At 36.2% G+C, this 57,671-nt stretch carries 32 protein-coding genes and 1 pseudogene; 14 read left to right on the top strand and 19 right to left on the bottom strand.

What is annotated here, in order from left to right; all coding sequences use genetic code 11:
* Window positions 1-17: 17 nt before the first annotated feature.
* The 3 genes from AAEO57_RS19220 to AAEO57_RS19210 all read left to right on the top strand — a co-directional run bounded on the left by AAEO57_RS19220 (window position 18) and on the right by AAEO57_RS19210 (window position 4,166).
* Window positions 18-3,275 carry a CheR family methyltransferase gene (locus AAEO57_RS19220; RefSeq protein ID WP_341694657.1) on the top strand — a complete coding sequence of 1,086 codons (3,258 nt, stop codon included), beginning with the start codon at window positions 18-20 and terminating at the stop codon, window positions 3,273-3,275.
* 407 nt (window positions 3,276-3,682) lie between these two features.
* Window positions 3,683-3,829, top strand: coding sequence for a hypothetical protein (locus AAEO57_RS19215; RefSeq protein WP_341694656.1), 147 nt, complete (start codon window positions 3,683-3,685; stop codon window positions 3,827-3,829).
* Between the two features lie 19 nt (window positions 3,830-3,848).
* Window positions 3,849-4,166 (top strand): hypothetical protein, encoded by a 318-nt coding sequence (locus tag AAEO57_RS19210; RefSeq protein ID WP_341694655.1) that lies wholly within the window; start codon window positions 3,849-3,851, stop codon window positions 4,164-4,166.
* A 39-nt stretch (window positions 4,167-4,205) separates the two neighbouring features.
* Here AAEO57_RS19210 and AAEO57_RS19205 read toward each other — a convergent pair whose 3' ends face one another.
* Window positions 4,206-4,652, bottom strand: coding sequence for a hypothetical protein (locus AAEO57_RS19205; protein ID WP_341694654.1), 447 nt, complete (start codon window positions 4,650-4,652; stop codon window positions 4,206-4,208).
* A gap of 388 nt (window positions 4,653-5,040) precedes the next feature.
* Between AAEO57_RS19205 and AAEO57_RS19200 the strand changes: the two genes are divergently transcribed.
* From AAEO57_RS19200 to AAEO57_RS19155, 10 genes are all read left to right on the top strand, one after another.
* Entirely contained in the window at window positions 5,041-5,199 is a 159-nt protein-coding gene (locus AAEO57_RS19200) for a hypothetical protein (protein ID WP_341694653.1), read from the top strand.
* A 192-nt stretch (window positions 5,200-5,391) separates the two neighbouring features.
* Window positions 5,392-6,381 carry an L-glyceraldehyde 3-phosphate reductase gene (mgrA, locus tag AAEO57_RS19195; protein ID WP_341694652.1) on the top strand — a complete coding sequence of 330 codons (990 nt, stop codon included), beginning with the start codon at window positions 5,392-5,394 and terminating at the stop codon, window positions 6,379-6,381.
* Window positions 6,382-6,750: 369 nt separating this feature from the next.
* Window positions 6,751-7,338: an RNA polymerase sigma factor gene (locus AAEO57_RS19190; protein ID WP_341694651.1), complete on the top strand. Its 588-nt coding sequence runs from the start codon at window positions 6,751-6,753 to the stop codon at window positions 7,336-7,338.
* Between the two features lie 227 nt (window positions 7,339-7,565).
* Window positions 7,566-8,609 (top strand): FecR family protein, encoded by a 1,044-nt coding sequence (locus AAEO57_RS19185; protein ID WP_341694650.1) that lies wholly within the window; start codon window positions 7,566-7,568, stop codon window positions 8,607-8,609.
* 168 nt (window positions 8,610-8,777) lie between these two features.
* Window positions 8,778-12,161: a TonB-dependent receptor gene (locus AAEO57_RS19180; protein WP_341694649.1), complete on the top strand. Its 3,384-nt coding sequence runs from the start codon at window positions 8,778-8,780 to the stop codon at window positions 12,159-12,161.
* An 11-nt stretch (window positions 12,162-12,172) separates the two neighbouring features.
* On the top strand, window positions 12,173-13,549 hold the full coding sequence (locus AAEO57_RS19175) for a RagB/SusD family nutrient uptake outer membrane protein (protein ID WP_341694648.1): 1,377 nt from the start codon (window positions 12,173-12,175) through the stop codon (window positions 13,547-13,549).
* 65 nt (window positions 13,550-13,614) lie between these two features.
* Window positions 13,615-14,562, top strand: coding sequence for an ABC transporter ATP-binding protein (locus AAEO57_RS19170; protein ID WP_341694647.1), 948 nt, complete (start codon window positions 13,615-13,617; stop codon window positions 14,560-14,562).
* An 11-nt stretch (window positions 14,563-14,573) separates the two neighbouring features.
* Entirely contained in the window at window positions 14,574-16,841 is a 2,268-nt protein-coding gene (locus AAEO57_RS19165) for a Gldg family protein (protein WP_341694646.1), read from the top strand.
* A gap of 113 nt (window positions 16,842-16,954) precedes the next feature.
* Window positions 16,955-19,765, top strand: a complete 2,811-nt coding sequence (locus AAEO57_RS19160) for a M16 family metallopeptidase (protein WP_341694645.1) — start codon at window positions 16,955-16,957, stop codon at window positions 19,763-19,765.
* 148 nt (window positions 19,766-19,913) lie between these two features.
* Window positions 19,914-20,936 carry an LLM class flavin-dependent oxidoreductase gene (locus AAEO57_RS19155; RefSeq protein WP_341694644.1) on the top strand — a complete coding sequence of 341 codons (1,023 nt, stop codon included), beginning with the start codon at window positions 19,914-19,916 and terminating at the stop codon, window positions 20,934-20,936.
* Window positions 20,937-21,008: 72 nt separating this feature from the next.
* Here AAEO57_RS19155 and AAEO57_RS19150 read toward each other — a convergent pair whose 3' ends face one another.
* The 17 genes from AAEO57_RS19150 to AAEO57_RS19070 form a co-directional block, all read right to left on the bottom strand.
* Entirely contained in the window at window positions 21,009-22,640 is a 1,632-nt protein-coding gene (locus AAEO57_RS19150) for a sensor histidine kinase (protein ID WP_341694643.1), read from the bottom strand.
* 4 nt (window positions 22,641-22,644) lie between these two features.
* A complete protein-coding gene (locus tag AAEO57_RS19145) occupies window positions 22,645-23,658 on the bottom strand; it encodes an ATP-binding protein (protein ID WP_341694642.1) in 1,014 nt (337 codons plus the stop codon).
* Window positions 23,651-24,067, bottom strand: a complete 417-nt coding sequence (locus tag AAEO57_RS19140; protein ID WP_341694641.1) for an anti-sigma regulatory factor — start codon at window positions 24,065-24,067, stop codon at window positions 23,651-23,653. The genes AAEO57_RS19145 and AAEO57_RS19140 overlap by 8 nt, the downstream gene beginning before the upstream one ends.
* The gene (locus AAEO57_RS19135; RefSeq protein ID WP_341694640.1) at window positions 24,048-24,446 is read right to left on the bottom strand and encodes an STAS domain-containing protein; all 399 of its coding nucleotides are present in this window, start codon (window positions 24,444-24,446) and stop codon (window positions 24,048-24,050) included. Before AAEO57_RS19135 ends, AAEO57_RS19140 begins: the two co-directional genes overlap by 20 nt.
* A 13-nt stretch (window positions 24,447-24,459) precedes the next feature.
* Window positions 24,460-25,290: an STAS domain-containing protein gene (locus tag AAEO57_RS19130; RefSeq protein WP_341694639.1), complete on the bottom strand. Its 831-nt coding sequence runs from the start codon at window positions 25,288-25,290 to the stop codon at window positions 24,460-24,462.
* A gap of 632 nt (window positions 25,291-25,922) precedes the next feature.
* The gene (locus tag AAEO57_RS19125; RefSeq protein WP_341694638.1) at window positions 25,923-26,183 is read right to left on the bottom strand and encodes a hypothetical protein; all 261 of its coding nucleotides are present in this window, start codon (window positions 26,181-26,183) and stop codon (window positions 25,923-25,925) included.
* Between the two features lie 482 nt (window positions 26,184-26,665).
* A complete protein-coding gene (locus AAEO57_RS19120) occupies window positions 26,666-29,026 on the bottom strand; it encodes an AAA family ATPase (RefSeq protein WP_341694637.1) in 2,361 nt (786 codons plus the stop codon).
* Between the two features lie 369 nt (window positions 29,027-29,395).
* Window positions 29,396-32,446: a glycoside hydrolase family 2 protein gene (locus AAEO57_RS19115; RefSeq protein ID WP_341694636.1), complete on the bottom strand. Its 3,051-nt coding sequence runs from the start codon at window positions 32,444-32,446 to the stop codon at window positions 29,396-29,398.
* Between the two features lie 118 nt (window positions 32,447-32,564).
* Complete coding sequence (locus AAEO57_RS19110) at window positions 32,565-35,147, bottom strand: carbohydrate-binding protein (RefSeq protein ID WP_341694635.1); 2,583 nt, start codon at window positions 35,145-35,147, stop codon at window positions 32,565-32,567.
* Between the two features lie 10 nt (window positions 35,148-35,157).
* Window positions 35,158-38,373 carry a pectinesterase family protein gene (locus AAEO57_RS19105; RefSeq protein WP_341694634.1) on the bottom strand — a complete coding sequence of 1,072 codons (3,216 nt, stop codon included), beginning with the start codon at window positions 38,371-38,373 and terminating at the stop codon, window positions 35,158-35,160.
* A gap of 342 nt (window positions 38,374-38,715) precedes the next feature.
* Entirely contained in the window at window positions 38,716-40,410 is a 1,695-nt protein-coding gene (locus tag AAEO57_RS19100) for a glycoside hydrolase family 28 protein (protein ID WP_341694633.1), read from the bottom strand.
* A 310-nt stretch (window positions 40,411-40,720) separates the two neighbouring features.
* Window positions 40,721-41,947 (bottom strand): glycoside hydrolase family 88/105 protein, encoded by a 1,227-nt coding sequence (locus AAEO57_RS19095; protein ID WP_341694632.1) that lies wholly within the window; start codon window positions 41,945-41,947, stop codon window positions 40,721-40,723.
* A gap of 115 nt (window positions 41,948-42,062) precedes the next feature.
* Complete coding sequence (locus AAEO57_RS19090) at window positions 42,063-43,715, bottom strand: glycoside hydrolase family 43 protein (RefSeq protein WP_341694631.1); 1,653 nt, start codon at window positions 43,713-43,715, stop codon at window positions 42,063-42,065.
* Between the two features lie 180 nt (window positions 43,716-43,895).
* Window positions 43,896-45,569 carry a DUF5123 domain-containing protein gene (locus AAEO57_RS19085; RefSeq protein ID WP_341694630.1) on the bottom strand — a complete coding sequence of 558 codons (1,674 nt, stop codon included), beginning with the start codon at window positions 45,567-45,569 and terminating at the stop codon, window positions 43,896-43,898.
* A gap of 12 nt (window positions 45,570-45,581) precedes the next feature.
* Window positions 45,582-47,477 carry a RagB/SusD family nutrient uptake outer membrane protein gene (locus AAEO57_RS19080; RefSeq protein WP_341694629.1) on the bottom strand — a complete coding sequence of 632 codons (1,896 nt, stop codon included), beginning with the start codon at window positions 47,475-47,477 and terminating at the stop codon, window positions 45,582-45,584.
* 20 nt (window positions 47,478-47,497) lie between these two features.
* Entirely contained in the window at window positions 47,498-50,707 is a 3,210-nt protein-coding gene (locus AAEO57_RS19075) for a SusC/RagA family TonB-linked outer membrane protein (protein ID WP_341694628.1), read from the bottom strand.
* Between the two features lie 82 nt (window positions 50,708-50,789).
* On the bottom strand, window positions 50,790-51,605 hold the full coding sequence (locus AAEO57_RS19070) for a hypothetical protein (RefSeq protein ID WP_341694627.1): 816 nt from the start codon (window positions 51,603-51,605) through the stop codon (window positions 50,790-50,792).
* A 607-nt stretch (window positions 51,606-52,212) separates the two neighbouring features.
* Here AAEO57_RS19070 and AAEO57_RS19065 point away from each other — a divergent pair.
* Window positions 52,213-52,529 (top strand): annotated as a pseudogene (locus tag AAEO57_RS19065) (GIY-YIG nuclease family protein).
* Between the two features lie 236 nt (window positions 52,530-52,765).
* Here the strand turns inward: AAEO57_RS19065 and AAEO57_RS19060 are convergent.
* Window positions 52,766-57,100, bottom strand: a complete 4,335-nt coding sequence (locus AAEO57_RS19060) for a two-component regulator propeller domain-containing protein (RefSeq protein WP_341694626.1) — start codon at window positions 57,098-57,100, stop codon at window positions 52,766-52,768.
* Window positions 57,101-57,671 lie beyond the last annotated feature (571 nt).

Here is a 57,671-nt window from a genome sequence, read left to right as displayed (position 1 = left end):
ATTAATTTCACAAAACAATGAGTAACATTATTTTACAAAAAAAAGATTCACTTTTCCCGATTGTTGGTATCGGTACAGTTGCTACAGCATTTGAAGTTTTACAAAAAGTCCTATCCGAAATCAAACCTGATTCAGGAATGGCCTACATTATTATGGAGGATTTAGATTATCCCCAATCACAAAACCTTGCTGGAATACTAGCTCAACATACCAAAATACCGGTTGTAGAAATTGTAAACGAAATTAGCCTTGAGCCCAATCATATCTATGTGGTTCCTGAAAATAATTTTTTAGTTACAGAAGACGGCACACTAAAACTGCAGCATAAAACCAGAAGCAGTCAGCCTAATAATTGTTTTGATTTGTTCTTTGATTCACTATCTTCAGTTTACAAAAGCTATACTGTAGGATTAATTATATCCGGAAACCCCCTGGACGGATGTGCCGGTCTTAAAAAAATCAAAGAAATGGGAGGTGCATCCCTTGCGGCTTTGCATAAAAAAGGACTCCCTCAAAATGCAGACAACACAGATTTTATAGATCATTTTTTAGCTCCTTCTCTAATCGCTTCTAAATTATCCGAAATTCAAAACTCATATTCAGTCAATCATGCTTATCAGGAAGATGAAGATATTCTAACTGATGAAGATGAATTTTTTAAACAAATTATTGATATCATTCATAAAAAAACCGGCACTGATTTTCACCATTATAAACATCCTACTCTTCGAAGACGAATTGCAAAAAGAATGGTAACCAAACACCAGGAATCTATTGAGGGTTACCTCAATTTACTTAAAAACAATACTGAGGAACAAAATGCATTGTTTCACGATATCCTTATTCCGGTTACTTATTTTTTTAGGGATGAACCTTTTTTAAATCATTTGTCGGATACTGTTTTTCCGGCATTGACAGAAAATCCGGATGCCGAAACTTTAAGAATTTGGTGTGCAGGCTGTTCGACTGGTGAAGAAGCTTATTCGCTGGCCATTTGTCTGGATGAGTACCTTCAGAAAACCAATAAATTACATGTAAAGGTACAGATCTTTGCCTCTGACATATCGAAACACTGCATTTCTAAAGCCCGTGCCGGTATATACTCCCAGCAGGATGTTAAAAATATCAGCAGTGAAAGGCTTCAAAAATATTTTATTAAACGAAACAGCGGTTACCATGTCAATAAAATCATACGTGACCATTGCGTTTTTGCTGTTCATGATTTAACTAAAGACGCTCCTTTTTCAAAAATAGATTTGATATCCTGTCGCAATGTTTTAATCTATTTTGATACTTTTTTACAAAACCGGGTTTTGACTTCTTTCCACTACGCCTTGAGAGAAAAAGGCTTTTTATTTCTGGGAAAATCAGAAGCGGCAAACAATGTCCCTGATTTATTTACTGTCATAGAAAAACAACAAAAAATCTATATCCGAAAAAAAAACAAACCCAAAAATGAGCCCCGGCACTTTGATTTTATCAATTCCATACAGCCCGAAAAAGACATTTCACTTCCTAAAACATATACCGCCGATTATAAAAAAATTGCTTCAGATATATTGCTGGAACAATATTCTCCCGCAGCCGTAATTATAAATGAAGAATTTGAAATTGTTCATTTCCATGGTGATACCAGTCCGTTTTTACAACCCGCATCAGGGAAACCAAGTTTTAATATTCTAAATATGGTTGGTGAGGAGATTGGTTTTGAACTGCATAATGCTATCCTGAAAACCCGAAATGAGAAAAAAAATTTCTCAGGAGGTGATGTTCCTGTAAAAAAACAAAACTTCCTGACTTCTTTTGAGGTTATTTTTCTTCCTTCATATCCTGATTTATTGCTGATTATTTTTTGTAAAAAAACCATTTTACATCACCAGCCTGTTTATACAGAACAAAACCCCAATGAAGAACTGGAAAAAGAATTAAATCAGCTTCGTGGCGATTTTAAAAGAGTAACCGAAGAACAACAGATCTACTTTGAAGAACTACAGACTACCAATGAAGAACTCCAGACTTCCAATGAGGAATTACTGAACAATACTGAGCAATTACAAATTAAAAACGAACAGCTCACAGCCTCAGCACAGGAACTTCGGTCTAATAATGAAGAACTTACCTGTGTAAACGATGAACTACAGGATCGCAGGGAAAAACTGGCTTTAATGCAGAATTTTTATGAATCAATTGTAAATACAATTCGAGAACCTTTGATTATAATTGATAAAAACACTGTGATAAAAAGTGCTAATCCTGCGTTTTATAAATATTTTAAAACTATTGAAGAAGAAACAGAAGGCTTTTCTATTTTTGAAATAGGCAACTCTCATTGGAATACTCCCGAATTTAAGGAATCAGTCCTGAAAAAATTAAGCCAACAGGAAATTGTAGAGAATTTTAAAATACAGTTTGATCTTGGCAACGGAGTAAAAAAAACCGTATTGCTAAACGCTTCCCCTATAATCAATTCTATTCCGGAAGGCATGATTTTGCTTGCTCTGGAAGACATTTCTGATCTGGAACAAAGCAATAATACTTTAGAAAATAAAAATCTGGAACTGATTAGTTATAGCAAACAACTGGAATCATTTACCGAAGCGGCGAGTCATACTTTACTTGAACCGGGACGCAAAATATATATGTTTGGCAAAAAAGTCCTGGATAGTGAAAAAACATTATCCGAATCAGGAAGACATAACCTGAAACGTTTACTGAGTTCAGCTGAAAACCTAAATCAGCTTGTTGAAGATGTTATTGATTATTCTAAAATTAATTTTACAGAAAAGAAATTTAAAAAAACAGACCTCAATATTGTGCTGAAAAGAGCACTCAGTGAATTGAAAAACATCATTAATTCCCAGAAAGCAGAAGTAATAACAGAAACACTTCCAACGCTCTCAATTATTCCTCATCAGATTCAGAAACTTTTTACACATCTGATAACCAATTCAATCAAATACACCAAAAAAGGCGAAACACCAAAAATTAAGATTAGCGCAGAAGTTCCGCTAGCGGAAGAAATAAGCAGCCTGGAGACTAATCCGTTTTTAAAATACATCAGACTGACAGTGACTGATAACGGCGTTGGATTTACCAAAGACTACGAGGCTCTTATTTTTAAACCTTTCTACAAATTACACAGCAACGACCAATTTTACGGAAGCGGATTGGGTCTGACTCTTGTCAAAAAAATAGTTATGAATCATCAGGGGTTCATCAGGATTTCGAGCAAGCCGGCTTTTGGCACCAGTGTTTTTATTTATCTGCCTGTTTAAATGATCTCCATAAAGTATTCAGGATTATTTATAAGATTTCTAAAAGCAAAAAGAACTTGCAGGAACATTGACCGATATAATTTATTTATAAACAAGTTTTGTGCTGTGTTAACTGAACTGAGGCTGTTAGCATTTTAAAAAAAACTATAGCAATATTGCATTTCCTAAAATTTGTAAATCTGCAGATAAACCATTTGAGTCAATGATAAGCAATGAGCAGAAAATTTCTGCTCTTTTTTTATGCCCGTTTGTGACTACTGTTTTGTATTTGATACACATTCATAAAAACACAAACACCAAAACACAATTAACTGTAAATTATATAATTAGATCGCATACAAACTATAAACTTTTGATGTTAGGCAAAGGTACATTTACAGATATAACAATTTAAAAATTTTACAATTATGAAAACTTCAAACGCACAAAAAAGCGCAGACAGTGCAAAAGTATCCGATAAAAAAGAAGCAGCTTCTAAAAGTGGCTCTAAAGATTCGGATTCAAAAACTAAAAGCTCAGATTCAAAAAAAGGATCAGCTGGCACTAAAAAATAACTTTTAAAGAAATAATATTATGATTTTAAATGAAAGAGAAAATTACCGTCCGGAGGATGAGTATTTTCAAGACGAAGAAAACCAAAATGAAGAAGAAGGTATTGATGCGCCACCGGCTGACCATTCGCTAAGCGATAACGCAGAACCTGACTACGGAGATGATTTTTCAAACCAGAAACCAAATGAGAATCCGGATGACAATGTATTGGATGAAGAGGAGGATTTAGATGAGGAAGACTTAGAAGACGAGGATTTGGAGAATGAGGAGGATGAGGACAACTTCGATAAGGAAGATTTAGAAGATGAAGAATATACAGATCCTAATCGACAGTTATAATCATAAACAGAAACCGTCCGGACTGATCCGGACGGTTTCTTATAAAATTTTACTTTTGTTTCTCCATTTCAGCCGATACTCTTCATTCGATTTTTCAAGAGACCAATAATCAATAACCGAATTGATTACCTGTTTGAATTTATCCTCGTTGCAAGGTGTTATAAAATAACTTTTCGGAGGGCTTGAATACGTGTCAATTACAAAAAACTGGGTAAATAATATCGAAAAGAAAAGACATGGGCATTTCATTTTCAGACACATATCTTTACTATAATTTGATTTTATACTGTTTTCGCCAAAGTGAAGTACATTAGAAAAAAGCAAAAAAGGCATTATCTTTTTAGAAACGATATGATTTCGGGCTTCTAAAAAAGTATTAAAACAAAGAAGGCTGTTTTTTAATCCTAAATCTGAGATAATGTGCTCAAATAGACTTCGATTTTCTTTATTTTCTTCGATAAGTAATATGGGTCCTTTTTTATTCATGATTTACTAATCGTTTTTTAATTGATATTTTACAGAATATTCTTAATTCAAATTTTCTGTTTTTTAGAGTCTTATATTTATAGAATTTTATCAAATACTTATATAATTCCCATACTCAATATGACTTCTTTATGTTTGTGAATATTTTTTTAAAACATAAAAAATTGACAAACAGCAAGATATACTTTTAAACTAAATACTATAGACATATTTGCACTAAAGTCAGAAATACATCCTGGTATATTTGCTCCAAATGATAATACGTGATTAAGAGCTTTTTTAACATGTGAATTCTATAACAAATCTCTGCAATTATATAATCATAAAATTAAGCGCTTTTTTAATTTGTAACTATAGATAAAACTTATCTCACAAAAAGCAAAATGTTATGAATAATGTATTACTTAAAATTGTTGCAATCGTTTTTTTTATATCTGTTACAGGGTACAGCTGCTCCCCTCATTGCGATGATGAAGATTACACCAGAGATCAAAAAGAAGCTGCACTACACAAAACGGATTCTATTTATACTCCAAAATTTGATTAATATTTTCTAGGCGTAACACCTTTCTTTTCCGCTGATTCTGTAAACAAAATTTTTATGCTGGATATGGTTTTGATTTTGTAAATCACTCCACATCAAAACAAAAAAATGTTCCTCAATTCCAACATTTTAAAAAATAACATTCTATTTTCGTAAATGATTACAAAAAGTAACGATTTACGAAATAACTAATATATGACTTACCAACCAGCAGCAAACCGATACGAGCAAATGCAATATCGCAGATGTGGGAACTCAGGACTTAAACTTTCTGCTTTTTCACTGGGTCTTTGGCATAACTTCGGACTTAACAGCGATTTTGAAAACAGCCGAAACCTTATCAAAACCGCTTTTGATACCGGAATTACCCATTTTGACCTTGCCAATAATTACGGTCCGCCACCCGGATCTGCAGAAGAATGCATGGGAAAAATTTTAAAACTGGATTTTAAAAACCACAGGGACGAAATGATTATTTCCTCTAAAGCGGGCTACACCATGTGGGACGGCCCTTATGGTGACTGGGGATCAAAAAAATATCTGGTTTCCAGCTTAGACCAGAGTTTAAAAAGAATGGATTTGGACTATGTGGATATTTTTTACCACCACAGACCCGATCCCGAAACGCCTCTTGAAGAAACCATGGCAGCATTGAATTTAATTGTACAGCAGGGAAAAGCTTTGTATGTTGGAATCTCAAATTACCGCCCTGCAGAAGCTGAAAAGGCATTTAAATTACTGAAAGAAATGGGCACTCCGTGTCTGATACACCAACCAAAATACTCCATGTTTGAACGCTGGGTCGAGGACGGACTTCTGGATCTATTAGAAAAAGAGCAGGTGGGTTGTATTCCGTTTTCACCATTGGCACAAGGATTACTAACCGATAAATATTTAAACGGAATTCCGGCAGATTCAAGAGTAGCTACCAGCGGCCAGTTTTTAAAAGCAGATCATATTACTCCAGAAACTGTAACCAAAATCAAAGCATTAAATACTATAGCAGAAGAGAGAGATCAAAAATTAGCACAAATGGCACTGGCCTGGATTTTACGCGATCAAAGAGTGACTTCGGTATTAATCGGTTCGAGTAAACCTGAACAGATTACAGATTCTGTCAAAGCTTTGAAAAATAACACTTTCAGCAAAGAAGAATTAGACAAAATTAACCTGATTTTAAAATAAAGAATAAAATATTGCCTGATGAAAATGCAGTTCCGACAGAGCTGCATTTTTTATTCACTAGCAATATCAAAATTCAACAACATAGAACCCCGAAATTTTTATTTTTTATAAACATTTCTTAAAAAAGGCTTTACTTCTTATTTCCAAGATACGATATCCTCAATAATAAGAAGACTAAACCTACAATATAACAAAGCTAGTTTTGCATTTGATTAAATCATCGGCAAAACTGAGGTGCTTATTTTTGAGATCTTATAATATTGAAGGATAAAATTGGCAAAATAGCATTTTTGAATCATTTTTTTATATAAAACATACAGCTTTAAAAAAAAATAAATAATATTGCCTATCCGAAACAAATTAAATACCATGTTGTTAAATCCCGGTTTTGATGAAAACAAACTTCTCCAGGAATTATCTGAGGGAAGCGAACCGGCGTTTACTATTTTATACAATCGCTATAAAAATGGTGTTTATTCAACCGCTTTAAAAATTACAAGGTCAAAAATTTTAGCTGAAGAAGTGGTTCAGGATGTGTTTTTAAAAATTTGGCAAAATCAACAAAATTTGGCTGATATAGTCAATTTCGAGAATTATCTTTTTATCATCTCCCGCAATCATATTTTTGATATGATTAAAAAAGTAGCCAGAGAAACCTCTTTGCCGGTTGAACTTACTTATAAAAACACAACTTCTGAGGATACCGACACTGCCGTAAAAGACGATCAGTACAATATTATTTTGAACCAGATTGTAGAACAGCTTCCGCCTCAACAGCAAAAAGTCTATAAAATGGCTAAACTGGAAGGTTTAAGTCATCAAAAAATTGGAGAAGACTTAGGAATCTCTACAGACACGGTAAAAAAACACATGGCACAAGCCTTAAAATTTGTACGCCACAGAATTTCTCCTTACATGAATATGTTCATGACAATTCTTTTATTTTTCAGAGCTTAATTTTAAAGCTTTTCTTTCAAAACAACCCTTCGGATTATTTTTTTACGTTTTTTTTACATTTTTTTTACTTTCGACTACTCCCTCCCCTTTTTTCAATCGTCTTTATAATAAAGATCACTATTTAATTGGCTTTGCCCCAAAATAAACAGGGTCTTAAGAAATAAATTTTAAACAGCCCCAGGTTTACTATTTACCACCTATTATTAACTTATTTAATTTCAAATCGAATGCAAGAAAAAATATTTGAAGAATTATTTGAAAATTATTTGCAAAAGAGGCTGTCAGAAGTTGAAGAACAAAAACTGATGGAACTTATTCGAAATGGTGAATATGATGATTTCATAAAAGAAAAAATTCATGTCATGCTCAAGGAAAATACCGGATCTGAAGTAATGGGTAACGAAGAGAGTGCCTATATTTTGAGATGTATTTTGTCTGAACCTAATACTAACAGAGAAGTAATCAGATTAGAACCGGAAAAAAGAAACAGAAAAAAAGTGCTCCGTGTAATCTTTGCTGCAGCGAGCATTATAGCTTTAATCGCTATTGGCAACAGTTTGTTTTTTAAACAAAAAACTTCAATTGCAACTCCTGTAATGAAGCAGCCTGTAATTGCAGAAAATACTTCGGTAGATTTTAGCGGCAAACAATTGATTCATCTGCCGGACGGAAGTACCGTTCTTTTAAATGATAACAGTAGCTTAAAATACGATCAGAATTCTTTTAATAACAAAACCCGTGAAGTAACACTTACCGGAGAAGCTTTTTTTGATATTAAAAGAAACGAAACAAAACCGTTTATCGTACATACGGGCAAAGTACAAACCAAAGTTTTGGGTACAGCCTTTAACATTAATACACACAATTCTTCAAACAATATTGAAGTCACAGTTACAAGAGGTAAAGTTCAGGTTGGAGATGATCAGAAAATATACGGTATCATAACTCCGAATGAGCAGATTAAAGTCAATAAAAACACGCTCAGTTTTGAACAGAACAAGATTACAGCTTCAATTGTTACTGAGTGGAAAAGCAATTACCTGATTCTGGATGATATTAATATGGAAGAAGCAGTTGCCTTAATTTCTCAGAAATACAAAGTACAGATTTCATTGGCAAACGAAAAGATTAAAAATTGCAGAATAACAGCCAGTTTCTTAAATGATGAAGATTTGGATCATGTCCTAAAAGTTATCAGCAGTGTTATTGAAACCGAGTATCGTTACAACAAAGCCGGGACGATTATTCTGGACGGAAAAGGCTGTGAATAAATAAAAAAACAAAAGGCTGACTAAACCTCCTACTTTAGAAAGCTTTAAAATAAATATTAACCTTAAAACCAAGCTATAAGAATAAATAAAAAAGCCATCCAGCTCCTACACCAGATGGCCCAAATTTTTAATAATTAAAACCAGTAACCATTAAAAACAAGCAAATTTATGAAATTACGCTGTAAAACAACCATGTTTGACAGGGAAAAGAAATCTGCCTTTTTCCATTTGTCAAAAAAAACACTTATGATCATGCGAATCAGTCTATTCCACATTTTCTTACTGACCTGTGGCACTCATATGGTCTTTGCTACCGAAATGAGCGGTCAAAATTTAGAATCGATATCTGTTGACATTGAACTTCATAATCAGGATATTAAAACTTTATTTAAAACAATAGAAAATAAAACGGGATTACTGTTTGCTTATCAGCCGCAAATCATAAAAGATTTTCCAAAAGTCACTACAACCGGAGGGCGCAGAAGTGTGAGTGCAATTTTGAATTCTGTATTTCAGGGCAGTAATCTGGTCTATAAACAGGTAGACAAAAATGTTATAATTTATAAAAAAGAAAGTACTGCTTTAAATAATAAAAAAGAAGAAGCTAATTATTATTTAAGCGGAAAAATTTTAGATGAAAATGGTTACCCATTACCAGGTGTAAGTGTTTTATTAGTAGGCAGTAATAAACACGGCATCTCTGATTTCGATGGTCAGTTTTCTATCGAATTACCAACAGGAAAACATCTACTTAGAATATCCTATTTAGGGTATAAAACACAAGAAATTACGGTTGAGAACCAGACCACAGTGACCATAAAAATGCAACCCGATTTAGCTAAACTGGATGAAATTGTAGTAATTGGTTATGGGACAACTACCAAAAGAACAACTACAGGATCTGTAGTAAAAATTACTGCTGAAGATATCGAAAAACAGCCAATAACTAACATTTTACAAAGTTTACAGGGAAGAACGCCTGGTGTATTTGTATCTCAAACATCAGGTTACGCAGGATCAGACATGAATATTAGTATTCGTGGCCGAAATTTTATTGCCGGAGACAACCTGCCTTTTTATATCATAGATGGAATTCCTTATATAGGCGATGATTTAAAGGAGCAGGCGCAAAAAGATGAGGGTGCTCAAAATATGAGCGTTGTTAGAGGAGCGCAAAAAAGAACAAGCCCTTTAAACATTCTTAATCCAAATGATATAGAAAGTATCGAAATCCTAAAAGATGCGGATGCTACGGCAATTTACGGATCAAGAGGTGCGAATGGTGTTGTGCTTATCACAACCAAAAAAGGAAAGGCAGGAAAAACAGAGTTTACTGTAACCACAAACTCAGGAGTTTCTGAAGTAGCACATATGATCAAAACATTAGATACCCCTACTTACCTGAATATGCTGCAAACTGCATTAAACAATGGTGGTGCTGTAGCTGATGTGGATAGTAATGGTATTGCTATTACAGACTGGGATCCAAATGCATATACAAACTGGCAGGAAAAACTCATAGGTGGTACAGCAAATTTCAATAATTATTCGGGCTCATTAAAAGGGGGAAATGATACAACAAATTTTCTTTTAAGTGCCGCTTACCATAAAGAAACTACAGTTGTACCAGGGGATTTCAGCTACGATAAATTCTCTACTAACTTTAATGTGAATCACAGCACACTCGATAAAAAATTAAAAATAGGAGCATCTGTTCTTTTCTCTACAGACCATAACCAGCTTCCCTTTTTTGATATTACCAGTTATGCAATAGGTACTGCACCAAACCGTCCGTTGTACAATGCAGATGGCAGTTATTACTGGTCTCCGGATTATTTTAGTGATATTAACCCGCTTGCAGCTTTAGGTAAAAGAGTTGATGATAAAGGAACTAACTTAATTACAAGTGTAAGCCTTCAGTATGAAATTGCAAAAGGACTTTCTATTAAAACAGATTTGGGGTACGGGAGAGCTCAAATGCTTACCAAGCAGTATATGCCTGCATCTGCCAGTAACCACGTGTATGATGAAGCAAATGGATATGATACATCAAGATCTTATACTACTTCAACAAATAACACCAACAATTTTACTATAGACCCTCAGCTTAATTATACAACCCAATTATGGAAAGGTAATCTTACTGCGCTTGTTGGAGGTTCCTGGCAGGACAGAAAAGCAGAAATGCCGACTTATATAAACGCTTCCCAATATTCTGCAGATAATTTAATTGGTAATATAGGAGCTGCAGAAACAATCTCTGCGTCTAATGCAAGCTCAGAATACAAATACATTTCTCTTTTCAGCAGACTTAATTATAATATTGAAAATAAATACATTCTGAATGTGAACTTCAGAAGAGATGGTTCTTCTAAATTTGGAGCTAATAACCGTTTTGGAAATTTTGGTTCTGTTGGAGGTGCCTGGATTTTTACCGAAGAAAAGTTTTTAAAAGACAACTCATGGTTAAGTTTTGGTAAAATCCGTTCCAGCTATGGAGAAATCGGAAGCGACGAAATTGGTAATTATAGATATGCTGATACCTTCGATACTCGTACTTATGGTGTTGGAAATGCTTCTATGGCTGCAACCAGAATTGCCAATCCAAATATAAAATGGGGACTTACTAAAAAATTTGAAGCAGCATTAGACTTAAGCTTCCTTAACGACCGTATATCTTTTACGGCTGCTTATTACAAAAATACTTCCAGTAATCAATTAGTAGATTATACACTTAGTCCACAAACAGGATTTGCAGCTTATACCGCTAATTTACCGGCTGAAGTTGAAAATCAGGGATGGGAGTTTACCCTTGCAACAACAAACATCCGTACCAAAGACTTCACCTGGTCAACTTCTTTTAATATTTCGACCAACTCAAATAAATTGGCAAAATTTGATGGTATTGAATTTACCAGTTATTACTCTCAATATGTTGTTGGCAGACCTTTAAACAGCAGATATCTATATACTTACACAGGTCATGTAAACGGAGAACCTCAATTTAAAGATGTAAACGGTGATGGAAACATTTCCTCTAGATTAGCAGATACCGGAAGAGGTGACAGAGAATATTACGGCCCATCATATCCAAAATATTATGGAGGTATCTCAAATACAATTAGTTATAAAGCATTCACGCTTGACTTTCTATTTCAGTTCGTAAAACAGGAAGGTACTACTTTACTGGCATCTCAAGGAGCACAACCAGGATACCCTTACAGTACAGCTAATTTTCAGGTGGATGAATATAATGATTACTTAGCAGCAGGAAATGTTTTAAGTTCAAATTATCAGGATTTTTTCTTTGATTATATGGGATCAAATGCAACTATCATAGATGCATCGTATATAAAACTTAAAAATGTGAATATTGCTTATCAGATTCCTTTAAATGAAGGTACTAAGAAATACATACAAGCCATCCGTCTTTCACTTCAGGGCCAGAATTTAGTAACATTTACGAAATACAAAGGACTTGACCCTGAAACACAAGGCTTGGCATTGCCTCCATTACGAACCATCACTTTTGGAACTCAGTTTACATTTTAATTCTACACATCATGAAAAATATTTCAACTAAATATATCTATATATTTTCGTTTCTTCTTTTAACAGGACTTACAGGCTGTGAAGATATGCTTGACGTTGACCTTCCTGTTAACGAATTATCATCTGAAACTGTATATGTTTCAGACCCAACTGCTGAAGCAGCTGTCAACGGAATTTACGAAAGTATGGTTACCAGCGTTTATTACGATAATTTGCATAGAATTCTTGGACAGACATCTGATGAGTTAGTCCCCCGAACCGGTATTGCAAATGTTTACAGTTCTAATGAAATTCCGGATACCGATGGAACTATAGGCTCTATGTGGGCACAATTGTACAAAACAATTTATAATGCCAACAATGTTATTGAAGGAGTTACTAAAAGCACTACGCTTAATCCTGTAAAAAGTAAACAATGGATTGCTGAAGCAAAATTTCTACGAGCATATTGTCATTTTTATCTGACTAATCTTTGGGGAAATGTACCTTTAATATTGACTACAGATTTAGACGCAACAGCTTTAGCTCCACAATCTTCTCAGGAAACTGTTTACACCCAGATTTTGCTTGATTTGACCGATGCCACAAAAGATTTACCAACGAATTACAACAATTATAATAACGGTGAAAGAATAAGAGCTACAAAATGGGCTGCAGAAGCATTATTAGCAAGAGTAAATCTTTACTTAGGAAGATGGAGCGAAGCAGATACTCATGCATCTGCCGTAATAAATGAGACCGGTACCTACAAAATAATTACCGGATTGACAGATTCCAATAATCCATTTATTGCAGATAATGATGAAGCTATACTTCAGATACCTTATTATAATGTTAATTATACTTATGAAGGAACTGCTGTATTTGGAACTGGCGGGACTAATTTACTAAGAAAAGGAAATGCCCTTTTTGAAGCAGGTGATGATCGAAAAACAAAATGGACAATTGATATCCGAGACAGAGTAACTAATGCTTTTATAGGCATAGCGCCAAGAAAATATAAAGCTAATTTTGGACAATCTATCAACGAACGCTCAACTGTACTCAGACTGGCAGAACTTTATTTGATAAGAGCCGAAGCAAGGGTGAAATTAAATAATATTACCGGCGCACAACAGGATATTGATGTTATCAGAAACAGGGCTTTATTAGGCAATACTACATTAACAGACTCCAATCAACTTCTTGAATTAATTGCTCTGGAAAGAGAAAGAGAACTCTTTGCAGAAAATGGCCACAGATGGCTGGATCTTAAAAGAAGCGGTAACATTGATCAGATTCTTGGATCAGTTAGCGGAAAAATCTGGAAAAGTACTGACAGTCTTTATCCAATTCCGGAATCAGCTATCCGATCTAATCCTTCCTTAATTCCAAATCCGGGATACTAACTAATTTAAATAATTTACTCAGGAATGTTTTATAAAAAAAGCATTCCTGAGATTTTAAAAACACTATGGAAACAACAATTGTAAGAGTTGAGGGCTTGTCGCATCAATACAGTAAGGATTGGGCAATACAAAATATAAATTTTGAAATCAAAGAAAACAGGATTCTGGGACTTCTGGGCTCTAATGGTGCCGGAAAATCGACTACCATGAATATCCTTTGCGGGGTTTTAAACCAGACTCACGGAAATATATTTATTGACGGAATTAACCTGAAAGAAAATCCGGTCGAAGCCAAAAAACTAATTGGTTTTTTACCACAAACGCCACCACTTCACCTCGATTTAACGGTAGATGAATATTTGATTCACTGTGCGCAGCTACGACTGGTTAAAAAAGAAGACCTGAGAAATGCAGTCGAAAAAGCCAAAGAAAAATGCGGCATTTCGCATTTCAGCCACCGATTGATTAAAAACTTATCCGGAGGTTACAGACAACGTGTGGGAATTGCACAGGCTATTATTCACGAGCCAAAACTGGTGGTTTTAGATGAGCCAACCAACGGACTGGATCCAAATCAGATTTTAGAGGTACGAAATTTAATTAAAAAAATTGCTCAGGATAAAGCCGTAATATTCTCCTCTCACATTCTTTCTGAAGTTCAGGCTACATGTCAGGATATCCGAATGATTGAAAACGGACACATGGTTTTTGCTGATACACTCGATGCTTTTAATAATTACATCGAAGCCGATAAATTAACCGCAAGTTTTGAAAATCCGCCAACAATCGAGGCACTAACCGCTATCGAAGAAGTTACAGAAGCAGTTTATCTTTCTCCTAAAAAAGTACAGATTACTTTTAAAGGAACACAGGAAGTTGCTGAAAAAATTGTAGCTCAGAGCGTTACCAGTAATTGGAAATTACGTGAAATTCAGTTCGAAAAAGTCTCTCTTGATGAAATTTTTGCCCAATTATCTAAAAAAGCACCTTCAAAAAACGCTATCCTTTCTTAAAAAACAAACAAATGAAAACAATATACAGAATTGCTAAAACAGAACTCAACACCATGTTTTATTCGCCGGTGGCATGGGTTGTTTTAGTCATATTTTCTATCCAGTCCAGCTGGAAATTTTTTAACACAGTTGAACGTTTTGAAAAAGCACAAAAAATTGGGGAAGGAATGCATAACCTTACCCAAACCGTCTTTTCCGGATTCAGCGGATTGTATACTGAAATGCAGGAGTATCTGTATTTGTATATCCCTCTATTGACCATGGGTTTAGTAAGCCGTGAAATAAATAGCGGTTCTATCAAACTTTTACTTTCTTCGCCAATCAAAATCAAGGAAATTGTATTAGGAAAATATCTGGCTATTGCTGTCTACTGCTTATTATTTATTGCCATTTTGGGACTGCAGGTTGGAATTGCTTATTTTTCTATAGAGAACCTTGATTTTAAATTTGCTTTTTCAGGGCTTATCGGTCTGTATTTACTGGTTTGCACCTATGCAGCGATTGGACTTTTTATGTCCTGTCTTACTTCCTATCAGGTTGTCGCCGCTATTAGTACTCTGGTAGTTTTGGCCGGTTTAAACTTTATTGGCAAATTATGGCAGGATGTCGAATATGTAAAAGACATTACCTATTTTCTCTCAATAGCAGGACGTGCAAACGAAATGCTTGGAGGACAGATCATCAGCAAAGACGTATTGTATTTCCTATTGGTAAGCGGTCTGTTTATTGTATTGAGTATATATAAATTACAAACCGGAAGAGATGCGCAAACTATTTCGAAAAGAGTTTTAAAATATACATTATTAATCTCCATCGTTTTGTCACTTGGATACGTTACATCAAGAGCTCCTCTTACGCTATATCATGATATGACCCGCACAAAAGACAGAACTCTTACCAAAACCAGTTTAGATATTGTCAAGAAAATGGAGGGGCCAATTAAGATTACGACTTATGTGAATCTTCTGGATATCAATTATTATGTAGCCATGCCTTATTCGCAAAACCAGGATATCGCCAGTTTTGAACAATACACCCGCTTTTTGCCTCAAATAGAGATGGAATACATATACTATTATGATACCTCTACCAATACAGCGCTGTATGCTCAAAATCCTGGATTGAATGACAAACAGCTTGCCGAAAAAATGGTAGAATCACAAGATCTGAAGCTAAAAAAATTATATACTCCTGCAGAAATTAAAAAAATTATTGACCTGGGGCCAGAGCAAAACCGCGTAGTGAGAACGGTAGAGTACAACGGACAGAAAACATTTTTAAGAATGTATGATGATTTATTTAAAGCCCCTTCTGAAAAAGAAATCTCAGCAGCCTTAAAACGTTTAATTGTTACTGCTCCAAAAATTGTTTTTGCAACCGGAAACATGGAACGCAGCGTTGACAAAATCGGAGATAAAAATTACAAGACTGGTTTTAATGAAATTACATTCAGATACTCTTTAATCAATCAGGGCTTTGATGTTGCTTCTGTTGATATCAATGCGCAGAATATCCCTGAACAAACTTCTGTTTTAATAATTGCCGACCCAAAAACACAGTTGAGCCAGGGTGCTGTTGACAGAATCAATACCTATATCGATCAGGGGAAAAACATAGTTCTTTTGGGAGAGCCAGAAACGAATTCGGCTTTGGCTGCAGTTACAGACAAATTAGGTATTCAATTTACGAAACAGGCATTGGTTCAGGAAAGTGAAATCAATTCTCCGGATTATTTAGTTACTGAACTTCAAAGAAATGTAGATCCAACTTTAATTAAATTCAGCCCTAATCCAAATAATAATCCTATCCCGTTTTTAGGAAGTAGCGGTATCAAAACAGTTAAAGATACAGGATTTAAAGTGACACCACTGTTAAAAACCAACAATCAGCCGGCTTGGGAAGCCCAAACCGGAATCACTTCTGTTTCTGAAGATTTGAAAAAACAGACTTCTGTAAAAGCTGTTCCCTTGGTAGTAGCTTTAACGAGAAATGTAAAGGGTAAATCACAAAAAATAATTGTTGCCGGCGATGCTGATTTTATGGGTAATGCCGAATTAAGCCGTGGCGGATCAGGAACATTTCAGTTTGTAACTGATATTTTCAGTTGGTTCACTAATTACGAATTCCCAATTGATACAACACGCCCTGAAAACACTGATAAAAAGTTAACTATAACAGCAAATCAGGTTTTCATCAGTAAAATTGTTTTCATCGGACTATTTCCTTTGTTGATTGTATTAAGTGGTGCTTTTATTCTAATCAGAAGAAACAGAAGATAAAAATCACACCAATGGAGTCGTTAAAAATGATTTTCGATCTGCTTTTTTGTCCCCCAATCAAAAAACATTTGAATAGATTTTTTAACGACAACCATTGGATAAAAATAAAAAAAATGACTAAAAAAAATATCCTTTTTGGGATGCTGCTGCTGTCTTTTCATGGAGCTTTTTCCCAGTTCAAAACCACGATTCCGCTGGATAAAAATGTTACAACCGGAAAATTAAAAAACGGTTTAACGTATTATATTTTGCATAACGAAGAACCAAAAGACAGAGCCAGTTTTTACTTCGTGCAAAATGTGGGTGCTATTCTGGAAGATGACAATCAAAACGGACTGGCACATTTTCTGGAACACATGGCGTTTAACGGAACTGAGCATTTTAAAGGCAAGGGCATCATCAAAATGCTGGAAAAAAACGGAGTCACTTTTGGTAAAGACATTAATGCTTACACCGCTCAGGACGAAACCGTTTACAACATCAGTACAGTTCCGGTTACCAATGAAAAACTGATTGATTCTACCCTCTGGGTTTTACACGACTGGTCCGGATCTTTATCTTTAACCAATGAAGAAATTGATGCTGAAAGAGGTGTAATCCGTGAAGAATGGAGAACCAGACGTACAAGCGGTTTTCGCTTAAAAATGCAGACGGATCAGGTTTTATACAAAAATTCGAAATACAGCAAAAGAGATGTAATTGGCGATTTGAACATCATCAACAATTTTAAATATGCCGAATTAAGAAACTATTATAAAAAATGGTACAGACCCGATTTACAGGCGGTAATCATTGTGGGTGATATTGATGTAAAGGCCATGGAGCAAAAAGTAAAAACGATTTTTTCGGGTATTCCTTTAGCCAAAAAAGCAGCCGCCAGAACGTATGAAGCAATTCCGAAGCACGATGAATTGTATTTTGGAACCGCTTCCGATAAAGAAGCCTCATCAACAGCCATTACACTGAAATATGTTTTTGATGAGCCACTGGTAAATGACACTACTGTAACCCGCAAAAATGTTCTAAACTCTTTTTACACCAGTATTCTGAACAATCGTTTTAAAGAATTACTTTTAAAGAATCAAGGCTCTGCTTTAAGCTTAAAAACATATTTTGAGCCAATTTCAAGACTTAGCAATTCGTTTAACATTGTGGCTTTAGCCAAAAAAGAAAAAACAATCGAGGCTTTTGAAGAAGCGTATACAGAAACAGAACGTATCAAACGTTTTGGCGCTGTCCAGTCTGAATTAGACCGAACCAAGAAACTTTTTATCAGTTCGTATGATGATTTTCTAAGCAACAAAAATAAAGTCGATAACGAAAGCTGGGCCGATAAACTGACCAATTATTTCCTGAAAGCAAAACCTTTTCTTTCTGCTGATGATGATTACAAATTAATTGTCGGAATCATTAAAAGTATCACTTTAGAAGAGTTGAACGCTTACGCAAAAACAATCCAGAGACCAACCAATCAGGTAGTTTTGGTAACGGGTCCCGAGGATGATAAAAATAATTTTCCGACCAAAGAAGCTGTTGTTAATGTAATGAAGAAGGTCGAAAGCAAAACTTTAGAACCTTACACCAAAAAAGAAAATAACGCTCCTTTGATTGAAAAAGAATTAAAACCTGCTGCCATCAAAAAAACATTTGATGTTGCCGGAGTAAAGGATGCTAAAGGTTATATTTTAGAAAACGATGCCAAAATAATTGTACTTCCAACGACTTATTCTCAGGATCAGGTTGTTTTCTCTGCTTTTTCAAAAGGAGGCAAATCTTTAGTAAAAACAGAGGATTTAACCTCTGCAGAAATTGCAACCACACTGGCAAGATCTTCCGGTTTAGGAAATTTTGACAATATTGGTTTAAAAGAAAAACTAACCGGAAAAGTAGCGCAGTCAGCTCCTTTTATTGGTGATGAAACACAGGGATTTCAGGGAAGTTCAAACAAAGCCGATTTTGAAACGATGCTGCAATTGATGTACCTTTCTTTTGAAACACCACGATTTGACCCGAACATTTTTAATATTTTAAAAGAACAATACAAAAATCGTCTGCAAAACATCAAAAAAGATAACGGAAACGCTTTTAAGGATTCTATTGATTTAGCAAATTCAAATCATAATCCAAGAACTTTTTTATTCAATGATAAATTCCTTGAAACGATTGATTTAAAAAAAGCCGAAAACATCTACCGCGACCGATTTAAAAATGCGGCTGATTTTACGTTTATTTTTGTTGGAAATATTCCGGATTCAGCTTTAGAGTTGATTCAGAAATACATCGGGAATCTAAAATCGAATCCAGGTCAGAAAGAAAATTTTGCGGATCATCATATCGAACCTAAAAAAGGAAAAACAGTGGTGCATTTCACCCGACCTATGGAAATTCCAAAAGCAAGTGTTTATCTGAATTTAACGGGTAAAACTGAGTACAGCAAAGAAAATGCAATGACCATCTATATTATCGGTGAGTTATTGTCTAAACGATTTTTACAGACCATTCGCGAAGAAGAAGGCGGAAGTTACGGTGTTAGTGTCGGCGGCACTCTGGAACAAATTCCTTCATCAACATTCAGCCTGGCACTTACTTTTGACTGTAATCCTGAGAAAAAGGAGAAACTGATGCAGATTGTCTGGAAAGAATTAAACGATTTAAAAACAGTTCCGGTGAATGCGAACGATCTGGAAGACATCAAGAAAGCACTGATAAAAAACAGAGAAGAATCTCTAAAAACCAATTCATTCTGGAACTCGACACTGTACAACAACAGCTTAAATCAGGTTCCGTTTTTACAGGATGAAGAATATAAAAATTTAATTTCTAAAATTAATCAGAAAACTATTCAGCAGTTTAGTAAGCACGTTTTGGATAGTTCTAGTAGCGTCGAAGTAATTATGAGTCCTGAAAAAAATTCAGGAAAATAAGAACTTTAGCATACATTTTTTTTAATTAGTCATTAAAGGTTGTCTTTCCGGACAGCCTTTTTTGTTCGTAAAAAAGAGTTAAAGAAACAAACAAACTGAAAGTATACAAATTTGGTGTTGTATATTTGAAATGTTAATACTAAGCTATATGAAAAAAATAGGATTTTTGTCATTTGGACACTGGAACAATCATCCGGCTTATAAGACTCGTACAGCAAGTGACACACTGCTCCAGTCTATTGATCTGGCGGTTGCGGCAGAAGAAATCGGACTCGATGGCGCTTATTTTCGTGTACATCATTTTGCACAGCAATTAGCATCGCCTTTTCCATTGCTTTCCGCCATTGGCGCCAAAACTAACAAAATAGAGATCGGAACCGGCGTAATTGATATGCGATATGAGAATCCGCTGTATATGGTTGAAGATGCTGGTGCAGCAGACCTAATCTCTGGCGGACGACTGCAATTAGGCATAAGCAGAGGATCTCCGGAACAGGTGATTGACGGCTGGCGAGAGTTTGGATATGAACCTGAAGAGGGTGACACAGATGCCGATATGGGACGCAAAAAAGCACTGGAATTTCTGGAAAGACTCAAAGGCGAAGGATTTGCAGAGCCAAACCCCTACCCTATGTTTCCAAATCCACCGGGTTTATTACGACCTGAGCCACATTCTGAAGGGCTACGGGAACGGATCTGGTGGGGAGCAGCATCGAATGCTACCGCAATTTGGGCTGCTGAAAACGGTATGTACCTGCAAAGTTCGACTCTGAAATATGACGAAAACGGCAAACCTTTCCACATCCAGCAAGCCGAGCAAATCAGGTTATATAAAGAAGCCTGGAAAAAAGCGGGCCACGACAGGGAACCACGTGTTTCTGTAAGCCGCTCCATTTTTGCACTGGTCAGCGATCAGGACAGGTATTATTTTGGACAAGACGGAAAAGGAACCGATAGTTTTGGTTATATCGAAAGAGATAAAAGAGCCATCTTCGGAAAGAGTTATGCCGCAGAACCGGATAAATTAATTACGGAACTAGCTCAGGACGAAGCGATTCAGGAAGCAGACACAGTATTATTAACCATTCCAAACACCCTGGGGGTTGATTATAACGTACATGTGCTTTCGTCAATTTTACAATATATTGCACCGGCACTTGGCTGGCGTTAATTTTTCCAAGCCCTTATTTTAGTGATAAGGGCTTTTTATATTCCTTGTAAATTTTTTTAAACATCTGAAAACTTATACTTTGAAGTTTTTCTTCGGAAGATAAATCCAGAAAATAGTTCCTTCTCCGGGTTTGCTGCTAAAATTAATCATGCCGTTGTGATTTTCGATGATTCTTCTGCATAGGGCAAGTCCGATACCGTTTCCTCCATATTGATCACGTTCGTGGAGACGCTGAAACATATCAAATATACGGTCTGAGTATTTATTGTCCATTCCTATTCCATTATCCGCAATTGAAATCACTTCATAATTTTCTACAGCAGTCACTAAATTATCATCAGCGGGAACATCTCCAAATGAGACTTTAACGATTGGCTGCCCTGCATTAAACTTAAGTGCATTATTAATCAAATTGTAAAATAATTGGCGAAGCTGTGTGTCAAGACCCAAAACTTTTGGCATCAGACTTACATTGATTACAGCATTTTTTTCTTCAATGACCAGACTCAAATCGTTCAAAACTTCTGAGATAACTTCATTAAGATCGACTTCTGCAAAATATTGTTCTTTATTTTCAATTCGGGAATAATTGAGAACGTCTGTAATTAAGTTTGATAATCTGCCTGCTGCCAGCGTAATACGGTCAAAGTAATATTTTTTCTTTTCGTCTTCGCTTAAATGTTCTCCGGCTCTGGAAAGCATAATCATTATTTTTCTGAGAGGTTCCTGAAGGTCATGACTGGCAATGTAAGCAAACTGCTCTAACTCTTTGTTTTTAAAACGCAGTTTTGAATTCGCACCTTCTAATTCGCGTTGAATCGCTTTAAGTTCCGTATTATCCTTCAGTGTTTCAACTATCATTTTTTGGGCATTTATATCTACAAAATAAACCAGCCAGCTGTTAAAACTTCCGTCTTCGGTTTTATTTGGAGTTATCGAAACCAAATGCCATATATAATTTGATTTATTTTTAATTCTGGCTTCTCCAATATAATCAATTCTGTTTTTCTTTGCTCTGTTCCAGCCTTCTAACAGACCGTCAATGTCATCCGGATGCACAAAATTGTTTAAGCTTTTTCGATCAAATATAAGCAAGGGCAATTCCAGATAGTGCTCCAGTGATTCGTTTACAAGCAGCACATTACTGCGTTCATTCATCACACAAATAAGCACCGGAATTGTATTGGCAAGCTGCTTGTATTTATTTTCGCTTTCAGTAAGTTTTTCAGAAAGAGCAATGAGTTCAATATTTTTCTTTCTGATTTCGTCATAAGGTGATAAAGGCGGCTCAAATTTAAAATAATCGATAAACCCTTTTATCTTAGCTTCTGAGAGAAGTCCAGGAGACAAAACCGGCTGACTTATTCTGGTCGTAGATTGGTTTTTGAAGTATTTATATTCAATCTGACCGGAAATTTTTGAAGCATAATTAAAAGCCTCAGGACTACAGGTTTTTAAATCTTCGGCATCTATAATTATGGCTACAATCTCTTTTTTAGTAACTTTCACAATATTAATCCCGAGAACCAGTAAAGAATCTTTACCTTTTGCGATAGCACATCGGGCCACTTCAGAGACCGCAGTTGAAAATCTTGTCTGGAAAGAAGACGGCATACCACACATCTCTGCAATTTTCATGCAACGCTTATGAGCCAGTATTAAGTCCATTTCGTTATCAAGATTTATTTTTATGATCTCTTTCATGTACTTAATTTATTTTACCTGTCAAAATTGTTGCATCGTCTGTTCCGCGAATATTTTCTTTGAATAAAGAAGCTGCAATTATACCCGGAGTATGTTTTAAAATAGAAGTCAAATCATTCAGATTCCATCTTGTTCGCAATCCGTCACTGTGCATTATTATAATCTGATGCTTCTTATAGGGCACTATTGTATTATTTAAAGTCCGTGGAATATTATGCCCTATAATTCCGTTATAGGGAGTGTATGTTTTATTTTCCAATCCGTTATAAATACGGGTATTTATGTTACCGATACCGCAAACAGTCCAAACCTCTGATTTATAATCTACAGAAGCTATTGTAGCGACAAGCCCTCTGGTTTTTTTTACTCTGGTATGAATTTCCCTAAGAATTTCTACAGGATCCCATTCTATAGTCTGTTTAAATACTTTCATTGCTAACTCAACTGCCTCATTGGCACTTTCGCCATGCCCCAAACCATCTCCTACAAATATCTGAAAACCTTTACTGGAATTTTTTACATAATATCCATCTCCACACAATTTTTCACCTGGATAATTAACTGCGATTGCTGCATAACTGAGTCCCGTTTTTAATGATGGTAATTGAAAATCAGGTTTTTCACAAATTTTCACATACTGAACACAGCCCCAATTTTTTATGGAATAAATCTGAAAATCGTTGCTCAGTCTTTTTATTGACCCTAATCCGTGCCCAAGAGTATTAGAAGAAGAATAGCCGTCATTCATTATTTTAGCTACATTTTCAAATCCTACACCTTTATCAAGGCAGTAGATCTCAATTTGATTTTGCTCTGATTCAAAATGAGCCCTGTATAAAAGTTCACCTCCGTTTGCGTATTTTATAAGATTTGAGGTCAGTTCTGCCACAATAATGTCTGTTTCGGCAGCTCTGTGTGGTGTAAAACCAATCTGAAGTGCTAGATTATGAATTTCTCTTTTTATAAAAGCAATAAGGCTCCGATCGTCTATCTTGTAGGTGGAAAACGTATTACCCATTTTTCCATTTTGTTATAGTAACGGTAGTACCGTTTCCCAGTTCTGATTTTATGTCAAATTCGTTGACAAGTCTTTTTGTTCCCGGCAAGCCTAATCCTAAGCTTTTTCCTGTGCTGTATCCGTCTTTCATTGCAAGATCTATATCTGCTATTCCGGGACCATTATCAATAAAAGTTACGCGTACACCATTATCACGACCGTTACTGACCGATTCTATAATAACTTTTCCGCCACCGCCATATTTTAAAAGATTTCGAACAAGTTCACTCGTTGCCGTAATTAGTTTAGTCTGATTTAAGATACTCATACCAACTTTTACACCGTACTCTTTTACACGATTACGTAAGGGTACAACGTCCTGTTCTCTTAGAATTAGAGCTTCTTCTTTACTATTCGTCGTCGTAGTCATACTCCTGCTCTTCGTTATCGCTTTTTTGCATTTTTGAGCGAAGTAAATCCATTCCTTTCTCTACATTAAGAGCACTTATAACACCATTTAAAGACAACCCAAGTTCTACCAGTGTAATAGCAACTGCAGGCTGCATTCCTACTACAACTGTTTGTGCATCCATTATTCTTGACATTACTGCTATGTTTCCGAGAATTCGTCCCATAAACGAATCTATTATTGAGACCGCAGAGATGTCTATTAAGACCCCTTTTGAGCTGTGCTTACTAATGGTATTTATTAAATCTGATTCAAGATTTTCTGCCAGCTGATCATACAAGTCTACCTGAATTGTAACAAGCAGAAAATCCCCCATTTTTAGTATAGGAATTCTCTCCATAAAAAATTAAATCTTATTCTACAATTTTTCTTCTTTTAACAACAGATAGCTGCAGCATTTCAAAAGCAGTCTGTAATGCACTTGCAAGTGATGCCTTCGTAATAATTCCGCTTAAATCAATTCCTAAATGTACAACAGTCTGAGCAATTTCAGGGCGTATACCACTGATAATGCACTCTGCCCCCATCAAACGGGTTGCACTTACAGTTTTAATAAGATGCTGTGCAACAAGCGAATCTACTGCAGGAACACCTGAAATATCCAATATAGCAATTGAACTTCCTGTATCTACAATTTGCTGCAAAAGACTTTCCATTACCACCTGAGTTCGCGAACTGTCTAAAGTTCCGATAATCGGTAAAGCTACGATACCATCCCAAACACTAATTACCGGAGTCGAAATCTCACTAATTTCATCTACCTGTCTTGAAATTACATCTTCTCTACCTTTCATAAAGGCTTCAAAAGTCATAATCATCATATTATCCAAAACCGTATTTAATTTGAGATTGGCATCATAAAGTTGTACAGAATCCTTTATTATATCAGAAAGAACTCTAGAAGCAGCTTCTTTAAAGGAGATTAAATATTGTGCATTTTCTCTTGGTGAAAAACCTCTTTTCCCTCTCGATGATGAGATCCCGATTATAAGATCCTCAACTTTTTCAAATTCTTTTGAATTATCAGAATTAGCAAATGCACTTAAAAAAAGTGAAGCAAATTCTTTTGATTCTTCTTCTTCCACTGCACCATCACCAGATCCGCTATCCTGAAGAATTTGAGACCATATCGTTAATAATTTGTTTTCGTGCTCTTTTAAGCTTACCAATAAGTTGTTTTGCATTTGCTTTTAAATTTGGATTTTTCTCTAACAAATATAGTACTTTAAATTAAACATTGAGAAAAGATGTGTTAAAACAACACGAAAGAATAAATTTAAGTTTTTAACAAAAAATATAAAATATCATCAATATTACACCTGAAATATATTAAAAAAACATATATTCACTTGCTGCAGTGGGAGTAACTGCTCCTTTTTCACAGTTATTTAGATCAGGTATTAAAAGTACTATTAGAATTAAAAGAAGAAAATTCTAAACATGAATTGTGAGTAATATATAAATTACTTTAGGAATGATTCTAATATCATTTTTGTATACACAAATTATTCCTCAAACTTTATAAATTAGGCACAGTAACGGTTGTCTGTTTTACTTATTTTTGAATTTTAGTAGCCTTTTTTCTAACAAAAAACATAAAGTATAATATGCGTAAAATTATCTCGCTTGTCCCTCGGAGACTTATAAAAATCAGCCTCATGGTTATTGTGCTGTTTTAATGGCTGCTTCAGTTATGGAAAAATAAATTACCGAAGAATAATTTGGGCGTGTTGCTGCTTTACCAACCATTTTCTAACGTTACGAGAATCATGCTCGTGAACACAGATATAGGCGCGAGAAAATTGCATATTGTTTTTTATTTCGCTTCGTATTGATATTTAATCATTTCGTAATCACTAAATTCTTCCTCTGTCATTTTCAAAAGTACTCTGGTGTACGCTTTATAGTTTTCGGAATCTTTATCCCTAAAAAAGTCTGTAATCTTATATTGAGTAAAAGGATGATCTAAATCCTCAAGCTTAAATTTTGAATAACGCTTTCTTGATTTTGGATATTGATGCCAAAATCGTTGGTAAGAATGATACTGGGAATCGGTAATTTCATCAATAAGTTCCATTAACAGATCAAGTGGAATTTTACTTTCCGACAGTTCCGTAAAATAATTTTTAATTTTTATATAAAATTTCTTTTTCGACTCCAGTCTATTTTCAATTTTTCCTTTAATCAAAATTAATGAAGATATGAAAACACATAGATAGAGTATAATTAAAAACAGACTTCTCAATGGTCTGTAATCAAATGCCATCAAAGGAAAAATACTGGTAATTATTAAGAGGACCAATCCAATCAGGTAAATATTCTTTTTATAGAATTCGAGATAAAAATTGAAAGTAAGAATTGATACTATAAAAATAATTTCGCTGTAAAAAATAGTGAATCCAAATGCTATAGACTTATGTTGTATTGGAAAAAAATAGTATAAACTACTGTGGATAATTGTTATTATAACTATTTGAATTAGTGAAATCAATACTGGTTTTAGGATCTTTTTTATCATTTTTTTTAACGATCTATGTGTAAGTTTGGACGTTACTTTCTTTAAAGAGTTATACTCTCTATTAAAGCATCGTATTGATCACGATCAGTATTTTTGATCCTATAAAGTACCGCTTGAGCAATTTTCACAATCGCATCAACATCGATTGGTTCTAAACTTCGTTCAAAATGTTCTCCCAAATGTGAATATTCGTTAATGACACGATTTACTAAATTGATTGAAATTTGTTCTCCCTCGAAAAATTTATCTATTCGTTGATCCAATGTAAGTATATGGCTAGGATATTTGTAAAACAAATAAGCCTCTAAGAATTTACGCATATTGTTTCCAAAATTATATTGAAAATTATTAGCAATAGTTTCAGTATCCGCAGTTGAACACTTATAGATTTGGTCAAATAAATAGTTAAATTCAGTAATGTAATTTTTCAAATAATTGGGAGCAAGATTCAATTGAGTATTACTTTTTCCTTTTCTTTCTATAATAAAATGTTGTAGTGATGAAATTTTCTTTTCTGTTGGAATAGGTTGATATTTTTCTGGAAACGTAATTTTCTTTAAATATTTTAAGAAATCTAAGTTATGAGTTGATATAAATAATTGACCGTACTTTTTAGGTTTAGCTATAATGCTCTCAATTAAACTATACATAAAAAAAATGTGATTACTGTCCAAACTAGAGATTGGGTCATCAATATATATAATTAGGTTGTTAATATTTGCATCATCTTTCATTTCATCTTCCATTTTTGCAATGAAATAACAAAATGAAATTAGACTTGATTCGCCTTCACTTAAATTTTTGGCATCGGAACCTTCTCGTGTAATTTTAAATTTAATATTGGGAGAATCGCCTTCAGCAATCAATTTTAGTTCATCATGACCAAAAAAATGCGAGAGATGCTGATTAACTAATTCTGCGCCTTTACTTTCATCTTTAGCTTGTGCTTCTAGAATTCTTTTTTCTTCTTGTATATCTCGAATTGCTTTACCCTTTATTTTTTTTATACCATCTAAAATATCATAGTTTTCCTTTAACGTTTTTAAATCTTCAACATACTTAGTATAATCAATATCTTTTATATACTTTCCAATTTCTGATATTCGAAGATCGGCTCTGGCTTTCTTTTGATCTGTCGAGAGAGAATTTGTTTTTTCATTATGTGTATCTACTAATGCATTTAAATTTTCAAGGATTTGATTTAGTTGATTTGTATTACTTTCGATTACTGGTAAAGTATTTATTTTAAAGATATCTTTGATCCTACCCTTTAATGCATTTATAAGTTCATCAATATATTTTTTAAAAGTCTTTGTTTCACTCGCCCAATCTGATGATATGCTTTGAAAATCAATTCCGAGTGTTGCATAAAAATCATCTTTTTGTATTGAAATATAATTAGAAACAGTGATACTCAATTCATCTAATTCTCTGACTAATTGTTCTATTTCCTTTCTTAGGTCTTCAGATTCTTTACTGAAATGTGCATCAATTTTTTCCCAAATATTTTGTGGTAATGGATTTCCACAGAAACCACATTTTTCTCTTTTATTCTTATGTCTTTCAATTCCTAATCTCACCCACTCTTGTAATAACGAATCATTAAGCAAATCTGCGATTGGCTCACTTATTTTAATTTCTCGGCTCAGTAATGAATTAGTTTTATCATAAAGATTTTCAAAATCTATTTTGATTGTATTGAGTTTACTAATACTACCTTTGGAATCTTCCTTAAGTAGTAACTTTTTTTTATCCGTTTCATCATCAGATAATATTGAAGTATCTTTCAATGTTGAAATATCTCCTTTGATTGTATTGATTTGATATGTTGGATAGTTATAAAGGGAAGCATTGTTTTTTATATTTTGTGCTTTTGTTCTAAGTTTACCGTCTAAATCCATTTGTTTGGTTTCTAACGCCAACCTACTATTTTCAAAGTTTTTTGTGGCTTCGATTAATTCACCAAACAGACCCGTATTGTCTTCTGCGTTACCCAAAGTTGCTTCTAACTCATTAATTTTTCTATCAAGTTCTACATTTTTTGCGCCTAATATTGTAAATGGCTTGATTGAACCATCAATATTGTGAAGCCAACTCAGATTGTCATTTACAAAATCGGTATTATATACTCTTACCTTTTTATCAGTTCCAAAACTTTCTAAATTATTTTGTGTAATAACCGTTCCGCCATTAACAGTAATTGAAAAATTGGAATTCGAAAAATTTTCATGTACTCTACCATCCTCAATTGATTTGAAAATCCGAGATAAAGTTGTCTTACCGGAATAATTTCTTCCATAAATAATATTAACTAATCTAAATGTCTCCGAAGAACCAATATTTGTTTCCCAAGAATAATTTTTGAAAAGACCGAAATTATTAATACTTATTTTTTGTATCATAATTGCATTACGTTTTTGAATATTGCGTTTAATCTCTAACTTTTTTATACCAAGCACAAAAAGTTCTAATCATCTAACTTTAGTACACTTCATACAATAAGAATACTGGTACTCATTTTAGCGAATATAGGGAAAACTTTGATAAACATTAACTCACTTTTAGAGCAAAAAAGGGCTTCGACTCCGCTCAGCCTGACACTTGTTGCTAATTACACTCCCCCCTAAAATGCTCTATAAAACAATTCCCAGCCCTGATCGTAGTGGCATCCTTTTCTTTTTTCCTTTAAAAAAGAAAAGATAAAACGAAGAGCAGGAACCATGCTGCTAAAAAAGCCTCATGATTCCTGCTCCTAAAAAATAATATTCCGTTTATTTCAACAGATTCAGTAAAAGCTGCTGTCCTACGATGTTAGCTTTGTTTTTGGCTGAAACGTTAAAAGTTTTCATTGAGGCATTTTCGCCATCCCCTTCGGCTTTTTTGGTTACTTCATTTTCTTTGATACAGCTGAAAATATCGAGCGCACAGAAAATGATTTTTCCGCGTCCGTGAGGCACCACGCTTAGGGCAGAATAGACTTCCTGCTTGTGGTCGGAAACGCATCCAACGATAGTTTCGCCGTTGAACATTCGGAGTCCGATTCTGTTTTTGTTGTAGGTGGCGAAACACTGGTATTCCCAATTGAATACGCAGGATTGTGGCAGGCCTTCGAACCATTTGGTTTCTTTAACGAAATAATTTCCGCCGTACCAGGATGTTCCTAATGTTTTGAATCCTCTGTAATCTGCGGCTTCTTTTTTAGCAAAATAAGTAGACCAGATATCTATGTCATTGACCACAACAATCGTGTTTCCGTTATTGACCCATTCTAAAAGATCGGTTACCAATGGGTTTCCTGTCTGCTGTGGCTTGAAAGCTCCGATAACCAGACAATTTCCAGATGGCGTTCCCTTTTTATAGTCTTTATATTCAATCTTTTCGGAATCGAAATACTTTGCGAGAACTCCCAAAGTATCAGCCACCACAAGATTAGAGGCGATTTTGGCTTTGTTCAGTTTTACAGCAAATAATTCATCGCTTCCTGTGGCAATAACAGCATTATCTTTTGAAACTAATTCGGCTGTAATTTTGGTATAACCTTCTGTATGTGGCACGAAAGTATTTTTAGAAGACAGTAATTCTCCGTATTTGATACCTCCACTTACTTTTACAGGAATTGTTTTTGTCCAGACCGTTTCTTTTTTGTCGTTTACTGCTTTAACTTTTAGGTCAAATGCTCCTTTAATGTCTTTTTCGTTCACTATAAAAAAATCAACAATAGTTGAATCTTTAACAGACAAAACTTTATTGGTTAGTTTTACAGCTACGTACAAAGGCTTGTTATAACGGGCAATCAGATCGGGATCTCCTTTGAGGTTTCGGTAATTGTCTACAATTCCGGAATGGTTTTCCAGTTTCATACTTTCCCAGCCGTTTACCGCATAACCATCAATGGTATTATTGATTCGTACATTTTCGATGGTTCTTCCCTGATAATAAAAAGACACATTGCCCATTTTTCTGGTCAGGCTGTCTACATTAGGAAACGATTTCTCGAAGTCATTTTTCTTTAGGAAAGTATCATACGCATCATACCATTTTAGATAATCGTCGGTTTCCCAGCCTTTGTCTTTACCGTTTTTCAGAATTTCGTCTCTGATTAACTGCAGTCTTGGCGGAGTGCCTATAGCTCCTTCTTCTCCGTAATAAACGATTTCTGCTTTATTGTCTGTGTATTTTGCATACTTTTTAGGATTGCTGTATAAGTTATCATGATACACCCCAGGCCCTCCGGCATGATGCTGATCGAACCAGCCATAATTGTAAAACTGATTGTCATAAGGTAGTAAATGCAGTTTAAAACGCGGATCTGGTCCTATTTTTATTGCTCCATTACTTGAATTGTACGTCATTATTCTGGTTGGATCCAGTTTGTGTCCTGCCAGCATCTGTAAGCTGTCTTTCTTTTGTGGTTCTGCTCCTCTTTCGTTGTGCATATTATAAATTACAAGCGAAGGATGGCTTCTGTCTCGTTTGATCATTCTGAAGAATTTTTCGTCTCTTGCTGCAAAATAGAAATCAGCCTGTTTCTTTTCTGATGCTGTTTTAGGATTGAATTGATTGCCCGGAAATTGATTTCCCCCTGGTTCCTGATAGTAAAGCAGTCCCATTTCGTCAGCATAATCCAGAACATTGGTTTGTCCTATTGTACGATGGAAATTCAGCATATTCAAACCCAATGCTTTGGCATCTGCAATTTGTTTTTTGGCCAGTTCATCACTTGGCGCAATTCCGTTTACAGGCCAGAAACCCCAGGAGATTGCTGTTCTTACGACAATCCGTTTGTTGTTGAGATAAAACTGTTTGTCGCCGTCAATTTCTTTGACTTCAAACCAGCGGAAACCAAACTTTCTTTCTTCTTCATCTTTTACTTCTTTCTCTTTTTTAAGTGTAGCTTTCAGTACATATAAATTAGGATTGTCCACATCCCAAAGATTGGCATTATCCACTTTAATCGTAAAGGACTGCGATGCATTGTCTCCTTTTACAGCCTCAATTGGAAAAGTTTTTTCCCAAACCGATTTACCCGATTTTCTTTCGCTTACTTCTAAGACAACATTTCCTTTAAAAACCTCTGATGAATTATTAGTCAATGCAATTTCAGCATCGATTTCGTTAACAACTGGTTTGTTTTTGATGAAAATATCATTCACAAAAACATTGTCAGTCGCAACAATACTCACTTTTCCGGTAATGCCGCCAAAACCGTGAGTCGGATTGGTACGATAATCTCCCCACATATAATTGGAACTGTCTCTCCAGTCGAAATTTCCGTTTGGATCTGTAATTCTAACGTCTATCTTATTCGATTTTCCAGCTGTTACATAATTGGTAATATCAACGTCAAAAGGAGTTCCGTTAATTAAATCGTAACCTGCTAATTTCTGATTTACAAATACCTCAGCTCGGAAACGAACACTTTCAAAATGCAGTACAATTCGCTTTCCTTTCATTGATGACGGCACTTTAACCTCCGTTGAAAACCATGAAATTCCTAAATAATTCCCCGCAACTCCGAAAGGATTTTTGTTCATCCCCCAATAAAACTGCTCCACTGTTGCCGGAAGATTTACGGTTTTGCTTTCTCCTTTTTCTAATGCAGACCACCCACCTGTTGGCGGATTTACTGGCAATGCTTTAATATTAACAGGCGGCACAAACAAAACATCATTCTGCCATTGCGCCATTGGATCCAGCCAAAGCTTCCAGTCATTATTGGATATATCCTGTGATATTCTTTTTTGTGCCCATGTGGAAGTAACGGAGAAAATAATAAGTAAAACTACAGGTATAAATCGTAACTTTTTTGAGGTGTTTCTCATAAATTTCATTTGTATAATTCGGTAATGGATTCGGGGTTTTGTTTTAATAAATATTGAAATAGCTAAAGGTCTTGAAAAAAGGGGACAAAGTTTCAAACTTCAGTCCCCTTTTCAAAACTTATTTAACAATTATTTTGGTTGATCTTCCTGTCTTCTGGCTTTTTATAATGTAAACCCCATCAGTCAGATCACTCACTGAAATAGTAGTTTCTGTACTCGTTGTTTCCACTTTCTTTACAACCTGCCCGGCAAGATTAATTATTGATACCGTATCATAATCTACAGCTGATTTCAGGGTTATTTTATTTTTACCCACAGTTGGATAAGCATAAAATAAATCATTCTTTTTCGAATACTCATTGACACCCAAAGAACCGTTTTGACTGTCTGTTAGTTGTTTTACAATATTATTGATGTACACCTCAATGTTGGTATATCCTGCATCAAGTGTTTTTAGATTACCGTCTGTGGCAACGGAAGGATTTAGGCCTTTTTCCGTTTCCCATGCATCCGGCATTCCGTCTCCGTCTGTATCCACAGGCGCTGCTTCAGTTGGCAATAACGGCCATCCTCCGGCAGCTGTTTGAGTATCGATATATCCGTTTGTACTTCCGTTACCGCCATTCATGATAGATGCTGTTCCGGATCGCGTATCGGCAACTGCTCTGGCATCCACTGCATCCCTGAACAAATTAGCTCCGGCATGATCCAAAACCAGTTCATACGCCTTTACGGCAGTATGAGTCGTTATTTCTCCAGGTGCATGAGGTGTTTCAATTTTTAATTCGTCTTTATTCGCTTCGGTTACCGGTAACTGGCTGCCATGAAACTGATTAAATACACCATACGTCCAGTTGTCCTGAGTAGCTCTTGTGGATCCGTTTACGTAATTTCCGTCTACATAATATTTCCCCCAGATTCCGTACAATGGTGATGTCGTATCCAGACTTCTTCCGGTTGACAAAATACGCTCTTTAGTAGAATTAGAAGTTCCAGGGCCCGGTTTCCAGTAATTGTTTACCAGGTTAACATTCATGGCATCCCCGCCATAACAGCTGTTGCCTCCCCAGTTGTATATCACATTATTACGTATATCCACTAAATCGGTTAAAGCAAAAGGATCGTTTGCATATTCTCCCAATCTCGGGTTACGACTGTCATGATGTGCCAACAGGTTGTGATGGAACGAAGCATTTTTTCCTCCCCATACGCCACCATATCCATGAGCTCCTTTATCATGAACCGAATTTCGAAGACTCTCTGAAATAATACACCATTGAAGCGTAAAATTTTCATTCTGATAAAAAGAAACACATTCGTCTGTTGACCAGCTCATCGAACAGTGATCTACTATAATATTTTTTTGAAAACGTCCTCCCAATGCATCGTTCTCTACATTTTTTTCGTCTCCCATTCTAAAACGTAAATAACGAATAATGACGTTGTTTCCTCTTACTTTTACGTTATAATCTCTCAGCGTAATACCTCCACCCGGAGCTGTTTGTCCTGCAATGGTAATATTATCTGTGATACCTAACTCGCTTTCCAGTTTGATTGTTCCCGATACCTTAAAAACAACAATTCTCGGACCTGACTGATTAATAGCATCCCTTAGTGAACCTGGACCTGAATCATTTAAATTGGTCACATAAATAAGCTTTCCGCCACGGCCACCGGTAACATATTTACCATAACCTTCGGCTCCGGGAAAGGCAGGAGTATCTTTAGTATTTCCTCCTGTTGAACCCCAAAAGGCGTAAAAAACCTGATTTCCTGTAGTTGTAGTTTCCGTTTTTTTAATCGTATTGGGTACTGTCAATGATGTTGACCATCCGTAGAATGTGTAACCAATTGCAGTTGGAACAGGCAGCGTTACCGGAATTCCTTCTGTATAGGTTGCTGGAGTCAATCCTGTTAAGACTGATCCGTCAACTGAATTTTGATACGATATGGTATACGTGTTAGCCGTTTTAAATTCTGCTATATAAGTGACATTTGATGCAATATTGAAAGTAACCGGATTAGCTGTTGAAACTGGACTTCCATTACCATCTGTCCATCGCACAAAGTTATAACCAAAGTTAGGAGTTGCCGTCAGGGTAATTGAAGTTCCATCAACAAACTGAGTTCCCGGCGTAGCAGAAGTAATACTCCCTCCTGAAGCAGGACTTGCATTGGTTGTCAAAGTATAGATGGCAACATTAGCGTTATCGGTCACTTTTTCAAAATAATCAAAATTACCTACATAGTTATTTCCGGTGACTGGTTTAAATACAAAATACAAATCATGGGTACCTGTTGTTTGGGATATCGGAGCAGAAAAAGTTTGATAGGTTGTCCAGTTTCCTGTTGAAGTTGTATTAATGTTGGCTGTTCCAATTAGGGAACCATTCACTGCGTCTATTCTTATTTCAACAATCCCGGCCAGAGTACCTAATGTTGGTGATCCGGTTTGTGTTCTGCTGGCTGCTGCGATATCAAAACGGGTATCATATTGATTAAAGACATGTCCTGCAAATCTGATCCAGTATCCGTTTTTACAATTTCCGATATTCTTACCTCCGGAAAGAGCAGCATTCGTTTCTATGGAGACTCCATTAAAAGTACTATAATTTTCAGCTTCCAGCCGTTGGGTAGTTTGCGAAAAACCTATTGCTGAAGATAGCATCAGCAACAAGGAAATAAAAAATTGTTTTTTCATCTTTAGCTTTTTAGTTTTTAATCACTTTTACTTTATAAACCGCTCCTGCATCATTTTTTATATTAATAATGTAAAGGCCAGAATTCAATACGCTTAAATCTATTGAACGAACTGTAGTTTCTAATATCCCTTTTTTAACTTTTTGTCCCTGAACAGAATACACTTCATAATTCAGACTTCCAATTCCTTCTGGCAATGTCAGGTTTACAATATCTTTTGTTGGCATTGGATAAGCAGTAACCGAATTAGATTCGTTTATATCGCCTAATCCCAACGTAGCACTAATAGTACTTGCAACACTTAATCCTCCATACTCATTCACTGCCTGTACCGTGTATTCATGCGTACCAGCAGTTGCAGCATTGTCTACATAAGTTGCATTGGTTGTAATGTCGATTATCTTCCCGGCTTTACTCACCACGTAACAAATCGCATACTGGTTATTGTCCCATTTCAGGGTATTGTTTCCTGTAAAAGTAAGATTCGAAGGTGCTGCAATTTGTTCTACTACCAAACGAGGATCCCATTTGTCAGTACCACTCAAAACATTCTCTATAGTATATTGATCTGCCTGTGCTTTGGTCAACACCGGATTATAATTTCCTGTCTGATTAACACCACTTACTGAAAATACGTTGGTTCTGTTGCTGGTATTGATGGCTACTCCGTTTGAATTTACACTATTATATTCGGCAAAAAGTGCAGGTAAAGTTCCCATGCTCGCCCAGCCCTGAGTGTTTGGCTCGTTTACCATTGTTGTATTCAGGTAAACTGCTCTTGGTGCATTTTGCCATGGACGGCCTAAATAATAACTGGTAGCTGCTGTAATGGTGTTGTTATTAAAAATATAACCATACTGAACATCAGCAGTATGATTTGGTGCTACTAAATAACCGCTTGCTACAGAAACCAGTTTACACTCTTCAAACCAGTGTGTCCCGCCTCCGCAGATAAAATCCACATCGCCTTCAATGATTGATTTGTAGTAAAAACTTCTGTTTCCGCCTGTAACCTGGGTATCCTGTTTGCTTCGAAGTCTGATTCCGTTATATACATTTCGGTCTCCGGCTGGGTTCAATGCAGGTCTCTGACCCGATGTGGTAATTCCGTCTTTGTGCTCTATCGTAATATTTTCCATGTATAAATCATTGGCTTCAATCGAAAGAACCGCATTCTTGATTCCCCATCCAGGATTTCCCTGAAGAATCACTTTGTCTTTTGACTGTGCAATCAATGACACATTATTTTTCCCTGACGGAAGCTGTAACACAATTCCCTGTGGGTTTGTACCATCTCCACCCAGATTATAAGTTCCGTTTGTAATCAGTACCAGAAATCTTGTTGAGGAATTAGAAGGTGCTTTGGTGAATGCTTCAGCAATGGTTTTCACATATTTACCTGAAGTTACCTGATCTGCTGTTGCATTCGCATCAACAATTAAATCGAAAGCACGCTTAGCAGGAACTGGTTTTACCATAGTTTTGAAAGTCAGGTTAACCGCCGGAGCATTATTACCTGAAAGATCAGTCACAAAACCTGCTGGTAAAGTGAAAGTATATTGCGTGTTGTACTCTAATCCGAAATAGCTGAATTTCACTGTTTTGTTTACAAACTCAGCAGTTAAATTTTTCCCGTTAAGGATTGCCTGTCCGGTACCTAATTTTACTTTTTCATCGTAATTAAGAATGATATTTCCACTGGCACTGGCTGAGTTTGCAGCACTTTCAGGAATGCTCGACAAAATTATTGGTGCTGTATTGTCTAAAACAGGGATTTCATCTGCTTTAACGATCACATTTGATAATACCGTAGCCGTTACATCAGTTGCGCTTCCGTGTTTTGAGCCGGCAACATTCGGAAACCATCTCAGATATACCTTTGCTTTTCCTTCTGCCTCAACTGGCAGGATTCCTCCAATTGGTGTAACTGAGCCTGTATTGATTGTAGTCAGATTCGATAGATTTACAAAGTTTACACCGTCAAGCGAATATTGTAAAGTCCATTCATCACAGCCATAGTAGTACCCGATAAGTCCGGACGAAACATTTATATTTTTATATCCAATAGTTGAAAAAGAGGTCATAAAGTAGAAAAAATCACCTCTAATTGTGTTCCATACACCTACTCCATTTTTTCCGCCTCTGTTTAAAATCCTTACATTAGGAGTAACAATATTGTCTGCAATATTATAAGCAAATAATTGTGGCCTGTTGTCAGTACTGGAATACAATTCGGCTACCCTTGGGTGTGCGTATTGATCGGTTTTGAAGGTCCAGCCTGCGATAAACGATACATTATCATAAGTTCCCGTAACGCTAGTATTCGCATTCATTGTCACCGGAATACTAATTGCCGTTGAGCCATTCGACCAATTGCTGAATTTGACAATATCATTTTCAAGGGCTGTTATCGTAACGTTTGTTCCTTTTTCGTAAACCGAAAATGCACCGTCTTTTCCGGCAGGAGAAATAGAATAATCTCCCAATCCGTAAGCTCCGTTCACGTTTACACTCAAAATATAAGTATCGACTGCTGCATATTCGGCAACAAGAGTAGTATTAGAATTAATGGTAAAAGTATATGGATTGGCTGTTGAAACAGGATTTCCATTACCATCTACCCATCTTGTAAAATTATATCCGAAGTTTTTATTTGCCGTTAATGTAATGGCTGTTCCATCGTTAAAATTGGTCCCCGCCGGATTTAAAGTAATTGTCCCTGATGAAGCCGGACTAACATTAGTTGCCAAACTATACGTAACGGCTCCCGGAACATTGGTAACTTTTTCCAGATAATCTATATTGAAAAGATAACCTGTATTAGTCGGATGCTTAAAAACCAGATATAAATCATATGTACCGGTTGTAGGTGTAATGGCAGCCGAGAACATTTTGTAATCGCTGAATCCTGTAGAGCCGCTAACAGTTGCTGTTCCAATTAAAGTTCCGGTAGCAGAACCTAATCGAAACTCTATGGTTCCTCCAGTTGCTCCGGATGCTGCCACATTAAAATTAGTGTCGTACTGATTAAATACATGTCCGGTGAAAGCAATCCAGGTATTGTTTTTAATATACCCTACATTTTTTCCTCCCGAAAGCGCTGCATTATTTTCTGACTTTGCGCCCGAATTCAAATTATAACTTTCTGCTTCAATCCGCTGAACGGTTTGCGAAAATCCTGCTACTGTGAAAAACAGCAACAGAAATAATAGTAATTGTTTTTTCATTTTGGTTTGGTTAGATGGTTAGTTATTAGTGATTGGTGATTAGTCCTTAGTCCTTAGTGATTAGTTCTTTACTCTTTACTCTTTACTCTTTACTCTTTACTCTTTACTCTTTACTCTTTACTCTTTACTCTTTACTCTTTACTCTTTATTCTTTACTCTTTATTCTTTACTCTTTATTCTTTACTCTTTACTCTTTACTCTTTACTCTTTACTCTTTACTCTTTATTCTTTACTCTTTATTCTTTACTCTTTACTCTTTACTCTTTACTCTTTATTCTTCACTAATCACTAAGGACTAAGGACTAAGAGCTAATCGCTAAGGACTAATCACTAATCACTCTTTTACTCCGTTACTTTTACCTCATCTTTAATTGATTCAAGGATTTTTAAATCTTTATCGTTTAATTTTTTGTTTTTCATATTCAGATTTACCTCTTTCGTGGTAGTTCCTCCAACTAAAAACACCTGATTTTCTCCTGTTGAATTAAACCCTTTGAAATTGATTTTCTGACCATTGGTAAGTCTTGCCGCAAAACCTGATTTTTTAAGCTTCAGATCGACATTGTCAAATTCTATGTTCGAAACATAATTAACCTGAATTCCGGCATCTGAGCGAAGCACCATATTTTTAAACTGAATATTTTCTACAGGCATTTCGGGAATTCCCATGATCTTTATTGCCTGCTGAGCACCATCAACATAAATATTTTTGAAATACATGTTTTTGAAAGCAGGTGTCGTTTCTGAAACAGGAATTTTATCTACAATCATTTCGCCGGTAAGCGGATCTTCGGAGGCTGTTTTACTAAAATAATAGAGGTTAAAATTGATAGCATCGTTCGGAATATTGCTCATCTTAATATCTTCCATCCAGATATTTTCGACCACACCACCACGGCCACGAACCGATTTAAAGCGCAGTCCGCAGTCTGTACCGATGAAGGTGAGGTCTTTTACAAAAATATTACGTACTCCGCCCGACATTTCGCTGCCAATTACAAATCCGCCATGTCCGTGATACACCACACAATTGGTGATGGTAAATAATTCAGTTGGTTTTCCGCGGTCACGTCCTTCCTGATCTTTACCTGATTTTAGGCAAATAGCATCGTCACCCACATCAAAACGGCAGTTGGTTACGGTTCCGATTCTACAGGATTCTAAATCCAGTCCGTCTCCGTTTTGCGAATACCAGGGATTACGGACGGTCAGGTTGCTCAACGTTACGTTTTCGCACATCAGCGGATTGACATTCCATGCAGGAGAATTTTGAAAAGTCACCCCGTCCAAAAGCAGTTTTTTACAATTCACAAGGCTCACCATTACCGGACGAAGTGCTTGTTTGTATGGTTCCATATTTTCTGGAGTCGCATTTTTAGGAAGTTTGTCTTTTTCTTCATTCCCTATACGTGACCCTTCAGACGGATACCAGGTTTTGCCGTCTTTTGATAGCACACCACCTGAATTCACTAACGTTTTCCATTGTTCGGTAGTCATTTTGCTAATTTTCACTGGTCTCCATTTAGAGCCGTTTCCGTCAAATATTCCTTCTCCGGTAATCGCTATATTTTCCAGATTAATCCCCATTATAGGCGACTCACATCGAAGTACTTTATTTCCTTCAAAATAAGAGTCGATTAATTTGTATTGACTTAAATCGCTTGTAAACAAAACGTAAGCACCATTTTTGGCATGCAGATTCACATTGTTTTTTAGCTGTATGGGACCGGTAGTCCATAAGCCAGGAGGAATAACCACTACACCTCCCCCCGACTCTGAACATTTTTTAATCGCCTCATTAACTGCTTTTGTACAAAGCTGTTCTGTATTTGGAATAGCCCCGAAATCCAGGATATTCAGCGTATCCGCTTTAAACTTTGGAAGCTGTACTTCCGGCATTTTAAAAGGAAGCGTTGCAATTGATACAGTACTTTTAGGTTTAGCTGTATTTCCCGCAACATGAACTGTTTTATTACTGCAGGAAACCGTTGCAAACATTCCCGCACAGACCAGTAAAATTGTTTTAATATTTACCATTTTTTTGTACTATTTAAGAGTTAATACACTACATAAGAACTCATTAATATCTTTGTTTTTTTCTCTTTTCTATTTAGAATTACAAAAAAAGACCTCCCTGTTCACATAGTAAAGACTATGTAAACTGATGAAAATAAAATCTCTTTGTAATTGAAACTGCTAATTCATTTTATCTCCCAAATCTGTAAAATCTGCGATCCTTATTTTCACGCAGATTTAGCGGATTTTTAAAACTGTTAATTGTAGCACACTGAACATCATAGTCTATCTAAGATTATATTTTATGTATTAAATTCTTCAGTTCTTCTTTTTATTTTTTATCCAGAATCTTTTGCAGTTCGATGCCTGCCATAATAAACGGACCGACCGCTTTGGCATCATCATCCCTGATAGGTTCTGAAAGATAATATTCGAATGAGCCGTCACGATCCTGAGGATTCTTGCCTCCTAATCCGGCAACAGCACAGCATTTTGTAATTGAAATTGTTCCGTCAGGATTTTCTTTAATGAACTGTTTAAGAATTCCGTTAAAACCTGTTTTTGCAGATTTCAGATAAGCTTTACCTACGTATCCATTTCGGTAGGCTTTCGCAAAAGAATAAACAAACATGGTCGAACAGGTTGATTCCAGATAATTGCCTTTTCGTTCCGGCTGATCCATCACCTGCCACCAGACTCCTGAATCTTTTTCCTGAGCACGCAGAACCGCTTCGAAGACTTTTTGAACCATCTTTATCAGCTCTTTGCGCTTAGGATGGTCTTTTGGAACAAAATCTAAAATATCGACCAAAGCCATGCAGTACCAGCCTTGCGCTCGTCCCCATACGTGAGAGGAACGTCCCGTTTCTTTATTTGCCCAGAACTGTTGTTTCTTTTCATCATAACCATGGAAATTCAGACCTGTTTTGGTATCAAAAGTATGTTTCTGAATCAGTTCTGCCTGTAAAATAGCATCATCAACTGCTTTCGGAACATTAAAAACCGCTCCATATTCTGCAGAAAACGGATCGGCCATGTAAACCCCGTCTAGCCACATCTGCCATGGGTAGCTTTTCTTGTGCCAATACCCTCCGTCAGAATTTCTTGGGTGGCCTTCTAACTGTTTGTGAAGTGTATCCATCGCTTTTTTATAGCGTTCCTCACCTGTGTTTTTATAAATTTCAAAAAGTATTTTTCCGGAGTTTATCAGGTCGAGACTGTATTTTTCCAGTTCGTAGCCTCCCAGAATTTTTCCTTCCTTATCAATCAGCTGATCTGCGTAAGTAAGTCCGTAATCCCAATACTTTTGTTCTTTGGTATACTCATAAAGTTGCTGATTTGCCAGTGTTACCAAGCCGTTGGTGTAGTTCCATTTTGGAAATTTTACACCATCCAGAAATACCGGATTTGGAACTCTTTTTTGATCAGAATCTGCCATTTTTTTTGACCATTCAATTGGTGAAACTCCTTCAAAATCGCTTTTAGATTTTGATTGCCCAAATGAAGCCAGATGGCAGACAAACAAAGAGAGAAAACCGTATTTAATTTTTTTTGTCATTACTTATTGCTTACTTGTTAAGTCTCAATTAATTGAAACTTTAAAAATACTATGTTTTATAAGAATGGGCTTCGACTCCGCTCAGCCTGACACATTTTTATTACATCAAGTTTTATTACTTATTGTTGTCTTCTACCCTAAACCAGTCATAATTGGCATAGCTGCTGTCACTGACAGACGCTGTTCCGGTTGCAAAAAGTCCAATTTTTGCTCCAACCCAACGACCAGCACGCGGTGTAAACGGTTTTCCAAATGCTTTGAAATCTTTTCCGTCGGTACTGTAATAAAAAGTAACCTTAGCATCAAAAGGCTCTTTGTTTTGCAGCATTTCAACTTTGGAACGGAAGAAAATTTCTTTTTTGTCAATAGGCACAGATGCAATTTCAGTTTCCATATCTTTAGAAGTTCTGGCATTTTTCATTAAGCGCTGAACCAATCTTAATTTACCTTCCTTAGTCTGTTCAATAGCGATGTAAGCGTAATCTTCTCCAAAAACAATTAAACCTGTACCTGATTCTTTAGCATCCGGATTATTTTCGAAAGTTAATTTTGTCGTTGCTGTAAAATTGTCTCCCGGAAATTTCTGTAATAACAAGTTCGGCATCATCCACATTGTTTTCATATCCGCCGGGCGGGGAATACAGTTCAGACGCAGAAATCCCAGATTAGCAGATGACCATCCCCAATGTCCACCGGGATTTTGATTCGCCTGCCATTGCCATTGCAATCCTAATTGATGGCTATTGAATTCATCCGAAGAAATCAAAGGAGTCGCAGGATAGTTTTTACCCACATTTGGTTTTGTCCATTCCATCACCGGTTCCCCTATTCCGTCTTTGTTGGTGTCTTTGCCCATAATTGGCCAGCCGTCTTTCCAGGTAACAGGCTGCAGATTCACGATACGTCCGTAAGCCCATCGGTCCTGAAAATGTATAAACCATCCGTCTCCGTTTGGAGTCTCCACGTATCCACCCTGATGAGGCCCGTTCATTTTCGTGTCGCCCTGATGCAAAACAATTTTAGATTCATAAGGTCCCCAGACGTTTTTAGAACGCATCGCCAGCTGCCATCCCGGTTTCACACCTCCTGCTGGAGCCATAACCCAGTAGTAGCCATCACGTTTGTACATTTTGCTTCCTTCAACAGTTGTATGACCGTTATGCCCGTCAAAAACCATCGCCGGGTTGCCGATTAGTTTAGTACCATCCGGTGCCATTTCAGACATCATCAAAACCGTTTTTACATTGGCACGGCTGCCTGCAAAAGCATAAGACAAATAAGCCTTTCCGTCCTCATCCCAAAACGGACAGGTATCAATAATTCCCTTGGCTTCTTTTACCAAAACAGGTTCATCCCAGGTTCCCGAAGGATCTTTGGTTTTGACCATATAAATTCCGAAGTCAGGATCACCCCAATAAATATAATATTCTCCTTTATGATAACGAATTGCAGGAGCCCAGACACCATCGCCGTGACGCACGGTACGATAATGTTCTACAGGAAACTGATTTTGCAATGCGTATCCAATCAACTGCCAGTTTACCAAATCTTTTGAATGCAGAACAGGAAGTCCCGGAGCACTATTGAAACTCGAAGCCGTCATGTAGTAACCATCCTCCCCGGCACATAAATCGGGATCAGAATAGTCTACATGTAAAATCGGATTCTTGTATTTTCCGTTTCCTAAATCGGCATTCCAGCCCTGGGCATTTGCCCCAAGCGTACAGACTGTCAAACCTATGGACAGTAATAATCGTTTTAATTTCATTTTATTATATTTAATCAAGATGTTACTAAATCTGAGTTCTATTGTTTTTTTGAAGCAGAAAACATTGGGCTTTTTTTTAGACAAATAGAACTGCTGCGATCAGCATTTAGAAAGAACAGTTAAAAAGAAGTACCCTTTACCGGATACTTCTTTTTTTACTAATTAATTAACCAACAATATTTATTTAGGAAGCCATCTGGTATCTCCTACCTTGTTGGTAACGATAGGTGAATTGGCATCTTTAATTGTTAAATCTCCTCCTTTTGGATTCACGAACAGGTTTTGTGCACTTATTCCTAAGGCAGTTCCCTGCATGCTTGAAGGCCCTAACAGATAATCTGTAGTGGTGTAATTGTTGCTGTATGTAGTTGTACTTCCTGCAGCAATTGCATTAATTAATTTACCACAAGCAGAAGCTAATAATACATTCCTGAATATCAAAGTAGATCCGGCTGCGTTTTTAAGATTAATTAAGGAACGGTTATACGCATAATCATAAATCGTTATATTGGTGTATTCCAAATAAATCGGATAAGCTGAATCGCCATAATCAAACAGGTTTTTAAAGTTGTATGTATTATTGGTTGTCCCATAATAGTCTCTCATAAACGTACAATTTTTGAAAACGGCTTTTTTGAAATTGTCAGCTCCGGCAGAACCAAGTACAAAAGTACCATAGGTTCCGGAATGACCTCCAACCTCATCCAGAGTACAATAAGTCATCTCAAAATTTCCTACTTCTTTGTATTTTCCGCTTCCCTGATGTCTCCAGAAACCACGTTTGAAATTATTAAAGTCGCAATTGTAAATGATAACTTCATCAATTTTCCATGAAGTTCCGCTATTAAAGAAATAACTGGCATCAATAGTCTGATAAAAGCGAATGTTTTCAAACTCTAATTTGTTTAATAATGCCCCTTCGGCGATATTCCAGTTTCCGTTCATCTCAATTTGAGGTTTTGCTCCTTCTGTACCACCTGTAAGTTTAAACCCTTTTGAAATCGTAAATGGCGTAATCTTGAATAATGAACCTGCTTCAAGGAAATATACTGTTCCTTCCGGAATTGTTGCATCGGCATTATTTTTTTTCAACAATGCATCTAAATCATCCCCTTTCATAACCAAAATTTGTCCTGGTGCTGGTCCTGCCGAACGGAAACTTTCCTGATTGTATGGTCTGTCATAAACACGTGGCTTCTTAGTATCATACACATTTACATTGTAGGCTGTACTTTTTTCCAGACCTTCAATTTTAGCCTGTCCAAGACTTATTTCTGTCTGAGTCAATTTACGTCCTATAGCCGGAATTTCCTTAGACTGTGCCGGCGCAACAGCAATACTGTCTACAGGGTTAGCAGCATCTACTGTCCAGTTTACGGTTACTTCAGTTTCTGTGATGTTAAACTTCTCTACAGGTTGTAATATATGAGCATACGCCGGACGCTCTTCTGTAAGGGCATTTGTATAAGCCCATTGCGAATTGAATTTAGGATCAGCGCTATTCGAACGAACCCTGATATAAAACTGTGTTTTGTACGGAATATCATCCATCAAAAGTTGTGTATCTGTAATCGTATACGTTTTAAAAAGACTGTTATAGTAATTATCTAAATGCAATTCTACAGTATAAGAAACAGCATCATTTACTTTATACCATACTAAAGCTATAGAATTACCTTTAACTAAAGTAGGGGTACTGGTATCAGAGAGAGAGATGTCCATAATCTTAGGCTGAAACAAATCTCCGACCTTTGCATACGCAAACTCGTCCTGCTGGCAGGAGTTTAACATTCCTCCCAGCAAAATCATGCTGAGGAATGATAAAATATAAATCGCTCTTTTTGAATTTTTCATTTGTAATTCAATTTAATAGTTAAAACCATAATAATTCTGAATAGCCCCTCGATGATCCGAAATCACTTTAGAAGGATAAGGACATAAATAACGTAATGGGTCATTTGGAGATTTACTGGACGCATTATTAAAATTGATGAAACCTCTAAAACTCCACTTCACCTCGTTGTTTGGCTCATAAGCCTGAGTGTCATTGTTTAAAGCATACCACTTTGTTGCAAAAATGGTTTCTGTATAACCTGCCGGTTTCGACTGTATAACCGGATCAATTCCTTTAATATCCAAAATTGTTTTGCTTGGGTTATTAGCATCCGGATTCGGAATCTCTTTCCAAAATACACTTCCCGGAACATTGTCTACACCAGGAACATAAGCACCATTGGCTACTTTACCCCAGTTTACAAATTTGTTGTATTGGTTGTAGATCACCTCGCTGTATTTATTCCAGCGGGCTAAATCAAACTTACGCTTGCTTTCTCCTCCAAATTCCCAGGCACGTTCATCCATAATGGCCTGAAAAAACAGATCCGGATTTGATTTTGAAGCCACATAACCATCTACTTTTGTAGCCCAGTCTGCCGCGCTGAATGCTCTGCGGCGTACTCTTTTTAAAGCTTCCTGAGCATCCTGACGAGGCCCAAAACGTTCGTTTACTGCTTCTGCATACATCAATAATACATCTGCAAAACGCATCCATGGATAGTTGACACCGGTTCCTTTCTGACTTGTACTTCCTTGTGGGTCTCCATAAAGTTTTGACCACTTTCCAACAGCAAGCTTAGCTAAGTCGAGACGAATTACCTGTTTTAGAGTTGCATCATACGAATAAGGTGCGCAGGTAACATCACGTCTCAAATCTTTACTGTCAAATGAAAACAAATAGGTTCCTGCTAAATTAAGACTTCCGGAAGCGCTTCCGTAAGGGTGAGTTCCTTCTGTAATCGGAATACCTATAGCATAACCATATTCTCCTGAAATAGATTTTAATAATGGTAATGAAAACATGACATCATCAGTATCCGGTGTTACCCAATTGTTTTGTGTAACCCAAAAATTACGGTAGCTTAATTTGAGGTCATGCTGTCCTTCATTAATTACTTTACCTAAATACTGGATAGCAATATCATAATACAATTCATGGTTTTCTCCACGAACCATGTGTCCAATACTCGCCGGATCACTATCCGGACGCAAAGCCCATCCTCCTCGTGTCAGGGCAAGTAAACCAATCAATCCCTGGTTAAAACTTCTTGTGGCACGCTCTGTACCATACTCCACTGCACTTGCATATTGCATTAATGGCTCTACCGATTTTAAGTCGTCTATTAAAAATTCAAGAATTTTATTTCTGTCTGTAACTCCTACTCTAAAATCTTCATCACCGGTTGATGATTTAGTACGAAACACCACATCTCCCCAAATACGGATCATATCCAAATAGATCATAGCACGGATTGTTTTAGCCTCTCCGTACATTTGTGTAATTTTTGAAGGCTCAGTTTTGCTGGCTGTTTTATAAAGATCAGAACCTTCAATTCCTTCAATAATATCATTCGCCCCATTGATAATTTTGTACATGGCATTCCATGTAGCGTTCAGGGTTGTCCAATACGGTTTCGGTTCAAAACAGGCAATATCAGAGCCGTTAACATTCACCGCAGTAGTACTCACCGCCGCCATCTCTACATCTGTATTTGGATTAAAAACAAAGGCAAGACGATTAGAATACGCATCGTCTGTCAGCATAAGTGTATATATCCCTGCAAGTGCAGATTGTATTTCCGTTTCAGAACTAAAAACTTCATCTTCAGTAAAACCGGTTGCCGGATGTACATCTAAATAATCATCGCAAGCTGTAAAACACAGAGCGAAACTACATAGCATACTTAATAATATCTTTTTATTCATGATTTTAAAATTTGATTTAATTAAAATGACAGCTGAGCTCCAAATGTGTAGTTTCTTGTTCTTGGATACTTATCGTTATCAATATTCGGGGTCAATCCTGTTGCCAGATTAACTTCCGGGTCATAGCCTGAATAATTCGTCCATACATATAAATTAGTACCGGTTACATACAAACGAACTTTGTTAAATATTAATTTTTTGGATACATCTATCGGAATCGTATATCCTATAGAAAGTGTATTCAGTCGTAAAAAAGAACCATCTTCAACAGCATAAGACGAAGCAATAGGACGACCGATTGAAGTTGGGTTCCACATCGTCGCATTTTTATTGAAATCGGCCAAAAGTTCCGGTGAGTAACGAAGATCGTTCCCCATATCATCAAAGTTTCTCCAACGGTTTTCCAGTCCTACTTCCATCCCTAAATTATTTTGGTTATTTTCCCACCAGGAAGTCATTCTAACTTTGTTGGCATTGAAAACATCAAACCCAGATACGAAGTTGAAGAAAGTATTAAAATCAAAATTTTTCCATACGGCATTCAGTCCAAAACCTCCTGAATATTTAGGGTTTGTATCACCAATCACTTTTCTGTCGTTTGCACCAATTACATACGTATTTGAATCTGATGAGTCAACAGGTGTCAGCTTTTTAAATTTAGCATTTCCCGGACGCGGATCACCCGACAGGTTTTTGGAGTTGGCCACACCTTCTTTGAGTTTCCATGTTTTTGTTAATGGATCAAATGACTCGAAATCGTCCATGGTGTAAAAACCATCATTCACAAAACCATAAATCAGACCTTTTGAACCGCCTACATAAGCCCGATAATCATCATCATTTAATAGTTGCGTTCCTGCCCATCCTGAACTAAGGATCCATTCATTCTCTCCGCTTGAAAGGGCGTCAATTTTATTTTTATTATATCCAATATTGAAATTTACATCCAGATGAAAATCTTTTTTCTGAACCAAAATAGCATTAATAGCAAACTCAACTCCTTTGTTGGATGTCTGTCCCACATTGGTCATAATTTTACTAAATCCTGATGCTCCCGGAATATCAGAAGGCACTAACAAATCTTTTACCGTGTTTTGGTAAAATTCGATATTACCCGTTAGACGTTCTTTAAAAAAGCCAAAATCAACACCTATGTTAGCTGTATAAGTTGTCTCCCATTTTATATTAGGATTGTTTAAATACGTTACATTCTTGCCTTCAGGATTATAAAAATTGTAGTAGTTATGACTTTTCTCTCCCCAGCCAACTGATCTGTCTTGCGAAACACCATAATATTTGGCATACAAATCGCCATCAATTCGGTCATTACCCGAAACTCCATAACTCAAACGCAATTTTAAATTGGAAACAGTTGTACTCTCCTTTAAGAATTTTTCATTTGATATTCTCCAGGCAAATGCTCCGGCAGGAAAAATTCCCCAGCGATTTTCCGGACCGAACTTTGTCGAACCGTCTGCACGAAGTGTAAATGTGGCAAGGTATCTGTCATCATAACCATAATTGACACGACCAAAGAATGATGAAATTTTATTAGGTGACCCTTCTTTTGAGGTATTCCCCCAAGGAGTTCCTAAAGCAAGATTATCTAATGCCTTTTCTGCTGTTATGTTTTCAGGAAAATAACGGGTGGTATACGTTTTACTAAAGCTTCTCTGATCCTTCATTTCCTGACCCAACATCGTTTGGAAATCGTGAATTGTATTGATTTTAAAGTTATAACTTAACACGTTGTTCAATTGTGTGCGAGGACTTTGGGTCATTTGCCAGCCCACTAATGGCAGACCGCCATTCTCATTTGCTCTTTTAGTTTTTAAACCCCAAAAACGGCCGTCTTCTTCATACTGGTATTCAAAACCAAATGAACTGCGAAGACTTAATCCTTTCATTATATTCCATGTCAATGCTCCAACTGTATTGAATGTACGTGCGGTACGCTCACGATAATTTCTTTCAGCTTCCTGTATCGGATTCATACGTGGAACAGGTTCATAATCTTCCGGATCAAAATAAGTATCATCTTCTGGTAATGTCATATAATCCTGTAAACCCATTGTAGGTGCCTGACGTATTGCATTTAGCAGACTTACCCCCTCTGTACCAGATCCATCAATTGTCTTGTTTATGAAACGGGACTGAAATTCAAAAGTAAATTTATCAGACAATTTTGTATTAAGTGTAAGGTTCATGTTGGTCTGTTTTAAACCTGTTCCTACCAATACACCAGGCTGATCCTGATTGGTTACCGAAAACTTAAATTTGGTTTTTTCGTTACCTCCATTCATACTAAAATCAAGGTATTTAGTAATCGGGTTAGTACCAAAAATTTCGTCCTGCCAGTCAGTACCAGCATCACCTTTATAAATATACATTTCATTGGCCTGTCCGTAGCGGTTGTAAAAAGCTGTTGGATTTGAGGTTCTTCCTTTTTCGTATTCATATTGCATCATAACATACTCATACGGATCCATTACATCCAGACGGTTCGCTAATGTTTTTATTTGCATATAGCTGTTAATATTTACTGAAACCCTTCCTACTTTAGGATTTTTTGTAGTAACCAAAATAACCCCGTTAGCACCACGGGCACCGTAAATAGCAGTTGCTGCAGCATCTTTTAATACCTCTACCGATTCTACGTCTGTTGGCGGAATATCATTTAGACTGGCAACTTCAAATCCATCAACCAAAATTAAAGGTGAATTGTCCTGTGTAATAGAACCTCCTCCACGAACTCGTATCATGATTTCAGAACCCGGAGAACCATCAGCAGAAGTAATCTGAACACCCGGCATTCTACCTACCAACGCTTCAGCCACAGAACTGGTTGGAACTTTTTCTAACACTGTTCCTTTTATACTCGAAACGGCTCCCGTCAGGTTTGCACGTTTTTGCGTACCGTAACCAATTACCACTACTTCGTTCAGTTCACTGGTCGATTCCTTCATTTCAATGTCAATTCCCGAAGTGCGTCCGTTTAAAGGCACCGTTATATCTTCCAGACCAATAAACTTAACCACCAAAACAGCCGTTTTAGGGTTGGCTACTTTGATAGAAAATTTTCCGTCAAAATCACTGGTGGTATTTGATTTTTCATTCTTTACCATAATTGTTGCACCGGGAATAGAGCCCATTTTATCTCTCACCACTCCCGTCACAGTTTCCTGAGCATAACCGCCAACCGCAAAAAAGAAGACGATTAACGTACTCATGATATGTTTTTTTATCATCATAACTACTATATTTTATTTTGATTTAGATTTGTTTTCAAATCTGTTCATCATTTGATTTTATTTATTTGGTCTGTACAACTCCATTAATGGTTACTACATAATCTTTAATGATTGGCGTATCCGGATCATTAAGGTTAAAATCGATGTTAGTAACCCCATTTCCTAAAATTGGAAAAGAGCCTTCAAATTCTTTTGTTTTTACCACAACCAAATCGGCAGTCATAAACTCAATACGAATAGTTACATTATTCGCTGCTTCATCAGTCTGAAATACAATAAAATCATCTAAGTAGTTAATTCCTCCTGTGGTCGTTTTCTTAGATCTGGAAACCGACATATCTCCTTTTATAAATGTTTCATCAGAAACTTTATATCCGTTGCGTTTTACAGAAACTGTAGTTTTTATGACGGCATAGCTTGGATCAGCTACAATGTCTTTTGACTTCAGACGTAATGTCCCTGTTCTGGTAAGAATGTTCAAATTAAGCTTTTCCTCAAATGGCGTTGCGTAAGGAACCACAGCTGATAAGTTTACTTTTTGATCGGCATTGACTGACTGAGGAACAACAAAATCATTTAGATTTACTGGTAAAAGAACCATTTCTGCAGGAATATCTGATGCAATAAACTTGTAGCTTCCTTTCTCAAGGGCAAAACGATAAAGCGAACTGTAATTACCAAAATAATCGCCGTTCTCTTTATAAATAAAAATAGGTCTTGTAGATATCCCTACATTTATATTCCAGGGAGTACCATTCAGCTGAAGCGCATAATCTCTTACAACTGAAGGTTCATATTTCATTTCGTCACTTGAACAGGACCCCATCATAAAAAGAAGCAATAATGCTCCGGGTATCAGGCTTTTCATTTTTTTCATATTCGTATAATTTAAAAATGAAAACTGCTTCCCTTTTGCCCGGTACAGGTGAGTTTCTGCACGACCTTATCTAGTAGATTAAAAATGTCTGTTTGTCTCATAAAGTTTGGTTTTAATGGTTAGTTAAGAATTAGTTAAAACTTAAAGGTTTATGGGACAAAACTAAACAGAGAGAATCTGAATTGGGTGTAAATATTGCTTTTCGAAGAGGGTTAAATCACTAATTCAGACTACCTCCCCTAAAGAATCAATAATTATTTAAGATATTTTTTACATAGTTTAAAAAAATAAGCAGAAATAAAAATAGATTTACCTAATAACTACTTTAGGTACTTTTGTCAGACTGAGCGGAGTCGAAGTCCTATTCAAACTATAAAATCCTTCGACTAAGTTTATCCTGAGCGAAGCCGAATGGACTCAGGATGACACCCAAATCAATTACAATAGTTATCTCACTGTCAGGCTGAGCGGAGTCGAAACCCCGTTCCAATTGCCACCACTAGGTTTTATTCAATTAAAAAGTAAAATACAGAATGTGGTTGTTCTATTTTTTTTAAGTATTTTTCTTACTTTTAGTAAATAGAAATCTTTTAAAAAACCTTTTCAAATGAAACAATATTATGTCTACATTTTAAAATGTTCTGATGATTAGTTATTACACCGGAATGACAAATAATTTAGAAAGAAGATTAAACGAACATAATTTAGGACTAAATAAAGAGCTATACTTTTGACAAGAGACCATTAGAATTAGTCTTTTATACTGAATTCAATGAAGTAAACCAAGCCATCTCGTTTGAAAAACAAGTAAAAGGATGGAGTAGGAAAAAGAAGGAAGCTATAATCAATGACAAATGGGAAGATCTGAAAAGACTTTCAGTATGTTTAAATGAAACGGCTCATAGAAATTATAGTGGTAAATAAGCCTTCGACTCCGCTCAGGTTGACACTCGAATTAATTAGCCCGAACGTAGTCGAAGCCATTCAAATAAGTTAGTACAAACAAAATTAGAACTAAACGTGCCTTCGACTAAGTTTATCCTGAGCGAAGCCGAATGGACTCAGGATGACACTCGAATAAATTACAAAAGATATCTCACTGTCAGGCTGAGCGGAGTCGAAGCCCCTTTTTACAATATCTGCCTTAAATATTTGAATTTTTAACGAAACTGTCTCCTATACTCAGCCGGAGTCTGATTGAATTTTGCCCTAAAACACTTTCCGAAATATTTCAGGTCATTGAAACCGACTTCAAAACAAATTTCTTTTATCAGTAAATCTTCATTTTTGATCAGCTCCGCAGCTTCATTCAGTCGCATGTCGCGAATAAACACGACTGGGGAAACACCGGTAATATGTTTCAGTTTATTAAAGAAACTCGCACGTGACATGCACATCAACCTGCCTAACTCATCAACAGAAAAATCTGTTTTAGACATATTTTCCTTTACTAACTTGATTACCTGAACCATGAATTTATTGTCCTTATTAGAAATTTGCAATGGTTCCTCTTCGACAATTTCAGTGATATTACCTGTAGAGTACAAACGCTGCAAACGAAGGCGCTGCTGCAGGACATTTTTTACCCTTGCCTTTAAAAAACTCACATTAAAAGGCTTTGTGATATAGTCATCAGCGCCATATTCCATTCCTTCCAGTTTGCTTTCTATGGATGATTTTGCGCTAAGCAGAATAACCGGAACATGGCTGACAGCAAAATTATCACGAATTAATTTGAGCATTTCTATACCGTCTGTTTCCGGCATCATAATATCGCTGATAATAAAATCTGGAGATAGCTCTTTGGCTTTTATATATCCTTCGGCACCATTTTCTGCTATATAAATGGTGTATTCCTTTTCTAAAACTGATACGATAAACGCTCTCAATTCCGGGTCATCTTCTACAATAAGACCAACCGGCATTTCTCTTACTTCTTCTTCAAACAGTACAGAATCAGGTTCGGTTTCAATTTTTACTTCTTCCTGTCTATATTCATCGGTTTCCTCCAGTAAAATATCGACATCATCAGTAAAATGTTTGTATCCTTTTAAGAACTCAATCCGGAAACAGCTTCCTTTACCGGGTGTACTCTCAACAGATATATCTGCACCGTGTTTATCTATAAGATCCTTTACAATAGAAAGACCAATTCCGGTACTTGGGTTATGTGGATTTTCATTATAATTGGAGAAACGTACAAACAATCGTTTTTGGAGCAGCGGGTTAATTCCGGGACCGTTATCTGCCACCTTTAAACAAACATGTTTTTCAGATTCCTCAATCAATACCTCAATCGTATCTCCTTTATTGCAATATTTGAAAGCATTAGAAAGCAGATTGACTAAAATTTTATCCAGACTGTCCGGATCTGCCCATATTTTTGAATTTACAGCACTAACATTTACCTTTAACTGTACGTCACGCTGAATACTCATTTCGATGAAATTTTCACACATTTTAGTAGCAAACTCACCTAAATTTACCTCACTTACAACCAGTTTTCTGTCCTGAATCCTTCTCAAATCTAAAATCTGACTTACCAGATTAAGCAGCTTATTACTGTTTTTTTCAATCACACGAAGCTGACTCTTTACAGAATCTTTAATAGTATCATCTGAAAGCATTTGCTCCAAAGGGGCCGTAATCATAGTAAGCGGAGTACGGATTTCATGCGAAATATCGGTAAAGAATTTCAGTTTTAACTCTCCCATTTGCTTTTGCAGTTCTACATCATTACGTAGTTTTAAAATGGTTAAAATAGCACGACGAATTAAGATAAACAAGCCAATAGCCAGTAACAGATAACAGAAATAAGCAAAATTTGTCCCCCAGACAGAAGGGCGAATCGTAATTTTTATTTGCCTTTGATTATTTGCCCATAAATTGTGTCCATTGGTAGAAGATACCAAAAGTGTATATTCTCCCCTGCCCAAATTGGTATAATTAATAGACTGTCCGCCTTTGATATAATTCCATTGTTTGTCGATCCCTTCCAATTTATAGCGATACACAATGCTTTCACTCTTAAGATAATCCAGAGCTGAAATTTGAATTCTGAAAAAATTCTGGTCATGCTTCAGCGTAACTTCTTCAAGCAAATCAGGGTTCTTTGGCGTATCAGGGTTTATTTCGTGTAATTCTTTATTATTAACCCAAAATCCGGATATTGCCAGATAAGGCTTAAAATCAAACGGTTTAATGGCTTCTGGTTTAAAATAAATCGCTCCGTTTGAATACCCTACCACAATTTCACCATTGGCAAGACGGCATTTTGTCGCTTCCGAAAATATTTCTGTACCAATAAGCGATTTTAGTTCAGGGAAAGTTTCGGCAGTATTTCTTTTAGGATCAAACCGTACCACCTGATTATCGCTCATTAGCCAAATTTTGCCAGCTTTATCCTCCTGCATAGAGACAACTCCTTCAACCGGAAAAACAATCGTCTCATTCCATACTGACTTTACCTTCAGCTGATCTTTTTTATCTACTGCAGTTAATATCAAACCTTTTCCATTCGTCGCCAGCGCTATCAGATTATCATTGGTTATCAGCACATCCAAAATGTCGTTGCCCGAAACCTGTGGGTATTCTTTAAAGGGCAGTTTTCCTGCATTTATATTTCCGCCAGGAAATGAAAATAATTTATAAGAGGAAATAAAAAACAATTTATGGTCTTTACTTTCGACTATCGAACGAACTTTATCAGCCGTTTTTATCGGATAGTTTTTTAGCTCGTTGTTATAATTAATAAATTGAGGTCCTTTATCTGACTCCCGAATGAGATTGATTCCGCCACCCCATGTCGCCACATAAATCTGACCGGTTGATGCCTGAAAAATTTTAAAAATATTATCGGAGTTTATACCGTAACGGTTCTTTTTATCGTATTTATAATGGATTACTTTATAACTAAAAGGCTGCACACCAGGCAGGAGACAAAACAGACCATTTCCTCGTGTTCCTACCCAAATCCTGCCTTTGGTATCCTGTAACATGCTGTAGACATCTGCCCCCCAGCCCGGACCGGAAGGAGACAATGTTCCATCTGCCCCCAACACACCAACTCTCTTTTTTTGAGCGTTGAAGAGGGTAATTTTTTCGGTGCGGCTGGCGACCCAGATATTTCCTTTATTATCTGTCATCAAACTTCTGACATTGTGTTTATGTCCGTTATCTGATGAATTCAGATTTAATGTTGAAAAATTATTATTGCTAAAAGTAATCAGGTCTAATCCCTGTTTATAAGAGCAGAACCACAAGTTTCCTAAACGGTCAAACATGGCAGTATGCATCACATCCGATACTGTCTCTCTGGATTCCCGTATACAGCGAATTATCGAACATAATTTATTTTGTTTTTCGTCCCAGTAAGCAAACGGTTCGTTGTTAGACTGAATCCACACTGTTCCGTCAGGTGAAGTAAGAAGAAAACTTTTCCTTTCGACTCCGACAGTAGAAGGATCCCCTGAATCTACTTTCATGTGTTTTGCTGTTGTGGTTACCAAATCAAATTGGTATACACCTGATCCAAAAACCTCAAACCAAAAATAACGCGAACGTGTTGATCCCAGATAATTAATTTTCTTGCCCGGAAAACCGGCTAATGTTTTGCTGTTGTAAACATCCAGCTTACCTGTTTTGGTATCATAAAAATAAAAGTCATTTCCTCGTGAAACCAACAGTATCTTGCTTCCTGCGACAAGTTCTGCCTGAACAATATCTTGTTGTACATTTAGGTTAAAGTCGAAAAAAGTACTTGTTTTTTTAGAGTAACGAGTAAGTTTTCCTCGGGCGCCACCAAACCATATATCTTCTTTGGTTTCCATAAAAGAAATATACGAACATGATTTTCCGGGCTGTCCGGCCATATTCACAAAGAAATATTCCGGTTCTGCACTTCCTTTCTTTAATCTGCAGATACCATTATCTGTCAAAATCCAGGTTATTCCTAAAGTATCTTCAAAAACATCGTGAACTTTACCCGAATGTTTTGTTGGGTCAAAAATGATTTTTCGAACTTTTTTATTAGTTTCAAAAACAATCAGATGCTTTTTATGCTGCGGAAAAAGCCATACTCTTCCGGAAGGCATTACTTTGAACTTTTCAAAATCATTCTCCGAAGCCGATTTCCCCTCAAGCGGATAATGAAAACTTAGGTTATGTCTGTCGAAATAATACACATTATTTTGCTCAGACTGAATCCAGATGCGTCCGTTATTGTCAAACTTAAATTTAGAAACCCTGTTTGAAATTAAATTTAAAGAATCCTTTTGTTCTACCCTGAATTTCTGAAAAGTACTTCCGTCATAACGAATTAGCCCGTTAAAAGTTCCCAGCCAGATAAATCCTTTTTTATCCTGCTGAATATCCAGAATACGGGACTGACTCAACTTGACATCGTGTGAAAAATGGGTCAGAATACCGGATGGCTGAGCGATACACAAGGCACAGCTCAAATAAAAAAAGATAAAAATCAGGTTTCGTTTCAACATTTAAATTTTTATTAGCGTAAGCAGAACACAAAAATATCAAAATTCTCTTCGGAACCTAAAATACACCCTGTCAGTAGTGAAATACCACCCTTTAAATAGTTATTTGTCCCCATTTCATGTTTTCAATATAAATTAAAAACACAATACAAGCTTTATAACATCCTTCAAATAGCGATTTATCCCAAGCTGAAAAATAGAAACATCTAATTTTGTGACAGAAAAGTAATTGGTTATTCAAAATTATTAAGAGAGATTATTAAACACATAGAAACATAGATTTTGTAAACTAAAAAAAGGCGTTTCACTAAATTCAAATACACATAGCTATTTGTGAAGAAACATATTTCTTTTTTATAATCTTTATTTAAACTAAAAACACTATGTTTCTATGTGTTAAATCAATTTTAATAAACAACATCAAAAAGATTTAATATCAAATCAATTACTTTTAATTAATTCAAGTTGCTAGTTTGCAAAGCATAAAAAACACAAAGCAGAGGTTAAGTAAATTTGTTTTGCGAACCAATAAACAGAACCAATGCTTTGTAAAGACAAAATTATATCAATTTTT

It is taken from the genome of Flavobacterium calami (assembly GCF_038290035.1).
GTDB lineage: Bacteria > Bacteroidota > Bacteroidia > Flavobacteriales > Flavobacteriaceae > Flavobacterium > Flavobacterium calami.
Note: the sequence above shows the minus strand (reverse complement) of the source record. Positions and strands in the feature narration are given on the sequence as shown.

Coding starts and splice junctions, on each gene's coding strand:
- AAEO57_RS19145 (WP_341694642.1), bottom strand. CDS start 23,658: ATGGGTAATACGTTTTCCACCTACAAGATAGACGATCGGAGCCTTATT.
- AAEO57_RS19150 (WP_341694643.1), bottom strand. CDS start 22,640: ATGAAAGAGATCATAAAAATAAATCTTGATAACGAAATGGACTTAATA.
- AAEO57_RS19135 (WP_341694640.1), bottom strand. CDS start 24,446: ATGGAGAGAATTCCTATACTAAAAATGGGGGATTTTCTGCTTGTTACA.
- AAEO57_RS19180 (WP_341694649.1), top strand. CDS start 8,778: ATGAAATTACGCTGTAAAACAACCATGTTTGACAGGGAAAAGAAATCT.
- AAEO57_RS19085 (WP_341694630.1), bottom strand. CDS start 45,569: ATGAAAAATTCAAAAAGAGCGATTTATATTTTATCATTCCTCAGCATG.
- AAEO57_RS19120 (WP_341694637.1), bottom strand. CDS start 29,026: ATGATACAAAAAATAAGTATTAATAATTTCGGTCTTTTCAAAAATTAT.
- AAEO57_RS19220 (WP_341694657.1), top strand. CDS start 18: ATGAGTAACATTATTTTACAAAAAAAAGATTCACTTTTCCCGATTGTT.
- AAEO57_RS19205 (WP_341694654.1), bottom strand. CDS start 4,652: ATGAATAAAAAAGGACCCATATTACTTATCGAAGAAAATAAAGAAAAT.
- AAEO57_RS19190 (WP_341694651.1), top strand. CDS start 6,751: ATGTTGTTAAATCCCGGTTTTGATGAAAACAAACTTCTCCAGGAATTA.
- AAEO57_RS19090 (WP_341694631.1), bottom strand. CDS start 43,715: ATGAAATTAAAACGATTATTACTGTCCATAGGTTTGACAGTCTGTACG.
- AAEO57_RS19105 (WP_341694634.1), bottom strand. CDS start 38,373: ATGAAAAAACAATTACTATTATTTCTGTTGCTGTTTTTCACAGTAGCA.
- mgrA (WP_341694652.1), top strand. CDS start 5,392: ATGACTTACCAACCAGCAGCAAACCGATACGAGCAAATGCAATATCGC.
- AAEO57_RS19100 (WP_341694633.1), bottom strand. CDS start 40,410: ATGGTAAATATTAAAACAATTTTACTGGTCTGTGCGGGAATGTTTGCA.
- AAEO57_RS19075 (WP_341694628.1), bottom strand. CDS start 50,707: ATGAGTACGTTAATCGTCTTCTTTTTTGCGGTTGGCGGTTATGCTCAG.
- AAEO57_RS19070 (WP_341694627.1), bottom strand. CDS start 51,605: ATGAAAAAAATGAAAAGCCTGATACCCGGAGCATTATTGCTTCTTTTT.
- AAEO57_RS19160 (WP_341694645.1), top strand. CDS start 16,955: ATGACTAAAAAAAATATCCTTTTTGGGATGCTGCTGCTGTCTTTTCAT.
- AAEO57_RS19060 (WP_341694626.1), bottom strand. CDS start 57,100: ATGTTGAAACGAAACCTGATTTTTATCTTTTTTTATTTGAGCTGTGCC.
- AAEO57_RS19170 (WP_341694647.1), top strand. CDS start 13,615: ATGGAAACAACAATTGTAAGAGTTGAGGGCTTGTCGCATCAATACAGT.
- AAEO57_RS19125 (WP_341694638.1), bottom strand. CDS start 26,183: ATGGAACTTATTGATGAAATTACCGATTCCCAGTATCATTCTTACCAA.
- AAEO57_RS19185 (WP_341694650.1), top strand. CDS start 7,566: ATGCAAGAAAAAATATTTGAAGAATTATTTGAAAATTATTTGCAAAAG.
- AAEO57_RS19155 (WP_341694644.1), top strand. CDS start 19,914: ATGAAAAAAATAGGATTTTTGTCATTTGGACACTGGAACAATCATCCG.
- AAEO57_RS19165 (WP_341694646.1), top strand. CDS start 14,574: ATGAAAACAATATACAGAATTGCTAAAACAGAACTCAACACCATGTTT.
- AAEO57_RS19110 (WP_341694635.1), bottom strand. CDS start 35,147: ATGAAAAAACAATTTTTTATTTCCTTGTTGCTGATGCTATCTTCAGCA.
- AAEO57_RS19095 (WP_341694632.1), bottom strand. CDS start 41,947: ATGACAAAAAAAATTAAATACGGTTTTCTCTCTTTGTTTGTCTGCCAT.
- AAEO57_RS19140 (WP_341694641.1), bottom strand. CDS start 24,067: ATGACTACGACGACGAATAGTAAAGAAGAAGCTCTAATTCTAAGAGAA.
- AAEO57_RS19200 (WP_341694653.1), top strand. CDS start 5,041: ATGAATAATGTATTACTTAAAATTGTTGCAATCGTTTTTTTTATATCT.
- AAEO57_RS19080 (WP_341694629.1), bottom strand. CDS start 47,477: ATGAATAAAAAGATATTATTAAGTATGCTATGTAGTTTCGCTCTGTGT.
- AAEO57_RS19215 (WP_341694656.1), top strand. CDS start 3,683: ATGAAAACTTCAAACGCACAAAAAAGCGCAGACAGTGCAAAAGTATCC.
- AAEO57_RS19210 (WP_341694655.1), top strand. CDS start 3,849: ATGATTTTAAATGAAAGAGAAAATTACCGTCCGGAGGATGAGTATTTT.
- AAEO57_RS19130 (WP_341694639.1), bottom strand. CDS start 25,290: ATGCAAAACAACTTATTGGTAAGCTTAAAAGAGCACGAAAACAAATTA.
- AAEO57_RS19175 (WP_341694648.1), top strand. CDS start 12,173: ATGAAAAATATTTCAACTAAATATATCTATATATTTTCGTTTCTTCTT.
- AAEO57_RS19115 (WP_341694636.1), bottom strand. CDS start 32,446: ATGAGAAACACCTCAAAAAAGTTACGATTTATACCTGTAGTTTTACTT.